Here is a 40,460-nt window from a genome sequence, read left to right as displayed (position 1 = left end):
ATAGGTGTCGTCGCCCTCGCCGATCCTTCTCTCCATGCGCCGGAAGTACGGCAGCACGTCGGGATAGCCCCAGCCGCGATTGCCGAGCTGCGCCCAGGTGTCGAAATCCTGGCGCTGGCCGCGATTGTAGATGTGGCCGTTGATCGAGGACGAGCCGCCGAGCGTCTTGCCGCGCGGCGCGTAGATGCTGCGCCCGCCGGTGTAGGGACCCACCTCCTGCTGGTAGGCCCAGTTCACGCTCTTCATGTGGAAGGTCTTGATGAAGCCGGCCGGCAGATGGATGTAGGGATGCCAGTCGCTCGGCCCCGCCTCGAGCACGCACACCGTGACGGCAGCGTCTTCACTCAACCGGTTGGTCAGCACGCTCCCGGCGGAGCCTGCGCCGATGATCACATAATCGAACGTTTCCATCGTCTCGCTTCTGGCGCCGACCAAAGTGTCAGCGCGGCTTTTCGTTGAGTTGATAATTGAGATGCGCCTTCACCGTCGGCCATTCGCTGGCGATGATGCTGTAAACCACGGTGTCGCGCAACGTACCGTTGGGCGCGATCTGATGGCTGCGCAGGATGCCGTCCTGCTTGGCGCCCAAACGCTCGATGCCGCGCCGACTCTGGTGATTGAAGAAATGCGTGCGGAACTCGACCGCGATGCAATCGAGCTTCTCGAAGGCGTGTTGGAGCAGCAGCAGTTTGCACTGCGTGTTGACCGCGCTGCGCTGCACACGCTTGGCGTACCAAGTCGAGCCGATCTCGACGCGGCGGTTCGGCGTGTCGACGTTCATGTAGGTCGACATGCCCGAGATCCGGCCGTCGGCATCGAACACGGTGAACGGCAGCATCGATCCGGCCGCCTGCAGGCCGAGCCTTCGGTCGATCTCCTTGGCCATGTTCTCCGGCTGCGGGATCGAGGTGTACCAGAGTTGAGAGAGACCGCCGTCCTTCACTGCGTCGACGAGACCGTCGCGATGATCATGGGACAGCGGTTCGAGCCGCGCATGCGCGCCGCGAAGGGTGACCGGTTCAAGCCAGGGCATTTTGATTCCTTTCCGTCATTGCGAGGAGCGAAGCGACGAAGCAATCCACTCCCTCCGTGTTCGTGGCTGCATGGATTGCTTCGCTTCGCTCGCAATGACGTTCTTACGTCACTTATTCAGAAAATTCAGCGGCAATCCCGGCCGCGACCAGTCCATCGCGATCAGCTCGCCCTTGCCCGACAGCGTGATGTAGGCGGTCTTCAGGTCGGGGCCGCCGAAGGCGATGTTAGTGGTGACGCGGTCGCCGGTCGGCACCTGCTCGACCACGGTGCCGTCAGGCGCGATCACCGAGATGCAGCCCGAGATCAGCGTCGCGACGCAGACATTGCCCGACGCTTCGACTGCGAGCGAGTCGAACATCTGGTAGCCACCGAGACCCGCGATCGGCTTGCCGCGCTCGCCGCGATAGATCACGTCGCGCGGCTTGATGGTGCCGGGCTCGGACACCTCATAGGCCCACAGCCGCGCCGTCGGGGTCTCCGCGATGTAGACGGTCTTTTCGTCCGGTGACAGGCCGATGCCGTTGGCCGGCAGGATGCCGTGCACGGCCTCGGCGATCTCGTTCATGCCGGGCTTCAGATAATAGAATGCGCCGACATCCATCTCGCGGGCGCGGCGCTTGCCGAGATCGGAGAACCACAGGCCGCCCTGCCTGTCGAACACCAGATCGTTCGGCCCGCGCAGCTCATGTTCGCCGCACTTCGTCACCACGGTCTCGACCTTGCCGGATTGCAGATCGACGCGCTGGATCGAACCGCCGAGATAATCCTCCGGCTGCGGTCCCGGCATGATCATGTTGCGGGTCGGGATCCAGGAGAAGCCGCCATTGTTGCAGACGTACATCTTGCCGTCGGGGCCGAGCGCCGCGCCGTTCGGGCCGCCCGGCACCTTGGCCACGATCTCCTTGCGGCCGTCGGGATAGACCCGGGTCAGCCGCTGGCCGCGGATTTCGACCAGCACGACCGAACCGTCGGGCATGACGACGGGACCTTCGGGAAACTCGAGATCGGTGGCGAGAACTCGGATATTGGCCATGGCATCCTCCCGGCTCATTTGCTGCCGGCGGATTCCGAACGGTCCCGCACGCGCAACGTTGTTGTTTCATCCTGTTATGGCAAACGGGATTTGGCTTGCCAAGCAATCAGGGGCACAACGCTGCCCGGCGTTGAGGTGTTGGGCCGCACCTTAACCACACCCACAACGTCGTCCTGGCGAAAGCCAGGACCCATAACCACCGCACCTGGTAACGAATGGGATCGTTGCGTCAGCATCGCACAACAATTCTCATTTGGGGTAATGGTCCTGGCTTTCGCCAGGACGACAGCGAATTTGGCACGGCCTGCATCCATAATCGTCGTCCCTGCGAAAGCAGGGACCCATAACCACAGGGTCGTGTTGGTTGAAGAGGGCTGTGGCCCCAGCGTCGCGCAACAACTTCCATTTGTCGTTATGGGTCCCGGGTCAAGCCCGGCACGACACTGAATGTGTGGCTCGACTTTTGAGTCATACATCCGCATTCTCGCGACGTGATCCGTCCGAGCTTTGCTTCTCGTTCCGCCCTCGCTCTTGATGAGGGCGCAGGGAAAACCGGGTGCCGATCGCACCCATGGGCCCCGAGCAAAAGGTAGAAAGCTCGGGGGTAGGACCACAGGTGTAACCGGAGCAATCCGGCTTTCCCTGCGCGATGGGTTACGGCTTATTTCGTGCTCTCCCCGGTGAGACTGGGCTTGTTTGTCACCGTCTTCACAAGACGCGTTCGCGTTTTGTGAAAAGACACCTGCCGCTAGGGCGTCAGGACCACACGACTTCACCGTCCGCTTCACGCGCACTCGTCAGTTGCACGATCCGCGTCCACCGCATCTCAACCCGCGTTCGTGACGACCGCGAAGCGCCCCTCGATCGGGTGAGACGCATGTATTGAACATCTGAGTTGGGTCAGGCGTCAAGTTAAATTCTGAAAATCGGAACAAATTAGTGAGCGCTGACGGCGCGCAGCTGCGTAGGATGGGTAGAGCGTAGCGAAACCCATCATTGGCGCCACGGGTACAAAGCGATGGGTTTCGCTGCGCTCTACCCAACGTGCAATCTGAGTTGCCCGTCGGGGCAGTTTGTCGCACCCCGTGCGTCATTTCCCGGTGCGCAATTGCGCACCTGAGGGCGTGCGAAGCACGAGCCCGGAATCCATTCATCCCCGAGTGATGCAGCCCGATGGATTCCGGGCTCGCGCTACGCGCGCCCCGGAATGACGGAGGAAGAATGGACGCGCGCTAGCTAGCTCAGCGCGCCCGCATGCACCCACCAGCCGGGATGCGCGGCGCGGAGCTTTTCGCCGGCGGCCTCGGCATCGGCGTCGGTTCCGAACACCGCAAAGCAGGTCGCGCCGGAGCCCGACATGCGCACCAGGCGAACGCCCTTGGTCGCACGCAGCGCCGACAAGACGTCGCTGATGACGGGCTCGATGCGCGCGGCGGAGGCTTCGAGATCGTTGGTGCCGCGCGAAAGCGCCGCGATCCAGTCGTCGACCGCGCGGCCGGCGTCCGGCCAGGACGGTCCCTGCATCACGACATCGGTGGCGCCGATCAGAAGCTCGCCATGGCGCAGGCCGAGCGCATTGAAGACATCCTTGGTCGCAACCGGCACGCGCGGATTGACCAGCACGCAGGGCATTTTCGGCAGGTCGAGCGGCAGCAGCCCCTCGCCGACGCCGGTCATGTCACAGGCGCGCGAGGCGACGCACACCGGCACGTCGGCGCCGGTCTGCAGCGCGACCTCCATGATCCTGCTGTCGTCGAGCGAGAGCTCGTTGAGCCGCGCCAGCAGCCGCAGCGCAGCCGCGGCATCCGCCGAGCCGCCGCCGATGCCGGCCGCAACGGGCAGCACCTTCTCCAGCGTGAAGTGGCCGACCTCGAGGTCCGCGACGCGCTCGCCGAGCAGCCGCGCGGCCTTGAGCACCAGATTATCCGATGTATCGCCGCAGGCATCGGCCAGCGGCCCCAGCATCGAGAGCGACAGCTCGGACCCCGGCTCAAGCGTGAGACGATCGGCGCAATCGGCAAACGCGACGACGCTCTCCAGGTCGTGAAACCCATCGACGCGCCGCCCGACAACCTTCAGCGTCAGGTTGACCTTGGCACGCCCTTCTTCAATCAGCGCCGGCACGGCGATAAACCCCTAAAAACAAACATTGTGCTGCGATTAGCGTAAATCGCCTCACGATCCTATCCCTTTGTTTGCACCGAAATTCCGCCTTTGGCATGCGCTGGGCGCGGGCAAACCGTCATCGCCCGGCCATCTGCGAGTTCAGGCCAGAAACGTCGATGCCCGGGACCAGGCCCGGGCATCACAGCATTTTCCGGAGATAAGTGCGCGGACGGCCGATCAGCCGCCCTTGCCGTCGTCGTCCTTCTTCTTGTCGGCGGAGGCGGCGTTCGAGGTGTCGTCCGGCAGGCCGTTGTCGATCTTGGCCTGGATCTTCGGCAGCTCTTCCGGCTCGGGCTTGAGGTCGCGCGCATGCGCCCACTGGAACTTGGCTTCCAGCGTGCGGCCGACGCGCCAGTAGGCGTCGCCGAGATGGTCGTTGATGGTCGGATCTTCCGGCTTCAGGTCGATCGCGCGCTCGAGGTTCTTCACCGCGTCGTCGTAATTGCCGATCCGGTAAAAGGCCCAACCGAGGGAATCGACGATGTAGCCGTCGTCAGGGCGCTGATCGACGGCACGCTTGATCATCTTCATGCCTTCGTCGAGGTTGATGCCCTGGTCGATCCAGGAATAGCCGAGATAGTTCAGCACATGCGGCTGCTCGGGCTGCAACTCGAGCGCCTTGCGCATGTCGGCCTCGGCCTTGTTCCACTGCTTGGAGCGCTCCTCGCAGATGCCGCGGTAGTAATAGGTGACCCAGGCGTTCTTGTCGCCGCCGGCGGCCGGCAGCGCGTCGATCGCCTGCGAATAGGTGGTGGCGCAGTCGGCGAACTTCTTGCGGCCGCGCTCGATGTTGCCGAGCGCCAGGATCGCCTCGATGTCCTTCGGCTGATCCGTGGTGACTTCCTTGAGGATCTTGATCGCCTCGTCGCTACGGTCGGCGGCGTCGAGATTGGTCGCGAGCTGGATCTGCGCGTTGCGCTTCAGCGGCGAGGACGCCGGCATCCGCTCATAGACCTTGATCGCCATCTGCGGCTTCTTCACCGATTCATAGAGATCGGCGAGCGACAGCAGCGCCAGCGGATGGTTCGGCTGCAGATAGAGCGCGAGCTGCAGATAGACCAATGCGAGGTCCTCGCCGCCGCGGCGGGTCAGCGTCGCGCCGATGCCGTACAGCGCCTCGGCGGCGCCGGCCTGCGGTGAATCGATCAGCGGCGGCAGCTTCTTGCCCGCCTTGGTTTCCTTGATACCCTCCAGCACCAGCGGATGACGCGGCAGCTTCTTGTCGAACGCCTCGTACATCGCGGTCGCGGCGGCGGCATCCTTGTTGCGCGAGGTCCAGCGCGCATATTCATCGACCGTGCGCAGCATCGAATCGTCGAGCTTGTAGACCTTCTCGAAGCGGGCGCCGGCATCCTTCTCCTTGCCGGACAGCTCGTAGATCATGCCGGCGTGCAGATCCTTGAAGATCGGATACCACTCGGGGCCGGTCAGCTTGTCGATCGAGGCGACCCCGCCCTTGCTGTCGCCGGCGCCATAGGCCGCCCAGGCCGACAGCAGCGTGGCCACCAGATCGGTGATCGGGCCGCGGACCGACTGGTTGATGTTGGACTGCGCGGCGGCGTATTTCTTCAGCTTGAGGTCGCGCACGCCGACGACGAGGCGGGCGACGCGGTTGGCCTTGTCCTGGATCAGGATGCGGTCGGCGAGCTTCACCGCCTCCTCGATGTCGCCGTCGGCGAGCGAGGAGATGAAGGCGCGGTCGAGCAGCTCGGAATTCTTCGGATCGGTGCGCAGCGCCGAGCGGTAGAACGCGGCGGCGGAGGCCGCATCGCGCTCGACACTGGCGTGGCGGGCGGCCAGATAGCTGCCGGCGGTGGTCAGCGACTTCAGGTCGGTCTTGCTTGGGAATTGCGCGGTATTGTCGGTCGGATGGTCTGGTGTCTGCGCCGCAAGCTGGGCAGGCACTGCAAGCGCCGCGGCAGCAAGAACGGCAATCGTCAGGCGGTTGAATCGGGTGGACAGCATCACGGTCGCCTTGCTCCAGGGGTTTAAGGCCACGAAGGATTTACGGCCAAGATCTTCGCGACAAGATCCTGCGATCAGTCTCAAAATGCGAACCCAAGCGGCGGCATCCCGGCGAGCGACAATGCCGCTTTTGGCGTTTATCCGCAAGGATCGCCCAAAGGTAACCCATGCCGAATCGATTGGCAGATTAGGCCGTTAGGCCCGCCGATCCAGCCAGCTCACCGCAAGACCCTCCCACTATGGCAGTATCGTGACCGGCCCCGGCATATTCGCGTGCGGAAGCAAAAAGCGCCGGATACTGGCGCCGCGGCCCCTGTTCCGCCTCACCATTTGTATCCGCCGGTGCAATCCGGCCGCTCCAGGCGAGGAGAGGACAGCGGACGCTGCAACCGGCCTCACGCAAATGTGGTCGGCCGTCTTCGCCCTACTCTTACATCGCCTCGTAGTTCGGACCGCCGCCGCCCTCCGGAGGAACCCAGGTGATGTTGCCGTTGGGGTCCTTCACGTCGCAGGTTTTGCAGTGGACGCAGTTCTGGGCGTTGATCTGGAAGCGCGGGCCGGCCGATTCCTCGACCCACTCATAGACACCGGCCGGACAATAGCGGTTCGAGGGACCGGCGAACACGTCGTGCTCCGACGTCTTCTGCAGATTCATGTCGGCGACCTTGAGATGGACCGGCTGGTCCTCCTCGTGGTTGGTGTTGGACAGGAACACCGACGACAGCTTGTCGAAAGAGATCTTGCCGTCCGGCTTCGGATAGGCGATCGGCTGGTGCTGCTTGGACGGATCGAGCGTCTTGCGGTCGGGCTTGGCGTGCGACTGGGTGCCGAACAGCGAGAAGCCGAGCGTGTTGCACCACATGTCGAAGCCGGAGAGCGCCATTCCGAGCAGGTTGCCGAACTTCGACAGCAACGGCTTGGCATTACGGACCTTGAACAGGTCCTTGCCGATCGCGGACGAGCGCCAGGCATTCTCGTACTCGACGAGCTCGTCATTGGCGCGACCGGCGCCGAGCGCGGCCGCGACATGCTCGGCGGCGAGCATGCCGGAGCCCATCGCATTGTGAACGCCCTTGATGCGCGGAACGTTGACGAAGCCGGCTGCGCAGCCGATCAGCGCGCCGCCCGGGAAAGAGAGCCGCGGCACCGACTGGTAGCCGCCCTCGGTGATGGCGCGCGCACCATAGGCAAGCCGCTTGCCGCCCTCGAACAGCTCGCGGATGTCGGGATGCGTCTTCATCCGCTGGAACTCGTCGAACGGCGACAGATACGGGTCGTTGTAGTTCAGATGCACGACGAAGCCGACCGCGACGCGGTTGTCGTCGTAATGATAGAGGAACGAGCCGCCGCCGGTCTTGTCGTTCAGCGGCCATCCCAGCGTATGCTGAACCCGTCCCTTGCGGTGCTTGGCCGGATCGATCTGCCAGACCTCCTTCAGCCCGATGCCGAATTTCGGCGGCTCGGAGTTGGCGTCGAGCTTGAACTTCGCGATCAGCTGCTTCGACAGCGAGCCGCGCGCGCCTTCGGCGAACAACGTGTACTTGCCGAGCAGCTCCATGCCGCGGGTGTAGGAATCCTTGTGGCTGCCGTCCTTGGCGATGCCCATGTCGCCGGTCGCGATGCCGCGCACCGCGCCCTTGTCGTCATAGAGAACTTCGGTGGCGGCAAAGCCCGGGTAGATCTCGACGCCGAGCGCTTCCGCCTTCGGCGCCAGCCAGCGGCAGACATTTCCGAGCGAGCCGATATAGTTGTGATGGTTGTGCATCAACGGCGGCATGATGAAGTTCGGGATGCGGAACCAGCCCTGCGACGTCGTCCAGTAGAAGCGGTCTTCCTTGACCTGCGTCTTCAGCGGACAGTCCGCGTCCTCGCGCCAGTCCGGGATCAGCCTGTCGAGCGACACCGGATCGATCACCGCCCCCGACAGGATGTGCGCGCCGACCTCGGAGCCCTTCTCCACCACGACGATCGAGAGCTCGGGATTGAGCTGCTTCAGCCGGATCGCGGCCGACAGGCCCGAGGGGCCGGCGCCGACGATGACGACATCGAATTCCATAGACTCGCGCGGGGGAAGGTCTTCAGCACTCATGATCTTGATCTCAGCCCATTGAGAACGCTACTAAGCTTTTCAAAAGTCGTTGTTTCCGATTTTTCGCGGAAGGACAACCATGGAATTGCGCTTCCATGGCTTTGCACGGCCCGGATACGCAGAGAATAATCTTTTCCGAAATCGAGCCTCCACTTTTCTCCTCCATGCTCTAGATTGCGCCGATCATGGCCCTGACGCCCGAGCCCACCCCTACACTGCAGCAATTGCTGGCCTTTTACCTCGAGGCCGGGGTCGATTGCGCGCTTGGTGACGAGCCGATCAACCGGCTGGAAGAGCCCGAGCCAGTTCCCGCCCCCGCCGCGCCGCGTCCCGCCGTACTCAATCCGCTGCGCCCGCCTCCGATGCCGGCCGTTCCGCGCAGCGAAATCACCATTGCGCCGGACGCCGCCATCGCCTCCGCGCGCGAGGCCGCTGGCACCGCGCCGACGCTTGAAGCCTTGCGCACGCTGATGGAGACATTCGACGGCTGCGCGCTGAAGCACACCGCGACCCGGCTGGTGTTCGCCGATGGCAATCCGCAGGCGCGCGTGATGTTCGTCGGCGAGGCGCCGGGCCGCGACGAGGACATCGAGGGGCTGCCGTTCGTCGGCCGCTCCGGCAAGCTGCTCGACCGCATGATCGCGGCGATCGGGCTCGATCGCAGCAAAGCCTATATCGCCAACGTCATCCCGTGGCGGCCGCCGGGCAACCGCACGCCGACGCCGCAAGAGACGCAGGTGTGCCTGCCCTTCATCCAGCGCCATATCGAGCTGGTGAATCCCGACGTGCTGGTGACGCTCGGCAATCCCTCGACGCAGGCGCTGCTCGGCACGCGCGAGGGCATCATGCGCACGCGCGGCAAATGGATCAACTACGACACCGGCACGCGCACGATCCGCGCCGTCGCCACCTTCCATCCGGCCTATCTGTTGCGCTCGCCGTCCTACAAGCGGTTGTCGTGGCAGGATCTGCGCGCGATCGCGAAGGTGCTTGCTTCGTAGGATGGGTAGAGCGCAGCGAAACCCATCATTAGCGCAGCGAGCATCAATCGATGGGTTTCGCTTCGCTCTACCCATCCTACAGATCTACTGATCCCTACCCCTTCGGCCGCACGATCGCCCAGCCGATCCGCAGCACCGGCTGCCGGCCGTTGACCAGCCGGTCGAACGAGCGCGGCACTTCCGGCACCAGGCCGGGGAAGCGTTGCGCGAGTTCGGGCGGCGGCGTGCCGGCGGTGTCCTGCGCGCGCCAGACCACGACGCCGCCGGTCTCGTTGAACTTTGCGACCGACAGCCACGGCGTCCGTTGCGGCGCGGCGTCGAGCAAAAGATGCGGACGGCGTCCGTTCATCGCAATCAGGCTGGCGAGCTCGGGATCGCCGGCCACCGCGCGCAGGCGCTGATTGGTGCGGCGTTCATAGCTGTCGTCGAAGAAACGTCCCATCGCTGCTGCCGGCAGCGAGGTCGGCACCTCGGTGGTGCTGGTCCAGGGCAAGAACAGCGCCGCCGCCAGCGCGACCGCGGCGGGCGCCGCGACAGCGAAGGCCCACACCGAGCGCAACAGCCGCTGCCGCCTGAGATGGATCAGATCGCCGGTCGCGACGACGACCGCGAGCCCCGACATCAGCAGCGCCACGCCGGCGCCGCCGAAGGCGCGATCCAGATCGAACAGCCCGGAGACGAAGCTGCTCGCGATCGCCGGCGCAAACGCGAAGAAATAAACGAAGTGCTGCGCCAGCGGACTGACCGGCGGACGGTAGATGATCGGGGCATCCTCACGGTCGCGGGCGAACCAGCGCGAATTGAGGATCGCCAGCAGCACGATCGCAGCGGTCGCCACGATCAGCCCGCCGAGCACGACGCCCCAGCGCAGCGCGCGCGCCTTGAGATCGGCAGCCGCGGGCAAGGCCGGCAGCGCCAGCACGTCGGCGCGGACCAGCCAGATCAGATAGGGCAGCGCCAACACGATGATGACCAGCAGCGCATAGAGCGGATCGACCGCGCGCAGCGTGCGGCGCCCGCGCTCGGTTGCGAGCGCAAAGCCGACCACGAGCAGGATCATGCCGAGCGCCGCCGGTGTCGTCAGCAGCAGCAGGCCGCAGTCGATCGACCAGGCGAACCAGGCGGCGCGCCGGTTTTGCCCGATCAGCTGCCAGGAATGCAGCAGCAGGAGCGCCCACAGCGGACGCGCCAGGATCAGCGGGCCGAACTCGACGCTTGGCGAGGAAAACACCACGACCGTCATCGACAGCAGCACCGCCAGCACGCCCTGCGGACCGCCGACGATGGCGCGCGCCAGCTGGTAGAAGGCGATGAAGGTGGCGATTTCGCAGACCTGCGCCAGCAGATAGACGCCGAAGACGTGATTGCCGGCGGCGCGGAAGGCGATGTCGGCGAGCCAGAACGAAAGCGGCGGCCCCATGTCGGTGCCGACCTGATACTCGCGGCCGAAGGCGAGGACGGTGGCGAGATTACCGGGCGGGCTGCCGTAGAAGATCAACGGCAGCAACAGCCAGATCGCCGCCTGCACCAGCACGACGACCCACACCACGAGGCGCGGCCGGGCGCGGATCAGTTCGACAACCAGGGAGGTAAACCGCATGAAACGCCTGAAATGCCCCAGCCACCCGCACGGAGCGGCGCCATCTGATCCCGAGGGTTTTGATAAACGGCGGCGGCGGTGGAGGCAACGGGGGCCGGTGAGTCTACCGTGCAAAGCCAAACAAAGATGTCATGCCCCGCGAAGGCGAGGCATCCAGTACGCCGCGGCGGCTGGGCTTGAACACGACTGTCTCTGGAATACCGGATCGCCCGGTCCCGTCTCCGCCGAGGCTTCGACGAGGCTGTGATCCTAGGCGCGCCAAAGCTTTAGCGGAGGCGGCGAGAGCCGGGCGATGACAGCGTTGGGTGGGTTGGAGCCGATGCGCTCTATGCCGCCGCCGATGCCGCGGCCTGGCTTTCCGCGTCCACCGTGAACAGGTCGGGCTCGGCCGGGACCGGGAAATGCTTCAGCCGCGCGGCGGCGACGGGGGCGAAGAAGCTGCGGTGATGGGTGCTGGGGCCGAGCCGGTCCAGCGCCTCGAGGTGCTCGGGGACGCCATAGCCTTTGTGCTGCTCGAAACCGTAGCCAGGGCAATCCAGCGCCAGCGCGCACATCAGGCGGTCGCGGGTGACCTTGGCAATGATCGAGGCCGCCGCGATCGAGGCCACGATGCCGTCGCCGCCGATCACGGCGTCGCAGTCGCAGGGCGTGGCGAGCTTGTCGCGGCCATCGACGAAGACGTATTTCGGCATTTCCGGCAGCGCGTGGACGGCGCGCGCCAGCGCCCACAGCGAGGCGCGCAGGATGTTGTCGCGGTCGATTCGCGCCGGCGAGGCCACCGCGACCGAGAACGCTGCGGTGGCGCAGATTTCCTCGAACAGTTCCTCGCGGCGCTCGGCGGTCAGCCGCTTGGAATCATCGAGGCCCTTGGGAACGCGAGCGGGATCCAGCACTACGGCGGCGGCGACCACGGGACCTGCCAGCGGGCCGCGCCCGGCCTCGTCGCAGCCGGCGACCGGCCAAATGCCGCGCTTGATCAGTGCGCGCTCGCGCCGGAAGCTCGGCCGCGTCACGGCGACGACGCGCTTCTCCGGCCTGGCTGATTTGGCCGGCGCCTTCTTCGACGTGGTTTTTGTCGCGCTTTTGGACTTGTCCCGAATCATGCGGGGATGGTGATTAAGCCGGCTCCGCGACGCAACCGGGAACCCGGCGCCCTTCCCCGTTATTCAATTCGGCTCGCTCTAATCAGGGATCGACACCCGCCCGCTATCGAGAACCTCAAAACCCGGCGCGCGCACCACTTCCCAGGCGTGGCCGTCGGGATCGCCGAAATATCCGCAATAGCCGCCATAGCTCGTCGGCTGCGCGGGCTTGAGCAATGTGGCACCTTTCGACAGCGCGAACGCCATCACACGATCGACCTCGGCATCGTCGTTGCAGTTCCAGGCAATCGCAACGCCGCGGAACGCTGAAGGCCGCGGCTGATCGGGCAGTCCGGCATCGGCGGCGAGCAGATGCCACGGGAACAGCCCGAGCACGGTGCCGCCGGTCTCGAAGAAAGCGACCTCCTCGCCGGTCGCGCGCATCTTTCTGGTGAAGCCGAGCGATTCGTAAAAGGCGATGCTGGCGCGCATGTCGCTGACGCCGAGCGTGAGGACGGTAAAGCGGGCGATCGGGGCGTTACTCATTGTTGCACTCACTGTTTTGACTTCTTCTTCGTAGCCCGGATGGAGCGAAGCGCAATCCGGGAAAGTTTTGGCCGCGGACGCAAGGCCCCGGATTTCGCGGAGCCTGTCATCGGGCGCGCGTTCGCGCGACCCGTTGGCTGCATCCGGGCTACGCACCCACGGGTCCTCACCTAGAACAAACTGAGCTGCTGCCCGCTGCGCTTCGGCTTGGCGAAATGATCGGTGGTCAGCTTGGTGCGCCGCTTGTTGAGACCGAGCTTTTCGCAGGCGATCTCGAAACGGCGGCCGATCATCCAGGCCATCGGGCCGGTGCCCTTCATCCTTGTGCCCCATTGCGAGTCGTAATCGCGGCCGCCGCGCATGTCGCGGATCAGCGTGAAGACATGACGATAGCGGTCGGGATAGTTCGCCATCAGCCATTCGCGGAACAGATCGCGCACCTCGAGCGGCAGCCGCAGCAGCACATAGCTCGCCTCCCTGGCGCCGGCATGCACGGCGGCATCGAGGATGCGCTCGATCTCGGAATCGTTCAGCGCCGGGATCACGGGCGCGACCATCACCGTGGTCGGGATGCCGGCATCCGCGAGCCGCTTGATCGCCTCGAGCCGCTTCGACGGGGTCGAGGCGCGCGGCTCCATGGTGCGGGCGAGCTTCGGGTCGAGCGTCGTCACCGAGAGCGCGACCTTGGCGAGATTGCGCTTGGCCATCCGCGCGAGAATATCGATGTCGCGGGTCACCAGCGCCGACTTGGTGACGATGCCGACCGGATGGCCGGCGCGCTCCAGCACCTCGAGGATACCGCGCATGATTTTCCGTTCGCGCTCGATCGGCTGATAGGGATCGGTGTTGGTGCCGATCGCGATCATCCGCGCCTCGTAATCGGGCGCCGCCAGCTCCTTTTCCAGCAGCGCGGGCGCATCCGGCTTGGCGAACAGCTTCGACTCGAAGTCGAGGCCCGGCGACAGGCCGAGATAGGCGTGGGTCGGCCGCGCGAAGCAATAGACGCAGCCGTGCTCGCAGCCGCGATAGGGATTGATCGAGCGGTCGAAGCCGATATCGGGCGAGTCGTTGCGCGTGATCACCTTGCGTGAGGTGTCGAGCGCCACGCTGGTCGAAAACGGCGGCAGGTCGTCGAGGCTCTGCCAGCCGTCGTCGAAGGCAACCCGCGCCTCGGCCTCGTAGCGGCCGCTGGCGTTGGACTGCGCGCCGCGGCCGCGCCGCCGCTCGCGCTCGATCGCGACCGCAAGCTCGGGAAAAGGGGTGGGTGCACCCGCCGGGTTATCGGAGGGCGCCGTTACCGGCGGGTGCTTGAGGGCATGAGAGGATGCTCGGCTCATGCTTTGAAGCTAACACAGCGCGAGAACAAATCAAGAACAAGAGCTGAGAAAATCCACAAAGTGATGGCGTAAAAATCTGCAGGCGAAAAGGCTGCTTTGAATATGACAAGGTGATAACACGGCCGGAGTTTCTCCACCGTTTGAGCCAGCGAAGCCTCAAATCATGCTGAGCGTGATCATTCCCACCGACGGGGTCGAGCGCACCGCGGTCGCAACATTGGCGGCGCTGGTGCCGGGCGCAGCCGCCGGCGTCGTCCGCGAGGTGCTGCTGGTCGACCGCACCGATAGCGACGTGATCGAGCGCGTCGCCGACGTCGCCGGCTGCGGCTTCCTACGTTTCGAGGGCACGCGCGCCGCGGCGCTTGCGGCAGGTGCGCGGCAGGCGCGTTCGCCCTGGCTGATGTTCCTGCATCCGGGTGCGGTGCTCGATGCGGGCTGGATCGAGGAGACCACCCAGTTCATCCAGATGGTGGCAGCGAGCGGCAAGGACCGCGCCGGCATCTTCCGCTACGCCCGCGCGCCCTATACCGACCCCGGTCTGCGCGACGGCCTCAAATTCGTCGCCCGGATGATCACCGGCCCCTCGGCCGAACAGGGCCTCTTGATCGCACGCGAGCACTACGAGCGGATCGGCGGCTACCGGCCGGACGCCCGCCGCTCCGAGGCGCGCCTGCTGCGCCGGCTCGGCCGCTCCTCCCGCACCATGCTGCGCAGCCGGATCATGGTGGCGTAAGGCATATTCAAGCGAAGCAGATACCGGTTCGCGCGAAGCAACAGCGCTAGAAAGCGCTTGCGAATTATTTGATTCCGTCAAATAATATGTTTGATGAAATCAAACTTCCATGACACCGCCCTCGAGAGCCAGGTCGCCGCGGTCCGCGGCTTCAGCCGGTTCTATACCCGCAAGCTCGGCATCATCGAGCCGAAGCTGCTGCACTCCCCATTCACGCTGCAGGAAGCGCGGATCATCTACGAGCTCGCGCATCGCGCCGATTGCACCGCGACCGACCTGGTGCGCGATCTCGACCTCGATGCCGGCTTCGTCAGCCGCACGCTACAGGCACTGCAGCGCCGCCAGATCGTGACGCGCAAGCCGTCAAAGGCCGACAAGCGCGTCAATGAGGTGGCCCTCACCGCCAAGGGCCGCACTGCTGCCGCCGACCTCGACAGCCGCTCGCGCAACGAGGTCGGGGCGCTGCTAAAGCAGATGGACGGCGACCGGCGTGCGGCCGTGGTGCGTGCCATGAGCACGATCGAGCAGTCGCTGGAGCCGCCGGCCGAGAAGCCGGTGGGTTTCCTGCTGCGCAGTCATCGCGTCGGCGACATCGGGTGGGTGATCTCGCAACAGGGTCGCGCCTACGCGGAGGAATACGGCTGGGACATCAGCTACGAGGCGTTGGTGGCCGAGATCTGCGCGCAGTTTCTGCGATCGTTCGATCCGGCCTGTGAGCATTGCTGGATCGCGGAGGTCGACGGCGAGCCGGTCGGCTCGGTCTTCCTGGTCAACGGCGGCGACGGGGTCGCCAAGCTGCGGCTGTTGGCGGTGGAGGAGAAGGCGCGCGGGCTCGGCGTCGGCCGCGCACTGGTCGACCAGTGCGTCCGCTCCGCACGCGAGATGGGCTACAGGAAGATGACGCTGTGGACCCAGAGCATTTTGGTCGCCGCGCGCGGCATCTATGCGCGTGCCGGCTTTGAGCGCGTCAAGGAAGGGAAGCACCACAGTTTTGGCGTCGACCTGGTCGGGGAAACGTGGGAGCTGGAGTTGTAGGGCCCCTCCCCGTCGTCATTCCGGGGCATCGCGCAGCGATGAACCCGGAATCCATCGGGCCACAGAACCTGCGGCAAAATGGATTCCGGGCTCGCGCTTCGCGCGCCCCGCAATGACGAGCGAGGGGATGACGGCTACGCGCTCGCGCCCTTCGCCTTGGCGCGGCGCAAATGTTCATCCAGCCGCGGCATGATCTCGACGAAATTGCAGGGCCGCGTGCGGTAGTCGAGCTGCGCGGCCAGGATGCCGTCCCAGCCGTCGCGGCAGGCGCCGGGCGAACCGGGCAGGCAGAAGATGAAGGTCGCGCCCGCAACACCGGCGGTGGCGCGGCTCTGGATCGTCGATGCCCCGATCTTGGCATGGCTCAGCATGTGGAAGGCGATCGAAAAGCCGTCCATCCGCTTCTCGAACAGCGGCTCGACCGCCTCCGGCGTCACGTCGCGGCCGGTGAAGCCGGTGCCGCCGGTGCTGATGACGGCATCGACGCCGGGGTCCGCGATCCAGCGCCTGATCACAGCCCTAATCGCCTCGACATCGTCGGTGACGATCTCTCGTGCCGCGAGCTTGTGGCCGGCCGCAGTCAGACGGTCGGCCAGCGTGGTGCCCGACTTGTCATCCGCCAGCGTGCGGGTGTCGGAAATCGTCAGCACCGCGATGTTGAGCGGGATGAAGGTTTTGGATTCGTCGGTCGAAGACATGACAGTGCGCTCCTTCCGCACATTCCACCGTCATCCTGAGGTGCGCGCGTCAGCGCGCCTCGACGGATGGGCCGCGGGCTCCGTCATCCTTCGAGGCTCGCCAAGAGGCGAGCACCTCAGGATGACGCCACTGGCGGCGGGCCATCATGACCCTCACGCCATCGCGGCAGCAGTTACCCGCCGCCGAACGTGTTGCAGGCCTGCACGGTGCCCTGCTGGTAGCCGGTCATGAACCATTGCTTGCGCTGCGCGGCGGAGCCGTGGGTGAAGGAATCAGGCACCACCCTGCCCGTCGCCTGCCGCTGCAGCGTGTCGTCGCCGATCGCGTTCGCCGTGGTCAGCGCGGCGTCGATGTCGCCGGCCTCGAGGAAGCCCGGCCGCTTCTTCTCCTCGCGGTTGACCCAGACGCCGGAGAGACAATCGGCCTGCAACTCGACCTTGACCTGCAGCGCGTTGGCCTCGGCCTTGCTGCCGGCCTGCTGCTGCAGCCGGTTCACCCGCGGGATGATGCCGAGCAGGTTCTGGATGTGATGGCCGGCCTCATGCGCGATGATATAGGCCGCGGTGAATTTGCAGGCGTTGCCCGAGCAGCCGCGGAAGCGCGTCTCGACCTCGCGGAAGAAGCCGGTGTCGAGGAAGATGGTCTTGTCCGGCGGGCAGTAGAACGGTCCCATCGCCGACTGCGCCATGCCGCAGCGGCCGCCATTGGTGGCGTTGCGGAACAGCACGATCTTCGGACCGGTGTAGGTCTGGCCGCTGGCCTGGAAGATCTCGCTCCAGCGATCGTCGATCTCGCCGAGGATGCCGGCGATCATGCTGCCCATCTCGTCGGTCGGCGCGCCGCGCTTGGCCTGCCCGCCCGACGACTGGCGATCGGTCTGGTAGCTCGGCGCCTGGCCGCCGCCGGTGAGAATCTCGGCGCCGCCGATCAGGATGCGCGGATCGATGCCGAAGGCATAGCCGAGCAGGCCAAGCACAATGACCGTGCCGATGCCGAGCCCGCCACCGCCGCCCATCGGAATCCCGAAGCCACCACCGCCGCCGCCTCCGCTGTCGTCGCGACGGTCTTCGATATCGTCGCTGCGGCGGAAATCATCATAGCGCATGGCGGTTTCCCTTCATTCCAGTCGGCGCCCCATTGCGGGACACACCAACCTAAAATTTCCATTCTGTTAATCAATATCCTGCCCGGCAAAAATTGCCTAGTCCGCAGACGCGCATCCCTTGCGCTGCTAACACCGCAAGCAGCGGCCAGTTTACCGGCCGAATCGTGCCGGTTTGATGATCCGCAAATTTTTTTGCCGAACGCGCTGATGTTGCAGCACAACGCAAACGACAATGCGCCACGCCGTTCAAAAACTGCTGCAATCTTTTGCATGAACATTTCCAATTAAGTCGATTTTTACTTTGCCGGGTCAATGTGGCGCCAGTCGGTTGTTTAGTCCCGCGTCGCCGACAGCGTCGCCTGAGTCAGAGTTCTTGAGTCATGGTAGTGTCGCGTCGCGGGGCGTCTGCAAGGGCGCCCCGCACTAAATTTGAGAGTGCCCCGTCGAGCCACATCGTCATTGGCGATTGCGTGGCCGAGTTGTCGAAGCTTCAGGCCGGCTCGGTCGACCTGGTCTTCGCGGATCCTCCCTACAATCTGCAGCTCAAGGGCGATCTCAAACGCCCCGACGAATCGCATGTCGATGCCGTCAACGACGACTGGGACAAGTTCTCGTCGTTCGCTGCCTATGACGACTTCACCCGCGCCTGGCTGCTGGCCTGTCGCCGCGTGATGAAGCCGTCGGCAACGCTGTGGGTGATCGGCTCCTATCACAATATCTTCCGCGTCGGCGCGATCATGCAGGACCTCGGCTTCTGGCTCCTGAACGACATCGTGTGGCGCAAGTCCAATCCGATGCCGAATTTCCGCGGCCGCCGCTTCACCAACGCGCACGAGACCATGATCTGGGCCGCGCGCGACGAGAAAGCCAAGGGCTACACCTTCAATTACGAAGCGCTGAAGGCGTCCAATGAGGACGTGCAGGCGCGCTCCGACTGGCTGATCCCGCTGTGCACCGGCGAGGAACGCCTCAAAGGCGACGACGGCAAGAAGGTCCATCCGACGCAGAAGCCCGAGCAGCTGCTCGCGCGCGTGCTGCTGTCGTCGTCGAAGCCCGGCGATCTCGTGGTCGATCCGTTCAACGGCACCGGAACGACAGGCGCGGTCGCCAAAAGGCTCGGCCGCAACTATATCGGCTTCGAGCGCGACCGGACCTATGCCGCCGCCGCCGAAGCGCGCATCGCCGCGATCGAGCCGCTGCCGGCCGAGACCTTGGCCCCGTTCATGACCGCACGCGAGGCGCCGCGGGTGGCATTCTCCGAACTGATCGAACGCGGCATGATCGTGCCCGGCGCGAAACTGGTCGATGCCAAGAAGCGCCATGGCGCCCTGGTGCGCGCCGACGGCGCCATCATGCTCGGCGACAAGGTCGGCTCGATCCACCGCATCGGCGCGGTCGCGCAGGGCTCCGGCGCCTGCAACGGCTGGACCTTCTGGCACGTCGAGACCAAGACGGGCCTGCGGCTGATCGACGAGCTGCGCGCCGAGATCCGCTCCGAGATGGCGGTGGGCTGAGCGTCCGCGAATGCGGCACCGTAGGATGGGTAGAGCGAAGCGAAACCCATCACCTTCGTGCCGTGTGATCGATGGGTATCGCTTCGCTCCACCAATCCTACGGTCCTCTATCTCTGTCATTCCCCGATGCGCAATTGCGCATCTGAGGGCTCGCGAAGCGAGAGCCCGGAATCCATTGGGCCGCAGAGCAAGTGGCGCAATGGATTCCGGGCTCACCGCTTCGCGGCGCCCCGGAATGACAAAAGATGACGCCATCTTGAACGTGGCCGCCTTGTTGCGCCGCGGCGGCGGACCTACATTGACCTCCGTCACTCGCCGTTTCGATTGGTCGCCCGATGCGAAGACAATCCGAGACCTTGCTGCTGGTGCCGCTGTTGCCGGTCTTCCTGCTCGGCATGTTTCCGATGCTGCTGATCGGCCTGCTCGGATTCTTCGGCCTGATCATTTTCGGCATCCTGCTGGTCTGCGTCGGCCTGACGCTCGCCCTCGAGGCGCATGGCGAGTTTAATGAAGAGATCATCGTGCACGGCTATGCCCGCGGCTCCGAGCGTGCGACGCGGCTTTCCAACCTGCACGCCGCGACCCGCTCCGCCGCCGTGCTGGACGTCGCGGGCGTTGCGCTGATCGTCGCGGGTATCCTGGGCTTCTTCTGGGCCGGCTGACCGGCGCGCCACGCGACCCTGATTCACAAACTCGTCGCTTGCGCATTGCAGCGAATTTTGCGCATGAGGGGGCAAGCGGCCTTGCCCCGCCGCGTCCCGATCTCGCCGGTCACAAGAACCAAGGGAGTCCCTTCATGATCAAATTCTATTTCAACGGTGCGCCGAACCCGAACAAGGTTGCCCTGTTCCTGGAAGAATCCGGCCTGCCGTTCGAGGCGATCCCGGTCGACACCCGCAAGGGCGAGCAGTTCGCGCCGGAATTCCTCATGGTCAACCCGAACGGCAAGGTGCCGGCGATCGATGACGACGGGGTGCTGGTGTTCGACTCCAACGCCATCCTGCTTTACCTCGCCGAGGAGAACGGCAAGTTCCTGCCCGCCAACACGCCCGCCAACCGCGCCGCGACGCTGTCCTGGCTGATGTTCATCGCGACCGGGCTCGGCCCGTATTCCGGCCAGGCGGTGCATTTCAAGCATTTCGCGCCGAAGGACCTCGACTACGCCAACAACCGCTACCAGTACGAGGCGCATCGCCACTACAAGATCCTCGACGATCACCTGGCGAAATCACGCTACATGGTCGGCGACAGCTACACGATCGTCGACATGGCGTTCTGGGGCTGGGCGCGGATGGCGCCGTTTATCCTCGGCGAGGAAGGCTACGCCAAATATCCGAACGTGAAGCGGCTGGTCGACGAGATCTCGGCGCGGCCGGCGGCGGCGCGCGCGATCGCGCTGAAGGACAAGCACACCTTCAAGGCGGAGATGGACGACGCAGCCCGCGACATCATGTTCGGCCACCTCAAGTCCAAGGTGGCGTAAGCACTGCGCAGGGTGGGCAAGGACGCACAGCGCCCTGCCCACCTCGCATGCAGCGATCCTTTCGCTCTCACGGCGGCCAGTACGGCCTGCCCTTGTCATAGCGGCCGTGGTCGACGACGTCGGCTCGGCAGATCCCGATATCCTGCAACTCGCGTTCACTCATGGCGGCAAGCTGCCGCCATGCGCACCGGTTCTCACGCCACTGCCTGATCCAGGCGAGCGCCGCCGCGAGCCCGGCAACCAAGCACCTAACTCGCCGCGCGAACCGCGGCCGCCGGAAACGGACCAAGTGCCTTCTCGGTCAGCACCGAGTCGCAATATTCCCGGATTTCCTTGATCCGGCCGCCGTCGAAACGAAACACCAGGCAATAGTCGTTGTCGTAGCGCTGGCCTTCCTTGGTGAGGTTGTTGCCCCTGGCCTCGACCGCGACGATGTCACCGTCGGCGATGAAGCGATGGGCGATGGTGCGGCCGCGCTCCACCAGCCGGGAGCGGACATGACCATGCAGGTCGTTCATGATCGATTGCTTGCCGGTGAAGGTGCGCGACCAGGAATATTGCCCGGTCACGGTCCAGATCGCGTCGTCGGCGAGATTTGCCACCAGCAGCGATTTCTCGCGCACCGCGGGATCGGGATCGCCCGCGATCGCGAATATTTCCTGCACCAGTTTCTTGTTGTCGGCTGCGCTCATGGCGCGTCTCCTTGTGATGGATTGGCTCTGATTTTCAGGCAATTCCCCAAGCGAAGCGCCATTCGCTTCGCGTGAGAACGCCTTGCCCCCGGATCATGCGGCGCCGGCGCACATTCTTCCAATCGATAGGTGGTATGATATATATTCACCTGATGAATTTGAATTCGCTTGACCTCAATCTGCTGGTCGCGCTCGACGCCCTGCTGCGCGATGCCAATGTCAGCCGCGCCGCGATGCGGCTCAATCTGTCGCAGCCCGCGACAAGCCACGCGCTGCAGCGGCTGCGCGACCTGATCGGCGATCCGCTGCTGGTGCGCAACGGCGCGCGGATGGAGCTGACGCCGCGGGCGCAGGCGCTGCGTTCACCGCTGGCGCAGGCACTCGACCAGGTGCGCACGCTGTTCGTGTCCGATGATTTCGACCCCGCGCGCAGCGAGCGGCATTTCCGCCTGATGATGCCCGACCTCGCGGTCGAGCTGTTGATGCCGCGGCTGATGGAGAAGGTGACGCAGCTGGCGCCGAACGTCACCATCGACGTGGTGCCGTGGCGGAGCTCCCCGATCTTCACGCCCGACTTCGCCCGTACCATCGATCTCGTGATCTCGATCGGCAACTCTTTCAAGGGATTTCACCGCCAGCGGCTCTACACCGACATCGATGCGCTCGCAGTGCGACGCGGTCACCCCGCCGGCGTCAAACTCAGGAAGCGCGAGGCGTTCCTGGCCGCGCGGCATGTCGCCGTGATCATCCGTGGCCACAACGAGGATCTGATCGACACCTGGCTGCGCGCCAAGGGCATCCAGCGGCGGATCGCGCTGGTGGTGCCGGGCTATATCGAGGCGCTGCACGTCACCGCGCGCACCGACCTCGTCGCCTTCGTGCCGCGCCGGTTGATCTCCGCGCTGTCGAAGCAATTATCGCTGCTGACGGTGACGCCGCCGCTCGATCCCGGCATCGACGAGCAGCACATGTTCTATCCGACACGGGCCCAGATGGATCCCGGCTCGATCTGGCTGCGCCGGCTGATGCTGGAGACCGGACGGGAGCTGGAGACGCGGAAGGTGTAGCGGCACTCCATCCCCGCGTCGTCCCGGCGAAAGCCGGGACCCATAACCACAGGATTGCGTTGTGAGAGTGAGCTGCGGCCCCAGCGTCCCGCAACAATGATCGTTGGTGGTTATGGGTCCCGGGTCGCGCTGCGCTTGCCCGGGACGACATCGAATTTCTCGCGCTTACACCCTCTGCTCGGCCAACACCTTCTGCACCGCAGGGCGGCTCTCCATCGCGGCGCGATGCGCCTTCACCTTGGGCAGGGTCGCGATGTCGACCCCGTCGCCATCGAGCCAGAGGGTCAGTGTGTACAGATAGGCGTCGCCGACCGTGTAGCTGTCGCCCATCACCCACGGGCCCTTCAGCATGTCGCGCTCGATCAGGTTGAAGCAGGCGCCCATGGTCTTCGGGACCATCGTCTTCATGTCGGCGAACGAAGTCTCCTGCGTCGCCCAGCGCGCGCCGCGCATCTTGTGGGCGTGGCAGACATGCACCGTCGAGCAGAGGTAGGAATTGAAGGCCTGCAGCCTGGCGAATGCGAAGGCGTCGTCGAGCGGCGCGAGCTTCGCCTGCGGATAGGTCTGTGCGATGTAGGCCAGCATCGCCGGCGTCTCGGTGAGCACGCCGCGGTCGGTCACCAGCGACGGGACGCGGCCCTTCGGATTGATCTTCAGATACTCCGGGCTGTTCTGCTGGTTGATCTTGAAATCGAGCCGCTCGACCGAATAGGGCGCGCCGGCCTCGGCCAGCGCAATGTGGGACGCGAGGGCGCAGGTGCCGGGGGCGGTGTAGAGCTTGAGCATGTCGTTGTCCTCTGCGGGCCTTGTCGGTTCGTTGCGAACCCGGCCTGGCTTGTTTTGAGATGCGGCGGACGTTAGCGGCAGCCCCCTTTGCCGTCCACCCCGCGCGGTGCCGCGGACCTTGCCCGCAGCGGGGCCGCCATGCGATGACCATGGCCAATCGAGAGGGCTTTTCATGACTGTGCTCATTGCAGGTGGCGGAATTGGCGGGCTGACGCTGGCGCTCAGCCTGCACCAGATCGGCGTGCCCTGCCGCGTCTTGGAGAGCGTGCCCGAATTGCGGCCGCTCGGCGTCGGCATCAACGTGCTGCCGCATGCGGTACGCGAACTGATCGAGCTCGGCCTGCACGATGTGCTCGACGCATCCGCGGTGCGCACCCGCGAGCTCGCCTATTTCTCCAAGCACGGCAAACCGATCTGGAGCGAGCCGCGCGGCCTCGAGGCCGGCTATAAATGGCCGCAGTTCTCGATCCATCGCGGCCGGCTGCAGCAGCTGCTACTCGATGCCGCGACCGAACGGCTGGGGCCAGAGAACATCCTTACCAGCCATCATCTCACCGGCTGGACCGAGACCGCCGACGGCGTTCGCGCCGACTTCATCGACCGTGCCACCGGCAAGCCCGCCGGCAGCTATGACGGCGCAGTGCTGATCGCCGCGGACGGCATCCATTCGGCGGTGCGCGAGAAGCTCTATCCGCAGGAAGGGCCGCCGATCTGGAACGGCCGCATCCTGTGGCGCGGCATTACCCGCGGCAATGCCTTCCTGACCGGCCGCACCATGATCATGGCCGGCCACGAGATCCTGAAATTCGTCTGCTATCCGATCTCGAAGGAGGCCGGCGCCGACGGCAAGTTCGACATCAACTGGGTCGCCGAGCGACACATGCCGCCGACCTATCAGTGGCGCCGCGAGGACTATAACCGCACGGCAAAACTCGACGAGTTCCTGCCGTGGTTCGAGAGCTGGAATTTCGACTGGCTCGACGTGCCCGGTCTGATCCGGAACTGTCCGCATGCCTACGAATATCCGCTGGTCGATCGCGATCCGATCCCGCAATGGACCTTCGGCCGCGTCACGCTGATGGGCGACGCCGCGCACCCGATGTACCCGATCGGCTCCAACGGCGCCTCGCAGGCGATCCTCGATGCGCGCACGCTGACGCGCGAGATTTTGGCGCATGGCCCGACGCAGGCGGCGCTATTGGCCTATCAGGCCGAGCGGCGTCCGGCGACGACCGATCTCGTGATGCTGAACCGCCGCAACGGCCCGGAACAGGTCATGCAGCTGGTCGAGGAGCGCGCGCCCAACGGCTTTGGCGTCGTCACCGAAGTGCTGTCGCAGCAGGAGCTGGAAGACATTGCCGCCAACTACAAGCGCGTCGCCGGCTTCCAGGTCGAGGGGCTGAACGCCAAGCCGCCGATCGTGCAGCGGGCGGGAGCCTAAGTGCTGCGTGCCTCAAAGCGCCGCTCTGTGATTCCGTCACCCTGAGGAGCCGCGAAGCGGCGTCTCGAAGGGTGTACGGCCCGCGCTGGTGGCCGTGCATGCTTCGAGGCTCGCTCCGCTCGCACCTCAGCATGACGGGTTTGCTATAGCGTGCGCGGCCCTACCGCAGCGCCCGCGCCGCTTCTACCAGGCGGATGCTGCTGCTCGCCGTGGCGAGCAGCGTGCCGTCCGCGGCGGTCAGCCGGCCCTCGACGAAGGCGATGGTCTTGCCGAGCTGCGTCACGGTCGCCTCGCCGGTGATCGGTCCGGGCTTGGCAGGCGCGAGGAAATTCACATTCATCGTGATGGTCGTGGTGAAGAGCCTGCCCTCGGTCATGATGAACACCGCCGGGCCCATCGTGTCGTCGAGCATCGCCGAGAGCATGCCGCCCTGGATGAAGCCGGCCGGATTGCAGAAATCCTGCTTGCCGTCGAACACGATCCTGATCCAGCCGTCCTGCGGACGTGCGTCAGCCACGTGCCACCCCAGCAGCTTGGCGACTGGCGGCATCGGGATGCGGTCGAGTGCGGTTGCGATCATGGCGGCCTCCGTTTTGGAAGTCCTAGCCGAGACCTGTTGCCAGCATGGTGTCAGCAGGTCGCCTCCCCCCTAGAGATCCAGCCCGTGCGCGATGGCCTTGCGCATCACATTGGGAAACGCCTCGCCGTCCAGCGTCGCCACCGGCACCCAGCGCATGCCGTCCGGCGCGCGGGTCCGCAGCGGAACATTGGCCGTATAGACCACGAGCTCGAGCGGAAAGTGTGTGAACACATGGGTGACCACGCCGGTCTTGCGGTGCCAGCGCGTGACGCCCTTGAGCTCCGGCGCCTGCGCCAGCGCGGCGGCATCCGCCTGCCCGGCAAGCCATTGCGATCCCGGCACCTCGGTCATGCCGCCGAGCAGGCCTTTTGCCGGGCGCGAACGCACCAGGAGCTCGCCGCCGCGCGTCACCACGAACGCGGCGCCGCGGCGCAACGTACCGATCTTCTTCGGTGCCTTGCGCGGGAAGGTCTCCTGATCGCCGCGGATGCGGCCTGCGCAATCGTCATTCAGCGGACACAATGCGCAAGCCGGCTTCTTCGGCGTGCAGATGGTGGCGCCGAGATCCATCAGCGCCTGCGCGCTATCGCCAGCGCGAGAGTTCTCGTCGCCGGCACGGGACGGGCCGAGCAGTGTCGCCGCCATCGCCTTGATCAGCGGCTTGGCCTGCGGCAGCGCCTCCTCGATCGCGTAGAGCCGGGTGACCACGCGCTCGATATTGCCGTCGACCGGCATGGTGCGGCGGTCGAACGCGATGGCGGCGATCGCCGCCGCGGTGTAGGGCCCGATCCCGGGCAGCGCGCGCAGGCCCTCCTCGGTGTCCGGAAAGACACCGTCATGGTTGTTCAGCACCGCAACCGCGCAGGCATGCAGGTTGCGCGCCCGCGAATAATAGCCGAGCCCGGCCCACATCCTGAGGACGTCGTCGAGCGAGGCGCGGCCGAGCGCGGTCACGTCGGGCCAGCGCGACAGGAATTTCTCGAAATAGGGTCCGACCGCCCTGACCGTGGTCTGCTGCAGCATGATCTCGGACAGCCACACGCGGTACGGATCGGCCCGCTCCCCCGCCTCCGCACGCCACGGCAGCCGCCGGCGATGCCGGTCATACCAGGCCAGCAGCCGCGCCGGACGGTTGGCGGCTTCTCGCAACGGTCTTTGCTTGGTCGCTCGTGACAGGGACACGTTTCTCCTCGGGGATCAGACACCGCCGCGCTATTCATTGCAGACTGTAACGCGACGCGTTATAGTATGCACATGATCCAGAGCTTCGCCGATCCCGAGACAGCATTGATCTGGTCGGGCCGGCGCGGCAAGAGACTGCCGCCAGATATCCAGAACGTTGCGCTCAGGAAACTTCGTCTTCTGAACCAAGCCCGTGCATTGGGTGACCTGCGCGTGCCGCCCGGCAACCGCCTGGAGGCGCTGAGAGCCGACCGGTTGGGGCAGCATTCGATCCGCATCAACGATCAATGGCGGATCTGCTTTGTATGGGATGAAGGAGGACCGGCACATGTCGAAATCGTCGACTACCACGACTAAGAGCGGGCTGCTCCGCAACCCCCACCCCGGCGAAATCCTGCTCGAGGAGTTCCTCAACCCGATGGGCCTCAGTCAGAACGGACTGGCGCGAGCCGTTCATGTGCCCCCCCGTCGCATCAACGAGATCGTGCTCGGCAAACGCGACATCACCGCCGACACCGACCTGCGTCTCGCGCGCTATTTTGGCGTTTCGGAGGGGTTCTTTCTCGGATTGCAGATGGATTATGACCTGATGCAACGGCGCCGCGAGATCGACCGCGATCTCAAGGCCATCCGGCCGCGCGCGGCCTGATGGCGGCTCGGCAACGTGCTATAACCCCTCCCATGCCCAGACCCGGCCCGATCAGCGCAAAGCCCCTGTCGATCTTGCTCAGCGACGTCTTCACCGACGCCTATGCCAAGCAGGGCTTTGCCGCGCGCGAACTGGTGACGCGCTGGACCGAGATCGCGGGCGACCGGATCGCGGCCTATTGCGAGCCGCTGAAGATTCAGTGGCCTCGGCCGGTCGAGGGGCAACCGCAGGAGCCGGCCACGCTGGTGCTGCGGGTCGAGGGCCCGATGGCGCTGGAGATCCAGCACTCCTCCGACGTCATCCTGGAACGGGTGAACCGCTTCTTCGGCTGGCACGCGGTCGGCCGCCTGACGATCCGCCAAGCGCCACTTTCGCGCCGCGGCCGCCCCGCCCGGCCGCGCCCGCCCGACGCCAAAGACGTGGCCCGGGAGGCGGCGAACCTTGCGGCCGTCGAGGACGACGATCTGCGCGCCGCGCTGGCCCGCCTGGGTGCCTCGATCAAGCGAAATTGACGCTTTTCGCAGGCTCCGCCGCGAGACCCCGGCATTGCCACAATGGTCGTTTCAAGCTAGCGAAGGCTTCTTTTTCGGGACCCCCTTCATTGTGGCGTGAATGCGCCAATCCGGGAGCTGACCTTGATCATCACGCGCCGCGCTTTCACCACCGCTCTCTCGCTGACCGGGCTGGCCGCCCTCGCCGGCCTGTCGCCGCTGCGCCTGATCACGGACGCGTTCGCGCAGACCGCCGCCGAGGTCGCCAAGCCGCAGTCGCTGCCGGACATGGGGCTCGGCCCGCAGGACGCCAAGGTGACCATCATGGAATACGCCTCGATGACCTGCCCGCACTGCGCCAATTTCAACGAGACCGTGTTCCCGAAGATCAAGTCGACCTACATCGACAGCGGCAAGGTCCGCTACGTGTTCCGCGAATTCCCGCTCGACATCAAGGCCGCCGCCGGCTCGATGCTGGCGCGCTGCATCGCCAAGGACGACGCGCCGAAATTCTTCGCGGTGATCGACCTGCTGTTCCGCCAGCAGAACGACTGGGTGGTCAAGAACACCACCGAGACGCTGACGCGGATCGGCAAGCAGGCCGGCCTCAGCCAGCAGCAGGTCGAGGAGTGCCTCAAGGATCAGACGCTGCTCGACAAGATCGCCGCCGACCAGAAATACGCCAACGAGGTGCTGAAGGTGAACTCGACGCCGACCTTCTTCGTCAATGGCGAAATGCTGAAGGGCGAGACCTCGTTCGAGGAGTTCAGCAAGCACATCGATCCGCTGCTGAAGAGCTGATCGCGCACCCGCGAACCCGACGTCGTCGTGCCCGCGTTCGATTCGCGGCGCGATAATTGTGGATGATTTGCGATCACGGCCTGCCGCCGTCGCATTATTTGGTTGTTGAAAACCTGATTCGCGCGATGCGAATCTTCGAGGACATGCAGAGGCCGCAAAACCCCTGTAAATCCCTTGCAAATCCCTTGGGAAAAGCTTGGTCAAGCGGTTGCCCTGACGCACCGGCATCGCCATTGTCGCCGCTCATGAGAGCTGCACGCAGCTATTCACCCCAGACACCGACATTGCCATCCATGGTATTGTCACGGCAGGGAGATTCGCGCCCGGCCAAACGAGATTTGTGTACATGAAGCTCACGCGCCTCCGCCTGCACGGTTTCAAGTCGTTCGTTGAACCCACCGATTTCATGATCGAGCCGGGCCTGACCGGCGTCGTCGGACCGAACGGCTGCGGCAAATCCAATCTGGTCGAAGCGCTGCGCTGGGCGATGGGCGAGACCTCGCACAAGTCGCTGCGCGCCGCCGACATGGATGCGGTGATCTTCGCCGGTTCCGGCAATCGTCCGGCGCGCAACCACGCCGAAGTCGTGATGACGATCGACAATTCCGATCGCTCGGCACCGGCCGCGATGAACGACAGCCAGCTGCTCGAAATCTCCCGCCGCATCGAGCGCGAGGCCGGCTCGGTCTACCGCATCAACGGCCGCGACGTGCGCGCCCGCGACGTGCAGATCCTGTTCGCCGACGCCGCCACCGGCGCCCGTTCGCCGGCGCTGGTCCACCAGGGCAAGATCGGCGAAATCATCCAGGCCAAGCCCGAGCAGCGCCGCCGCGTGCTGGAAGACGCCGCCGGCGTTGCCGGCCTGCACGCCCGCCGCCACGAGGCGGAACTGCGGCTGAAGGCGGCCGAAACCAACCTCACCCGCGTCGAGGACGTGATCGGCCAGCTCAGCGGCCAGATGGAAGGCCTGAAGAAGCAGGCGCGCCAGGCGATTCGCTACCGCGAGGTCGCGGCCAAGGTGCGCAAGTCCGAGGCCATGCTGTTCCATCTGCGTTGGATTGAGGCCAATGCCGACGTCAACGACGCCGCGCACACCCATGATATCTCCGTGCGCGAGATGGCCGAGCGCACCCGCGAGCAGGCCGAATCCGCCCGCATCCAGGCGATCCGCGCCGCCGAATTGCCGGCGCTGCGCGATGCCGAGGCGCGCGCCGCCGCCGGCCTGCAGCGCCTGACCAATGCACGCGAGATGCTCGACCGCGAGGAGCAGCGCGCCAAGGAGCGGGTCGGCGAACTCGATCGCCGCCTCACCCAGTTCGCCCAGGACATCGCGCGCGAGCAGCAGCAGACCTCCGATGCCGACATCGCGCTGCAGCGGCTCGACACCGAAGACGCCGAGCTCAAGGAAGAGATCAAGTCGCGCGTCGAGAAGCGCTCCGGCGTCGACGAGCGCGTCTCCGAGGCCGAGGAGATCCTGGCCGCGACCGAGCGCCAGTTCTCCGAACTGACCACGCAGCTCGCCGACCTGACCGCCAAGCGCAACCAGCTCGAAGCCGGCGTGCGCACGCATCGCGACCGGCTGGCGCGGCTCGATCAGGAGATCGGCAACGTCCAGGCCGAGGAAACCAAGCTCGCGCAGGAGACGGGCAATCTCGGCGACATCGACGCGCTCGCCGCCGCCATGGAGATGGCGCAGCAGACGCTCGCCGAATCCGAGGCGGCCGTGCAGTCCAGCGAGGCGCATCACGCCGCCGTGCGGCAGACCCTGGAAGCCTCCCGCAATCCGCTCGCCGAAGCCGAGAAGCGCGTGCAGCGCCTCGAGACCGAAGCCCGCACCATCTCCAAGCTCGTCACCAGCGAGACCAAGAATCTGTGGCCGCCGATCATCGACGGCATCACGGTCGCCAAGGGCTATGAAAAGGCGATCGGCGCCGTGCTCGGCGACGACCTCGACGCGCCGGTGGATTCGTCTGCGCCGATGCGCTGGACCAATGTCGGTGAAGCCGCGGGCGATCCCGCGCTGCCGGATGGCGTAGAACGGCTGGCCGATCACGTCCAGGCGCCGCCGGAACTGGCGCGCCGTCTGGCCCAGATCGGCGTGGTGGCCAAAGAACGCGGCGCCGCGCTGGTGTCGCAGCTGAAGACCGGCCAGCGGCTGGTGTCGCTCGAAGGCGACGTCTGGCGCTGGGACGGCTTTGTCGCCGACGCCCATGCTCCAACTGGCGCCGCCCGGCGCCTCGCCGAACGCGCCCGCCTGGTCGATATCGAGCATGAGCTTGAACAGGCCCGCATCGATGCCGCCGCCAAGCGCCAGGCCCTGGAGACGGCTGAAGAAGAATTGCGCTCGGCGTCCGCCGCCGAGGGTGCATCGCGCGAAGCCGTGCGTGCCGCCCGCCGCGAAACCGACGCCGCGCGCGAGCGCCACGCTGCGACCGAACGCGAGATCAACCGCCACTCTGCGCGCAAATCGGCGCTGACCGAGGCGCACAGCCGCGTCGCCGCCGACCGCGCCGAGGCCGAAGCGGCGCATGAGAACGCAGTTGCCGCGCTGTCCGAATTGCCGCCGGGCGTCGAGACCGAAGCCCAGCTCGCCGCGGTTCGCGCCGAGATCGACAACCAGCGCCGTGCCGCGGCGCAAGTCCGCGCCGAGGCGCAGGCGCTCGCCCGCGAGGCCGAGCTCGCCGACCGCCGCGTGCAGGCCATCGTTGCCGAACGCAACGAGTGGCAGAGCCGCAAGACCAGCGCCGCCTCGCAGGTCGGGACCATCGAAGAGCGCATCGCCGAGGTGTCGGCCGAGCGCGAGGAACTGGCCAATGCGCCGGAAGTGTTCGCCGAGAAGCGCAGCGCGCTGATCACGGAGATCGAGCACGCCGAGGGCGATCGCCGGATCGCCGCCGATGCGCTGGCGACGGCGGAAGCCGCGATGGCGGAAACCGATCGCCTCGCCAAGACCTCGCTCGAAGCGCTGTCGTCCTCCCGCGAAGCCACCGCGCGCGCCGAAGAGCGCATGGAGGGCACCCGCCGCCGCCTCGCCGACATCGAGCGCGAGATCCACGACATGCTCGAGGTCGAGCCGAGCGCGGTCGTCGGCATGGCCGAGATCGAGCCCGGCGCAGAGCTGCCGCCGGTCGCGCAGGTCGAGGAAGAACTTGAAAAGCTGCGCCGTGACCGCGAGCGCTTGGGCGCCGTCAATCTGCGCGCCGAGGAAGAGTTGAAGGAAGTCGAGACCCAGCACACCGCGCTGACCACCGAGCGCGACGACCTGGTCGAGGCGATCAAGCGGCTGCGGCAGGGCATCCAGAGCCTCAACCGCGAAGCGCGCGAGCGTCTGTTGACCTCGTTCGAGACCGTCAACAACCACTTCAAGCGGCTGTTCACCGAGCTGTTCGGCGGCGGCGAAGCCGCGCTGCATCTGATCGAGAGCGACGATCCGCTCGAAGCCGGCCTCGAGATCATCGCCAAGCCGCCCGGCAAGAAGCCGCAGACGCTGTCGCTGCTGTCCGGCGGCGAGCAGGCGCTGACGGCGCTGGCGCTGATCTTCGCCGTGTTCCTGACCAACCCGTCGCCGATCTGCGTGCTGGACGAAGTCGACGCGCCGCTCGACGACCACAACGTCGAACGGTTCTGCACCCTGCTGAACGAGATGACGGCGTCGACGGAAACCCGCTTCATCATCATCACGCACAATCCGATCACGATGGCGCGGATGAACCGGCTGTTCGGTGTCACCATGGCCGAGCGCGGCGTGTCGCAGCTGGTGTCGGTCGACCTGCAGGGCGCGGTCGATATCCTCGACCAGAACGTGGCGTAACGCACTCAGGCGTCATCCTGAGGAGCCGCGCATTCGCGCGGCGTCTCGAAGGATGGGCCACGACTCGTGATTGTCATCCTTCGAGGCTCGCAAGCGCTCGCAACTCAGGATGACGGCGAACCATGACCTCACCCGATCTCCCCGCCGAACTGCGCGCGGCCCTCAACGCCAGGCTCGAAGGCCTGTCGCGCAGCGATGCCGCCAGCCGCGCGGCGGTGATCTCACAGACCTATCGCGAGGGCGGCGGCTCGGGGACGATCCGGACCGAGACCGACACGCTGGCCTACGCGCTGGCGCGGATGCCGGCGACCTATGCGGCCGTGGTGGCGAGCCTCAATGCGTTGGCGGAGATCCGGCCGGATTTTGCGCCAGCGAGCCTGCTCGATGTCGGCGCCGGTCCCGGGACCGCGACCTGGGCGGCCGCGGAGACGTTCACATCGCTAAAGGGCTTCACCCTGCTCGACGCCAATGGCGCGTTGCGAACGCTCGCCGAGGGGCTGTTTCACGGCAGCATTCGCCTGCACGACACCAGCTACCAACTCGGTCAGGCCCGCGCCCTGCTGGACAAGGCCGACCCGGCCGATCTCGTCGTCGCCAGCTACATGATCGGCGAGCTCGGCGAAAACGAGCGCGCGGCACTGGCCGATGCGCTGTGGTCCAAAACCAGCGATACGCTATTGGTCGTCGAACCCGGCACGCCCGCGGGCTATGCGCGGATCATCGCATTGCGCGCACGCCTGATCGCCGCCGGCGCGCATGTCATAGCCCCCTGCCCGCATGACGGCGGCTGCCCGCTGGTCGCGCCCGACTGGTGCCATTTCTCGCAGCGCCTGCAACGCTCGCGCGCGCACAAGCAGGTCAAGGGCGCCGATGCCCCATTCGAGGACGAGCGCTTCGCCTATGTCGCGCTGAGCCGCGCGCGCGCTGAGAACAGGCCATCGCGCGTGCTGGCGCAGCCGGATGTCGGCAAGATCGAGGTTGCGGCGAAGCTGTGCACGCCAGACGGCGTCGCCGTCGCCAGGGTGCCCCGCCGCGCCAAGGCCGATTACGCCAGCGCCCGGCGCTGGCGCTGGGGCGATGCGGTTTAGCTACTTGCGTCGTCCCGGCGAATGTTGAACCAATCTTGGTTCTGTGCCGACCAATTCATGCCCACCTTTTCGCGGCGGGCTGCCCTGCGCCCCAATCCTGGGCTACGGTGCCGCCGTCTCGTCCATCAGGAGCTGCCCTGTCATGTCGACCAGCTGGATCGTCATCGGCGTCATCGTCCTTCTCGTGCTGTTTGCGTTCGGCGCCTACAACCGCCTCGTCGCGCTCGGCCAGCGCGTCAGCCAGGCCTTTGCCGACATCGATGTGCAGCTCAAGCAGCGCCACGACCTGATCCCGAACCTGGTCGAGACCGTGAAAGGCTATGCCGCACATGAGCGCGGCACGCTCGACGACGTCATCAAGGCACGCAATTCGGCGATCTCTGCTCAGGGGCCGGCCCAGGTGTCGGCGGCGGAGAACCAGCTCTCCGGCGCGCTCGGCCGGCTGATCGCGCTGTCGGAAGCCTACCCGGACCTCAAGGCCAACGCCAATTTCCAGCAGCTCGCCTCCGAGCTTTCCGATCTCGAGAACAAGATCGCCGCCAGCCGCCGCTTCTTCAACAACGCGGTCCAGGAATACAACACTGGCATCCAGCAGATGCCGGCCGCGCTGTTCGCCGGCATGTTCGGCTTCACCCGCAAGGATTTCTTCGACCTCGGCGCCAGCCGCACGGAGGTCGAGGCGGCACCGAGCGTGAAGTTCTGAGGCGCAACGCGCGCCGGCAATAGGCCGCTCCGTCATGGCCGCCTACGGTCTCTACACGCATATCGCATCGAACAAGTTTCGTTCGATGCTGCTGCTCGCCGGCCTGTTCCTGCTGATCTACGTGCTGGTCTATGGCGGCGCGCTGGTCGCGGAGGTCATGATCGATAGCGGCCGCACGGCCGATTATTACCTGACCCATGCCTCGCGCGATCTGGTCTCGGCCTTCCCATGGGCGACGATCGCGGCGGGGGCCTGGATCGTAATCGCCTATTTCTTCCACCAGAAGATGATCGACGCCGTCACCGGCGGCGAAAGCGTGACACGGCAGCAGCAGCCGCGGCTCTACAATCTGCTGGAAAACCTCTGCATCTCGCGCGGCATTCCGATGCCGAAGCTGAAGGTGATGGACAGTCCGGCGCTGAACGCGTTCGCGACCGGACTGAATCCGCGGCAATACGCCATCACGGTCACCACGGGCTTGTTGAGGGCACTGAACGACCAGGAGATCGAGGCCGTGCTCGGCCACGAGCTCACCCATATCAAGAATGGCGACGTGCAGCTGATGGTGGTCGCCGTGATCATCGCCGGCGTGGTCGGCTTCTTCGGCGAGTTGTTCTTCCGCGTGTTCACAAATCTGTCGTGGAGCGGCGGCAGCCGCCGCGGAGGCGGCTGGTCGTCGTCGTCATCCTCCTCATCGTCATCATCCTCTTCGGACCGCGACAGCAAGGGCTCGGGCGGCGGCGCGATCATCGTCATCGTCGTCGCGGTCGCGCTCATCATGCTGGCCTGGCTGCTGTCGCAGGTGGTCAAGCTCGCACTGTCGCGGTCGCGCGAATTTCTCGCCGATGCCGGATCGGTCGAGCTGACGAAGAATCCCGATGCGATGATCTCGGCGCTGCGCAAGATCGAGAACCGCGGCGAGTTGCCGGGCGCCACCTCGGCGGTGATGGAACTCTGCGTCGACAATCCGCGCGAGGGCTTTGCCGACCTGTTTGCCACCCATCCGTCGGTGAAGTCCCGGGTCGATGCCCTGGTGAAATACGCCGGCGGCCACGATCCCGGACCGCTGGCGCTGCCGGATGAGACATCGGAGGCGACGGAAACGCCGGAACAGCCGTCGGTGTCGGGCGATCAGCCTCCGCCTGTGACCCACGGCCCCTGGAGCGACACGCCGCCTGCACAACCGAACAATCCGCCGCCGCTGCCGGGCACCAGCCCCGCACAGGGACCATTGGGACCGCTGGATCCTCTGCAAGGCCCGCTTCAAGGCCCACTTCAAGGCCCTTGGGGCCGGCACCGCTGATCGTGCCCTAGACCACTCAGTCCATTAAGGAAATCCCCACCAAGCCGGTCATGGGCACCTTAAGGAATTGAATTCTCCCTCGTTTCTGCCATGTTCGCGCCCAAAGCAGTGTGGGGACTTGCCGATCGCCATCGCGGTCGGGAGCGCGCTTTAAGGGACTTCCATGGCAAAGCCGGTTGTGATCGTGGTGGGCGCTGACAAGGGCGGGGTCGGCAAGACCACCGTCTCGCGGACGCTCCTGGACTATTTCAGTGCCAACAACGTACAGACCCGGGCGTTCGACACCGAGTCGCCGCGCGGCACGCTGAAGCGCTTCCACCCCGACATCACCGAGATCGTCGACATGACGACGACCGCGGACCAGATGAAGATCTTCGATACGCTGAACGCCGGTTCCTCGGTCACCGTGATCGACGTCCGCGCCGGCCTGTTGTCGCCCGCGCTGGCCTCGCTGCGCGACATCGGCTTCCTCGACGCCGCGCGCTCCGGCCAGATCACCTTCGCCGTGTTCCACATCCTCGGCCCCTCGATCGCCTCGCTGGACGAGATCGCCGAGACCGCCAACTTCATGAGCGGCGCGAAGTATTTCCTGGTGAAGAACTTCATCAACGACACCCAGTTCTTCCAGTGGGACCAGGCGACCTACAATTCCTACTTCCACCGCATCAAGGATGCCGTGGACCTCACCATCCCGAAGCTCAACGAAATGGCCTACGAGCAGGTCGAGGTCTCCTCGGTTCCGTTCCTGAAATTCGTTGCCAACAAGGGCATCAACGACGACGCCGCGAACTACTCCTTCGTGCTGCGCGGCTATGTCCGGCACTGGCTCGCCAATGTCTGGAGCGAGTTCGACCGGATCAAGCTGACCGACCTGGTCGGCGCCAAGTCGGCCAAGGGCGAAAAATAGTCGCGCGCGCAGGGGGCGAAAAGTCCCGCCCGGGCAGCGAAAGAGTCGCGCCCGGCAGCGAAAAAAATCGCGCCGGAGGGCGGCGATGGGGCTGGATTGGGCGAAAATTTGGCCTGATATAGCGGGCGATGTCGTCCACGCCCGTTTACATCATCTGCTCGCCCCGCCCGCAGGTCGGCAAGACGCTGATCGCGCGGCTGCTCGGCGAATTCCTGCTGCTGAAGAACGGCGACGTCGTCTGCTACGACATCAATCTGAAGGAGCCGTCGCTGCTCGACTATCTGCCACGGATCACCGAAACCGCCGACGTGATCGACACCTACGGCAAGATGCAGCTGATGGACCGCGTCATCGTCAATGACGGCATCGTCAAGGTGATCGACCTCGGCTACCACGCCTTCGACGAATTCTTCAAAATGGTCGACCAGATCGGGCTGATGAAAGAGGCGCTGCGCCGCCGCGTCTCGCCTGTGATCCTGTATGTGGCGGATACCGACCGCGCCTCGGTGCACGGCTACCAGACGCTGCAGGGCATGATCCCGCCGAACGCGCTCATCGTCATCGACAATGAATTCGTGGTGCGCGGCGAGCTGCCGCCCGTCATGACCGGCAGCCGGGTGCTGCGCTTCCGCGCGCTGCCGGTGTTCCTGAAGACCTATATCGACCGGCTGACCTTCTCCTTCACCGGCTATCTGCGCCAGGAGAAGGACTCATCGACCGAGCTGCATCAGTGGATCCGGAAGAACTACACCACGTTCCGCGATCTCGAGCTGAGCATGCTGCTGCAGCGGGGATGACTGTCGTCCCGGCGAAAGCCGGGACCCACAACCACCGCTATGCGTTTGGCGAAGGCTGGGGCTATAGCGTCGTTCCACAATCACTATTCGTGGTTATGGGTCCCGGCTCCCGTGCGCAATTGGGCACTAGGCCGGGACGACGCAGGTGAAAAAATTGCCGCTAATGCCCTTCGAACGCCATTAGCGTGCGCACCGGGACGTCCATCGCGCGCAGCTTGGCGGCGCCGCCGAGATCGGGCAGGTCGATGATGAAGCAGGCCGCGACCACATTGGCGCCGATTTGGCGCAGCAGCTTCACCGCGCCCTCCGCGGTGCCGCCGGTCGCGATCAGATCGTCGACCAGGATCACGCGCTCGCCGGGCTGCACGGCGTCGGCATGCATCTCCATCTCGTCGATGCCGTATTCCAGCGAGTAGGCGATCCGCACCGTGGTGTGCGGCAGCTTGCCCTTCTTGCGGATCGGCACGAAGCCGGCGGAGAGCTGATGCGCCACCGCGCCGCCAAGGATGAAGCCGCGCGCCTCGATCCCCGCGACCTTGTCGACCTTCGCCCCCGCCCAGGGATGCACCAGCTCATCGACCGCGCGGCGGAAGGCGCGGGCATCGGCGAGCAGCGTCGTGATGTCGCGGAACAGGATGCCCTTCTTCGGGTAGTCCGTGATGGTGCGAACGGTCGCCTTGATGTCGTGGTCGAAGGTCATTGGTCTCTCGCCTTTTTCCGCATCGTCATTGCGAGGAGTGCAAGCGACGAAGCAATACACCTCTCCGCGGAGGAGGCGTGGATTGCTTCGCTGCGCTCGCAATGACGGTCCAAATCAATTTGTCCCCGGGTTAAGCCGGAATGCATTCTCGACAATGCGCAGGCCCACCTCGTTGCCGAGCGACATCAGCGACTCCGGATGGAATTGCACGCCGCCGACCGGCAGGGTCTTGTGCTCGATCACCATCGCGACGCCGTCTTCGGTGGTCGCGGTCACCGCCAGCACCTCGGGCACACTGTCGCGCTCGACATAGAGCGAATGATAGCGGCCGATCACGATCTCATTGGGCAGATTGTGCATCAGCCTGCCGCCGCGCACCTGGACGCGCGACGGACGGCCATGCGCGGGCTGGCCGAGCTGGCCGAGTTGGCCGCCGAAATACTCGCCGATCGCCTGCACGCCGAGGCAGACGCCGAAGATCGGCAGCTTCTTCTCGAGCGCAGTGTCGATGGTCTTCGCGATGCCGAAATCCTCCGGGCGACCCGGCCCGGGCGACAGCACCAGCAAGTCCCAGCCGCGTTGCTTCAACATGTCCTGGGCATGGATATGCCGGACCACGGTGACGTTGGCGCCGACCTGGCGAAAATAATCCGCCAGCATGTGCACGAAGCTGTCGTCGTGATCGATCAAGAGCACGTTCTTGCCCGAGCCGGTGGCGTCAGGCGCGAAATCCGACAGCGGCTTAGGCGGATCGCCGCGCAGCGCCTGGAACAACGCCGCGGCCTTGACCTGGCATTCGCGGTCTTCGGCGGCGGGATCCGAGTCGAACAGGCAGGTCGCGCCGACGCGCACCTCGGCGAGGCCGTCCTTCATGCGGATGGTGCGGATGGTGAGGCCGGTGTTGATGCTGCCGTCGAAATTGACGCAGCCGATCGCGCCGGCGTACCAGCGCCGCGGCGACCGCTCATGGTCCTCGACGAACTGCATCGCCCACAATTTCGGCGCGCCCGTCACCGTCACGGCCCAGGCATGGGTCAGGAAGGCGTCGAGCGAATCGAAGCCTGGCCGCAGCATGCCCTCGACGTGGTCGACGGTGTGAAACAGCTTTGAGTAGGTCTCGATCTGGCGCCGCGCCAGCACCTTGATGGTGCCGGGCACGCAGACCCGCGCCTTGTCGTTGCGGTCGACGTCGGTGCACATGTTGAGCTCGAACTCGTCCTTCTCCGAGTTCAACAGCTTGCGGATCTGTTCGGCGTCGCCGATCGAGTCCGAACCGCGCGCGATCGTGCCCGAGATCGGGCAGGTCTCGACCCGGCGGCCGTCGGAGCGCACAAACATCTCCGGCGAGGCGGAGACCAGGAACTCGCCGTCGCCGAGATTCATCAGCGCGCCATAGGGCGACGGGTTGATGCGGCAGAGCCGCTGGAACACTTCCGCCGGCGAGCGCTCGCAGGGCTCGGCAAACAGCTGCCCGGGCACTGCCTCGAACAGGTCGCCGCGGGCGAACGCCGCGCGCGCCACTTCAACCGTCGCCTGGTATTCGCCCGGGGCGTGATCGGCAAAACCCTGCCGCCCGGTCTTGGCGTAGAGGCTCGGCGCGGTCTCGTGCGACTGGCCCGCTGTGGACTTGCCCTTCCAGGAGAACTCGTAGTTGAGCGCCACGCCGCGGCCGGTGGCGCGGTCATAGGCCAATAGCCGGTCCGGCACGTAGAGCACGATGTCGCGCTGGTCGGCCTCGCGGGCACGCTTCTGCACGATGTCCTCGATCTGGAACACGAGATCATAGGCGAAGGCGCCGAACAGGCCGAGCAGCGGATCGGCATTGGAGGTGAATGCCGCCACCATGTCGCGCACCAGCGACATCACGCTGGCGCGGCGGGTGCGCTGGTCTTCCTCGACCGGCGCGGCGCCGCGGATGATGTGGCCGGCGAGCCGCGTCGCAGTGCGCTCGGAGATCACGACGCAGGGCTCGCGCAGCACGTCGCCGAGGAAGGCGATCAGGACCTCGCCGCGCGGGTTCAGCGCCTGCAAGGAGAAGTCGGTGCCGGAGGTTTCCAGCACCAGCGGCGGATCGGCAAAGCCGAGGTCAAAGCTCTCGTAGCGGCCCGGCACGGTGGTGCCCGAGGACAGCACCACGCCGCGGCGGCGGTCCAGCAGCGCGATCAGGTCGTCGAGGCGGTTGGCGCCGCCGGTGAACTGCTCGACCACGCGCGCAACCGCAAGGCCACCATTGGTGAGGTATTCGCTCTTGGCCGGCAGGGAGAAGACTGTCCTGTTCATGTGATCCTCTTACGAGACTTGGGAAGAGAGCGCCACACAGGACAAAGGAAGGTACCGTCGCACTGCGATGGCGACCTTCGACGTTTTTGAGAAATGAAAACGCACCGGCCACCTATGAGAAGGTGGGCCACCAACGACGGGATGGACTGGCAACGGTGCTCATGGCCGCTACTCACCACCGGGCGCGGGCCGTGTCAAGGGATCGCCCAACACCCCTGCCCCAATCCTGGACGCCCTCTTGGAAGGCATTTTCGGGGTTTGAAGCGACCGGAAACCGCGTAGGATTTGTTGAAATGGCGGCCGGTCAGCCGCCCAAAAAACAGACAGATGGTGGAGGCGCAGATGGCGTTTTTGGGTCTCGGATATGCCGGCTTCGGCTCCGACGCGCTCGACGACTGGCGGCAATTCGGCACCGGCCTGGTCGGGCTGCAGGCGATCGAGCGCGGCAACTCGCTGCTCGCCTTCCGGATGGACGACCGCAAGCAGCGCATCGTGATCGACCGTGCGCAGGGCGAAGGGACAAGGTTCTTCGGCTGGGAGGTGGCGGATGCCGCGGCGCTGGACGCGCTGGCGGCGCGGCTGGAGCGCGCCGGCGTCGCCGTGACCGCCGAGCCGCAGGCGCTCGCAGATAGCAGGCGGGTGCACGGCCTGATCTCGTTTCGGGATCCGGCCGGCAACCGCCTGGAGGCATTTCATGGCCCCGAGATCGACGACACGCCGTTCCGGCCGGGGCGCTCGATCTCCGGATTCCGCACCGGC

38 protein-coding genes (1 of these 38 only partly in view) are annotated in these 40,460 nt (G+C 65.6%); 19 read left to right on the top strand and 19 right to left on the bottom strand.

Translation table 11 applies throughout. The features are described from left to right. From H8B02_RS03470 to H8B02_RS03445, 6 genes are all read right to left on the bottom strand, one after another. The coding region (locus H8B02_RS03470) for a GMC family oxidoreductase (protein WP_229164868.1) at positions 1-411 on the bottom strand (411 nt) is incomplete at its 3' end. 28 nt (positions 412-439) lie between these two features. Then, entirely contained in the window at positions 440-1,033 is a 594-nt protein-coding gene (locus tag H8B02_RS03465) for a GNAT family N-acetyltransferase (RefSeq protein ID WP_229164867.1), read from the bottom strand. 108 nt (positions 1,034-1,141) lie between these two features. Continuing rightward, positions 1,142-2,068 carry an SMP-30/gluconolactonase/LRE family protein gene (locus tag H8B02_RS03460; protein WP_229164866.1) on the bottom strand — a complete coding sequence of 309 codons (927 nt, stop codon included), beginning with the start codon at positions 2,066-2,068 and terminating at the stop codon, positions 1,142-1,144. Between the two features lie 1,236 nt (positions 2,069-3,304). Beyond that, on the bottom strand, positions 3,305-4,192 hold the full coding sequence (locus H8B02_RS03455; RefSeq protein ID WP_229164865.1) for a 4-(cytidine 5'-diphospho)-2-C-methyl-D-erythritol kinase: 888 nt from the start codon (positions 4,190-4,192) through the stop codon (positions 3,305-3,307). A 219-nt stretch (positions 4,193-4,411) separates the two neighbouring features. After that, positions 4,412-6,199 (bottom strand): tetratricopeptide repeat protein, encoded by a 1,788-nt coding sequence (locus H8B02_RS03450; RefSeq protein ID WP_229164864.1) that lies wholly within the window; start codon positions 6,197-6,199, stop codon positions 4,412-4,414. A 430-nt stretch (positions 6,200-6,629) separates the two neighbouring features. Continuing rightward, complete coding sequence (locus tag H8B02_RS03445; RefSeq protein ID WP_229164863.1) at positions 6,630-8,288, bottom strand: electron transfer flavoprotein-ubiquinone oxidoreductase; 1,659 nt, start codon at positions 8,286-8,288, stop codon at positions 6,630-6,632. 191 nt (positions 8,289-8,479) lie between these two features. Here H8B02_RS03445 and H8B02_RS03440 point away from each other — a divergent pair, with 191 nt between their 5' ends. Further along, on the top strand, positions 8,480-9,289 hold the full coding sequence (locus H8B02_RS03440) for a uracil-DNA glycosylase (RefSeq protein ID WP_229164873.1): 810 nt from the start codon (positions 8,480-8,482) through the stop codon (positions 9,287-9,289). Between the two features lie 94 nt (positions 9,290-9,383). On the opposite strand, the gene H8B02_RS03435 is transcribed toward H8B02_RS03440, so the two are convergent. From H8B02_RS03435 to H8B02_RS03420, 4 genes are all read right to left on the bottom strand, one after another. Further along, positions 9,384-10,889, bottom strand: coding sequence for a glycosyltransferase family 39 protein (locus H8B02_RS03435; RefSeq protein ID WP_229164862.1), 1,506 nt, complete (start codon positions 10,887-10,889; stop codon positions 9,384-9,386). A 326-nt stretch (positions 10,890-11,215) separates the two neighbouring features. After that, a complete protein-coding gene (gene rnhB / locus H8B02_RS03430; protein ID WP_229164861.1) occupies positions 11,216-11,992 on the bottom strand; it encodes a ribonuclease HII in 777 nt (258 codons plus the stop codon). A gap of 78 nt (positions 11,993-12,070) precedes the next feature. Then, positions 12,071-12,517 carry a VOC family protein gene (locus tag H8B02_RS03425; RefSeq protein WP_229164860.1) on the bottom strand — a complete coding sequence of 149 codons (447 nt, stop codon included), beginning with the start codon at positions 12,515-12,517 and terminating at the stop codon, positions 12,071-12,073. Positions 12,518-12,687: 170 nt separating this feature from the next. Next, complete coding sequence (locus H8B02_RS03420; RefSeq protein ID WP_229164859.1) at positions 12,688-13,854, bottom strand: PA0069 family radical SAM protein; 1,167 nt, start codon at positions 13,852-13,854, stop codon at positions 12,688-12,690. A 163-nt stretch (positions 13,855-14,017) separates the two neighbouring features. Between H8B02_RS03420 and H8B02_RS03415 the strand changes: the two genes are divergently transcribed. Then, positions 14,018-14,587, top strand: coding sequence for a glycosyltransferase family protein (locus H8B02_RS03415; RefSeq protein WP_229164858.1), 570 nt, complete (start codon positions 14,018-14,020; stop codon positions 14,585-14,587). Positions 14,588-14,680: 93 nt separating this feature from the next. Further along, entirely contained in the window at positions 14,681-15,622 is a 942-nt protein-coding gene (locus H8B02_RS03410; RefSeq protein WP_229164857.1) for a bifunctional helix-turn-helix transcriptional regulator/GNAT family N-acetyltransferase, read from the top strand. Positions 15,623-15,756: 134 nt separating this feature from the next. Here H8B02_RS03410 and moaB read toward each other — a convergent pair whose 3' ends face one another. Further along, positions 15,757-16,320, bottom strand: coding sequence for a molybdenum cofactor biosynthesis protein B (moaB, locus tag H8B02_RS03405; RefSeq protein ID WP_229164856.1), 564 nt, complete (start codon positions 16,318-16,320; stop codon positions 15,757-15,759). Positions 16,321-16,493: 173 nt separating this feature from the next. Further along, positions 16,494-17,426, bottom strand: coding sequence for a KPN_02809 family neutral zinc metallopeptidase (gene ypfJ / locus H8B02_RS03400; protein ID WP_229164855.1), 933 nt, complete (start codon positions 17,424-17,426; stop codon positions 16,494-16,496). Positions 17,427-17,806: 380 nt separating this feature from the next. Between ypfJ and H8B02_RS03395 the strand changes: the two genes are divergently transcribed. The 3 genes from H8B02_RS03395 (at position 17,807) to H8B02_RS03385 (ending at position 20,423) form a co-directional block, all read left to right on the top strand. After that, positions 17,807-18,940 carry a site-specific DNA-methyltransferase gene (locus tag H8B02_RS03395; RefSeq protein WP_229164854.1) on the top strand — a complete coding sequence of 378 codons (1,134 nt, stop codon included), beginning with the start codon at positions 17,807-17,809 and terminating at the stop codon, positions 18,938-18,940. Positions 18,941-19,275: 335 nt separating this feature from the next. Further along, a complete protein-coding gene (locus tag H8B02_RS03390; protein WP_229164853.1) occupies positions 19,276-19,602 on the top strand; it encodes a hypothetical protein in 327 nt (108 codons plus the stop codon). 134 nt (positions 19,603-19,736) lie between these two features. After that, on the top strand, positions 19,737-20,423 hold the full coding sequence (locus H8B02_RS03385) for a glutathione S-transferase family protein (protein ID WP_229164852.1): 687 nt from the start codon (positions 19,737-19,739) through the stop codon (positions 20,421-20,423). A 67-nt stretch (positions 20,424-20,490) separates the two neighbouring features. Here H8B02_RS03385 and H8B02_RS03380 read toward each other — a convergent pair whose 3' ends face one another. Together H8B02_RS03380 and H8B02_RS03375 are read right to left on the bottom strand one after the other, a co-directional pair. Further along, on the bottom strand, positions 20,491-20,667 hold the full coding sequence (locus H8B02_RS03380) for a DUF1127 domain-containing protein (RefSeq protein ID WP_229164851.1): 177 nt from the start codon (positions 20,665-20,667) through the stop codon (positions 20,491-20,493). A gap of 4 nt (positions 20,668-20,671) precedes the next feature. Further along, positions 20,672-21,115 (bottom strand): nuclear transport factor 2 family protein, encoded by a 444-nt coding sequence (locus H8B02_RS03375; RefSeq protein ID WP_229164850.1) that lies wholly within the window; start codon positions 21,113-21,115, stop codon positions 20,672-20,674. A gap of 152 nt (positions 21,116-21,267) precedes the next feature. Here H8B02_RS03375 and H8B02_RS03370 point away from each other — a divergent pair, with 152 nt between their 5' ends. Further along, positions 21,268-22,182: a LysR family transcriptional regulator gene (locus tag H8B02_RS03370; protein WP_229164872.1), complete on the top strand. Its 915-nt coding sequence runs from the start codon at positions 21,268-21,270 to the stop codon at positions 22,180-22,182. 165 nt (positions 22,183-22,347) lie between these two features. Here H8B02_RS03370 and H8B02_RS03365 read toward each other — a convergent pair whose 3' ends face one another. Further along, complete coding sequence (locus H8B02_RS03365) at positions 22,348-22,968, bottom strand: glutathione S-transferase family protein (protein ID WP_229164849.1); 621 nt, start codon at positions 22,966-22,968, stop codon at positions 22,348-22,350. Between the two features lie 172 nt (positions 22,969-23,140). Between H8B02_RS03365 and H8B02_RS03360 the strand changes: the two genes are divergently transcribed. Next, on the top strand, positions 23,141-24,409 hold the full coding sequence (locus H8B02_RS03360; protein ID WP_229164848.1) for a flavin-dependent oxidoreductase: 1,269 nt from the start codon (positions 23,141-23,143) through the stop codon (positions 24,407-24,409). A gap of 160 nt (positions 24,410-24,569) precedes the next feature. Here the strand turns inward: H8B02_RS03360 and H8B02_RS03355 are convergent, their stop codons facing one another. Both H8B02_RS03355 and mutY read right to left on the bottom strand, forming a co-directional pair. Then, positions 24,570-24,989 carry a PaaI family thioesterase gene (locus H8B02_RS03355; RefSeq protein WP_229164847.1) on the bottom strand — a complete coding sequence of 140 codons (420 nt, stop codon included), beginning with the start codon at positions 24,987-24,989 and terminating at the stop codon, positions 24,570-24,572. Positions 24,990-25,058: 69 nt separating this feature from the next. Continuing rightward, entirely contained in the window at positions 25,059-26,171 is a 1,113-nt protein-coding gene (gene mutY / locus H8B02_RS03350; protein WP_512699901.1) for an A/G-specific adenine glycosylase, read from the bottom strand. 72 nt (positions 26,172-26,243) lie between these two features. On the opposite strand from mutY, the gene H8B02_RS03345 reads away from it, so the two are divergent. From H8B02_RS03345 to H8B02_RS03300, 10 genes are all read left to right on the top strand, one after another. Next, positions 26,244-26,528: a type II toxin-antitoxin system RelE/ParE family toxin gene (locus H8B02_RS03345; protein ID WP_229164870.1), complete on the top strand. Its 285-nt coding sequence runs from the start codon at positions 26,244-26,246 to the stop codon at positions 26,526-26,528. After that, on the top strand, positions 26,500-26,820 hold the full coding sequence (locus tag H8B02_RS03340; RefSeq protein WP_229164846.1) for a HigA family addiction module antitoxin: 321 nt from the start codon (positions 26,500-26,502) through the stop codon (positions 26,818-26,820). The genes H8B02_RS03345 and H8B02_RS03340 overlap by 29 nt, the downstream gene beginning before the upstream one ends. Positions 26,821-26,852: 32 nt before the next feature. Further along, on the top strand, positions 26,853-27,332 hold the full coding sequence (locus H8B02_RS03335) for a DUF721 domain-containing protein (protein ID WP_229164845.1): 480 nt from the start codon (positions 26,853-26,855) through the stop codon (positions 27,330-27,332). A gap of 123 nt (positions 27,333-27,455) precedes the next feature. Beyond that, positions 27,456-28,112 carry a DsbA family protein gene (locus H8B02_RS03330; protein WP_229164844.1) on the top strand — a complete coding sequence of 219 codons (657 nt, stop codon included), beginning with the start codon at positions 27,456-27,458 and terminating at the stop codon, positions 28,110-28,112. A 346-nt stretch (positions 28,113-28,458) separates the two neighbouring features. Continuing rightward, positions 28,459-31,923, top strand: coding sequence for a chromosome segregation protein SMC (gene smc, locus H8B02_RS03325; protein ID WP_229164843.1), 3,465 nt, complete (start codon positions 28,459-28,461; stop codon positions 31,921-31,923). A gap of 122 nt (positions 31,924-32,045) precedes the next feature. After that, a complete protein-coding gene (locus H8B02_RS03320) occupies positions 32,046-33,011 on the top strand; it encodes a small ribosomal subunit Rsm22 family protein (RefSeq protein ID WP_229164842.1) in 966 nt (321 codons plus the stop codon). A gap of 142 nt (positions 33,012-33,153) precedes the next feature. Next, positions 33,154-33,714 carry a LemA family protein gene (locus tag H8B02_RS03315; RefSeq protein ID WP_092124555.1) on the top strand — a complete coding sequence of 187 codons (561 nt, stop codon included), beginning with the start codon at positions 33,154-33,156 and terminating at the stop codon, positions 33,712-33,714. A 34-nt stretch (positions 33,715-33,748) separates the two neighbouring features. Further along, positions 33,749-35,017, top strand: a complete 1,269-nt coding sequence (locus tag H8B02_RS03310) for a M48 family metallopeptidase (RefSeq protein ID WP_229164841.1) — start codon at positions 33,749-33,751, stop codon at positions 35,015-35,017. Between the two features lie 163 nt (positions 35,018-35,180). Continuing rightward, entirely contained in the window at positions 35,181-35,924 is a 744-nt protein-coding gene (locus tag H8B02_RS03305) for a P-loop NTPase family protein (protein WP_166214394.1), read from the top strand. 128 nt (positions 35,925-36,052) lie between these two features. Beyond that, positions 36,053-36,721: a P-loop NTPase family protein gene (locus H8B02_RS03300; RefSeq protein WP_229164840.1), complete on the top strand. Its 669-nt coding sequence runs from the start codon at positions 36,053-36,055 to the stop codon at positions 36,719-36,721. A 160-nt stretch (positions 36,722-36,881) separates the two neighbouring features. On the opposite strand, the gene H8B02_RS03295 is transcribed toward H8B02_RS03300, so the two are convergent. Both H8B02_RS03295 and H8B02_RS03290 read right to left on the bottom strand, forming a co-directional pair. Then, positions 36,882-37,421 carry an adenine phosphoribosyltransferase gene (locus H8B02_RS03295; protein ID WP_092124551.1) on the bottom strand — a complete coding sequence of 180 codons (540 nt, stop codon included), beginning with the start codon at positions 37,419-37,421 and terminating at the stop codon, positions 36,882-36,884. A 114-nt stretch (positions 37,422-37,535) separates the two neighbouring features. Continuing rightward, complete coding sequence (locus H8B02_RS03290) at positions 37,536-39,701, bottom strand: anthranilate synthase component I (protein ID WP_229164839.1); 2,166 nt, start codon at positions 39,699-39,701, stop codon at positions 37,536-37,538. A 342-nt stretch (positions 39,702-40,043) separates the two neighbouring features. Here H8B02_RS03290 and H8B02_RS03285 point away from each other — a divergent pair, with 342 nt between their 5' ends. Then, positions 40,044-40,460 carry the 5' portion of a VOC family protein gene (locus H8B02_RS03285; protein ID WP_229164838.1) on the top strand. Its footprint extends 582 nt past the window's final position, so 417 of the gene's 999 nt are visible here — the first part of the coding sequence; the start codon lies at positions 40,044-40,046; the stop codon falls past the right edge of the window.

Origin of the sequence: Bradyrhizobium altum (assembly GCF_020889705.1) — a bacterium.
GTDB lineage: Bacteria > Pseudomonadota > Alphaproteobacteria > Rhizobiales > Xanthobacteraceae > Bradyrhizobium > Bradyrhizobium altum.
This window is presented reverse-complemented; position numbering and strand designations above follow the sequence as displayed.

What these genes read in the sequence shown, in the direction of transcription:
- H8B02_RS03465 (WP_229164867.1), bottom strand. Translation starts at nt 1,033, where the DNA reads ATGCCCTGGCTTGAACCGGTCACCCTTCGCGGCGCGCATGCGCGGCTC.
- H8B02_RS03460 (WP_229164866.1), bottom strand. Translation starts at nt 2,068, where the DNA reads ATGGCCAATATCCGAGTTCTCGCCACCGATCTCGAGTTTCCCGAAGGT.
- H8B02_RS03450 (WP_229164864.1), bottom strand. Translation starts at nt 6,199, where the DNA reads ATGCTGTCCACCCGATTCAACCGCCTGACGATTGCCGTTCTTGCTGCC.
- H8B02_RS03445 (WP_229164863.1), bottom strand. Translation starts at nt 8,288, where the DNA reads ATGAGTGCTGAAGACCTTCCCCCGCGCGAGTCTATGGAATTCGATGTC.
- H8B02_RS03435 (WP_229164862.1), bottom strand. Translation starts at nt 10,889, where the DNA reads ATGCGGTTTACCTCCCTGGTTGTCGAACTGATCCGCGCCCGGCCGCGC.
- rnhB (WP_229164861.1), bottom strand. Translation starts at nt 11,992, where the DNA reads ATGATTCGGGACAAGTCCAAAAGCGCGACAAAAACCACGTCGAAGAAG.
- H8B02_RS03425 (WP_229164860.1), bottom strand. Translation starts at nt 12,517, where the DNA reads ATGAGTAACGCCCCGATCGCCCGCTTTACCGTCCTCACGCTCGGCGTC.
- H8B02_RS03420 (WP_229164859.1), bottom strand. Translation starts at nt 13,854, where the DNA reads ATGAGCCGAGCATCCTCTCATGCCCTCAAGCACCCGCCGGTAACGGCG.
- H8B02_RS03415 (WP_229164858.1), top strand. Translation starts at nt 14,018, where the DNA reads ATGCTGAGCGTGATCATTCCCACCGACGGGGTCGAGCGCACCGCGGTC.
- H8B02_RS03410 (WP_229164857.1), top strand. Translation starts at nt 14,681, where the DNA reads ATGAAATCAAACTTCCATGACACCGCCCTCGAGAGCCAGGTCGCCGCG.
- moaB (WP_229164856.1), bottom strand. Translation starts at nt 16,320, where the DNA reads ATGTCTTCGACCGACGAATCCAAAACCTTCATCCCGCTCAACATCGCG.
- ypfJ (WP_229164855.1), bottom strand. Translation starts at nt 17,426, where the DNA reads ATGCGCTATGATGATTTCCGCCGCAGCGACGATATCGAAGACCGTCGC.
- H8B02_RS03395 (WP_229164854.1), top strand. Translation starts at nt 17,807, where the DNA reads ATGGTAGTGTCGCGTCGCGGGGCGTCTGCAAGGGCGCCCCGCACTAAA.
- H8B02_RS03390 (WP_229164853.1), top strand. Translation starts at nt 19,276, where the DNA reads ATGCGAAGACAATCCGAGACCTTGCTGCTGGTGCCGCTGTTGCCGGTC.
- H8B02_RS03385 (WP_229164852.1), top strand. Translation starts at nt 19,737, where the DNA reads ATGATCAAATTCTATTTCAACGGTGCGCCGAACCCGAACAAGGTTGCC.
- H8B02_RS03375 (WP_229164850.1), bottom strand. Translation starts at nt 21,115, where the DNA reads ATGAGCGCAGCCGACAACAAGAAACTGGTGCAGGAAATATTCGCGATC.
- H8B02_RS03370 (WP_229164872.1), top strand. Translation starts at nt 21,268, where the DNA reads ATGAATTTGAATTCGCTTGACCTCAATCTGCTGGTCGCGCTCGACGCC.
- H8B02_RS03365 (WP_229164849.1), bottom strand. Translation starts at nt 22,968, where the DNA reads ATGCTCAAGCTCTACACCGCCCCCGGCACCTGCGCCCTCGCGTCCCAC.
- H8B02_RS03360 (WP_229164848.1), top strand. Translation starts at nt 23,141, where the DNA reads ATGACTGTGCTCATTGCAGGTGGCGGAATTGGCGGGCTGACGCTGGCG.
- H8B02_RS03355 (WP_229164847.1), bottom strand. Translation starts at nt 24,989, where the DNA reads ATGATCGCAACCGCACTCGACCGCATCCCGATGCCGCCAGTCGCCAAG.
- H8B02_RS03345 (WP_229164870.1), top strand. Translation starts at nt 26,244, where the DNA reads ATGATCCAGAGCTTCGCCGATCCCGAGACAGCATTGATCTGGTCGGGC.
- H8B02_RS03340 (WP_229164846.1), top strand. Translation starts at nt 26,500, where the DNA reads ATGTCGAAATCGTCGACTACCACGACTAAGAGCGGGCTGCTCCGCAAC.
- H8B02_RS03335 (WP_229164845.1), top strand. Translation starts at nt 26,853, where the DNA reads ATGCCCAGACCCGGCCCGATCAGCGCAAAGCCCCTGTCGATCTTGCTC.
- smc (WP_229164843.1), top strand. Translation starts at nt 28,459, where the DNA reads ATGAAGCTCACGCGCCTCCGCCTGCACGGTTTCAAGTCGTTCGTTGAA.
- H8B02_RS03320 (WP_229164842.1), top strand. Translation starts at nt 32,046, where the DNA reads ATGACCTCACCCGATCTCCCCGCCGAACTGCGCGCGGCCCTCAACGCC.
- H8B02_RS03315 (WP_092124555.1), top strand. Translation starts at nt 33,154, where the DNA reads ATGTCGACCAGCTGGATCGTCATCGGCGTCATCGTCCTTCTCGTGCTG.
- H8B02_RS03310 (WP_229164841.1), top strand. Translation starts at nt 33,749, where the DNA reads ATGGCCGCCTACGGTCTCTACACGCATATCGCATCGAACAAGTTTCGT.
- H8B02_RS03305 (WP_166214394.1), top strand. Translation starts at nt 35,181, where the DNA reads ATGGCAAAGCCGGTTGTGATCGTGGTGGGCGCTGACAAGGGCGGGGTC.
- H8B02_RS03300 (WP_229164840.1), top strand. Translation starts at nt 36,053, where the DNA reads ATGTCGTCCACGCCCGTTTACATCATCTGCTCGCCCCGCCCGCAGGTC.
- H8B02_RS03295 (WP_092124551.1), bottom strand. Translation starts at nt 37,421, where the DNA reads ATGACCTTCGACCACGACATCAAGGCGACCGTTCGCACCATCACGGAC.
- H8B02_RS03290 (WP_229164839.1), bottom strand. Translation starts at nt 39,701, where the DNA reads ATGAACAGGACAGTCTTCTCCCTGCCGGCCAAGAGCGAATACCTCACC.